General features: G+C 72.8%; 44 protein-coding genes and 2 pseudogenes (1 of these 46 only partly in view). 19 read left to right on the top strand and 27 right to left on the bottom strand.

All coding sequences use genetic code 11. The features are described from left to right. Positions 1 to 63: 63 nt before the first annotated feature. Positions 64 to 507, top strand: coding sequence for a DUF732 domain-containing protein (locus tag ABD371_RS09015; protein WP_344474662.1), 444 nt, complete (start codon positions 64 to 66; stop codon positions 505 to 507). 82 nt (positions 508 to 589) lie between these two features. Here ABD371_RS09015 and ABD371_RS09010 read toward each other — a convergent pair whose 3' ends face one another. Beyond that, on the bottom strand, positions 590 to 817 hold the full coding sequence (locus ABD371_RS09010) for a hypothetical protein (RefSeq protein ID WP_344474660.1): 228 nt from the start codon (positions 815 to 817) through the stop codon (positions 590 to 592). A 119-nt stretch (positions 818 to 936) separates the two neighbouring features. Further along, positions 937 to 1,140: pseudogene (locus tag ABD371_RS09005) on the bottom strand (alpha/beta hydrolase-fold protein); the annotation flags it as partial. Here ABD371_RS09005 and ABD371_RS09000 point away from each other — a divergent pair. Then, on the top strand, positions 1,139 to 1,270 hold the full coding sequence (locus tag ABD371_RS09000; RefSeq protein WP_344474658.1) for a hypothetical protein: 132 nt from the start codon (positions 1,139 to 1,141) through the stop codon (positions 1,268 to 1,270). The pseudogene ABD371_RS09005 and the gene ABD371_RS09000 sit on opposite strands and share 2 nt — an antisense overlap. Positions 1,271 to 1,354: 84 nt before the next feature. After that, on the top strand, positions 1,355 to 1,831 hold the full coding sequence (locus ABD371_RS08995) for a DUF5680 domain-containing protein (RefSeq protein ID WP_344474656.1): 477 nt from the start codon (positions 1,355 to 1,357) through the stop codon (positions 1,829 to 1,831). A 70-nt stretch (positions 1,832 to 1,901) separates the two neighbouring features. Here ABD371_RS08995 and ABD371_RS08990 read toward each other — a convergent pair whose 3' ends face one another. From ABD371_RS08990 to ABD371_RS08980, 3 genes are all read right to left on the bottom strand, one after another. Further along, positions 1,902 to 7,622 carry a non-ribosomal peptide synthetase/MFS transporter gene (locus tag ABD371_RS08990; protein WP_344474654.1) on the bottom strand — a complete coding sequence of 1,907 codons (5,721 nt, stop codon included), beginning with the start codon at positions 7,620 to 7,622 and terminating at the stop codon, positions 1,902 to 1,904. Further along, complete coding sequence (locus ABD371_RS08985) at positions 7,622 to 10,675, bottom strand: non-ribosomal peptide synthetase (RefSeq protein ID WP_344474652.1); 3,054 nt, start codon at positions 10,673 to 10,675, stop codon at positions 7,622 to 7,624. Before ABD371_RS08985 ends, ABD371_RS08990 begins: the two co-directional genes overlap by 1 nt. Positions 10,676 to 10,945: 270 nt before the next feature. After that, entirely contained in the window at positions 10,946 to 14,182 is a 3,237-nt protein-coding gene (locus ABD371_RS08980) for an AMP-binding protein (RefSeq protein ID WP_381734786.1), read from the bottom strand. A 413-nt stretch (positions 14,183 to 14,595) separates the two neighbouring features. Between ABD371_RS08980 and ABD371_RS08975 the strand changes: the two genes are divergently transcribed. Both ABD371_RS08975 and ABD371_RS08970 read left to right on the top strand, forming a co-directional pair. Beyond that, positions 14,596 to 15,633 carry a polysaccharide deacetylase family protein gene (locus ABD371_RS08975; RefSeq protein WP_344474648.1) on the top strand — a complete coding sequence of 346 codons (1,038 nt, stop codon included), beginning with the start codon at positions 14,596 to 14,598 and terminating at the stop codon, positions 15,631 to 15,633. A gap of 108 nt (positions 15,634 to 15,741) precedes the next feature. Continuing rightward, positions 15,742 to 17,007 carry a serine hydrolase domain-containing protein gene (locus ABD371_RS08970; RefSeq protein ID WP_344474647.1) on the top strand — a complete coding sequence of 422 codons (1,266 nt, stop codon included), beginning with the start codon at positions 15,742 to 15,744 and terminating at the stop codon, positions 17,005 to 17,007. Positions 17,008 to 17,262: 255 nt separating this feature from the next. On the opposite strand, the gene ABD371_RS08965 is transcribed toward ABD371_RS08970, so the two are convergent. Then, positions 17,263 to 18,126 (bottom strand): endonuclease/exonuclease/phosphatase family protein, encoded by an 864-nt coding sequence (locus tag ABD371_RS08965; RefSeq protein ID WP_344474996.1) that lies wholly within the window; start codon positions 18,124 to 18,126, stop codon positions 17,263 to 17,265. A 313-nt stretch (positions 18,127 to 18,439) separates the two neighbouring features. On the opposite strand from ABD371_RS08965, the gene ABD371_RS08960 reads away from it, so the two are divergent. Beyond that, positions 18,440 to 19,078, top strand: a complete 639-nt coding sequence (locus tag ABD371_RS08960; RefSeq protein WP_344474646.1) for a flavin reductase family protein — start codon at positions 18,440 to 18,442, stop codon at positions 19,076 to 19,078. A 96-nt stretch (positions 19,079 to 19,174) separates the two neighbouring features. Here ABD371_RS08960 and ABD371_RS08955 read toward each other — a convergent pair whose 3' ends face one another. The 7 genes and pseudogenes from ABD371_RS08955 to ABD371_RS08920 all read right to left on the bottom strand — a co-directional run bounded on the left by ABD371_RS08955 (position 19,175) and on the right by ABD371_RS08920 (position 29,400). Next, positions 19,175 to 19,723 carry a DUF1062 domain-containing protein gene (locus tag ABD371_RS08955; RefSeq protein WP_344474644.1) on the bottom strand — a complete coding sequence of 183 codons (549 nt, stop codon included), beginning with the start codon at positions 19,721 to 19,723 and terminating at the stop codon, positions 19,175 to 19,177. A 267-nt stretch (positions 19,724 to 19,990) separates the two neighbouring features. Further along, positions 19,991 to 21,133, bottom strand: a complete 1,143-nt coding sequence (gene rutA / locus ABD371_RS08950; RefSeq protein ID WP_344474642.1) for a pyrimidine utilization protein A — start codon at positions 21,131 to 21,133, stop codon at positions 19,991 to 19,993. A 170-nt stretch (positions 21,134 to 21,303) separates the two neighbouring features. Further along, positions 21,304 to 21,627 (bottom strand): annotated as a pseudogene (locus ABD371_RS08945) (DUF4097 family beta strand repeat-containing protein); the annotation flags it as partial. Between the two features lie 337 nt (positions 21,628 to 21,964). Then, positions 21,965 to 22,633: a GNAT family N-acetyltransferase gene (locus ABD371_RS08935; protein WP_344474640.1), complete on the bottom strand. Its 669-nt coding sequence runs from the start codon at positions 22,631 to 22,633 to the stop codon at positions 21,965 to 21,967. A 131-nt stretch (positions 22,634 to 22,764) separates the two neighbouring features. After that, positions 22,765 to 23,499 (bottom strand): hypothetical protein, encoded by a 735-nt coding sequence (locus tag ABD371_RS08930; RefSeq protein WP_344474638.1) that lies wholly within the window; start codon positions 23,497 to 23,499, stop codon positions 22,765 to 22,767. Beyond that, the gene (locus ABD371_RS08925; RefSeq protein ID WP_344474636.1) at positions 23,490 to 27,224 is read right to left on the bottom strand and encodes a phage tail protein; all 3,735 of its coding nucleotides are present in this window, start codon (positions 27,222 to 27,224) and stop codon (positions 23,490 to 23,492) included. Before ABD371_RS08925 ends, ABD371_RS08930 begins: the two co-directional genes overlap by 10 nt. Positions 27,225 to 27,384: 160 nt before the next feature. Then, positions 27,385 to 29,400, bottom strand: a complete 2,016-nt coding sequence (locus tag ABD371_RS08920) for an amino acid transporter (protein ID WP_344474634.1) — start codon at positions 29,398 to 29,400, stop codon at positions 27,385 to 27,387. 207 nt (positions 29,401 to 29,607) lie between these two features. Here ABD371_RS08920 and ABD371_RS08915 point away from each other — a divergent pair, with 207 nt between their 5' ends. From ABD371_RS08915 to ABD371_RS08895, 5 genes are read left to right on the top strand one after another with little or no spacing between them, the layout of a single operon-like run. Further along, entirely contained in the window at positions 29,608 to 29,775 is a 168-nt protein-coding gene (locus ABD371_RS08915; protein WP_344474632.1) for a hypothetical protein, read from the top strand. After that, positions 29,772 to 29,861 carry a K(+)-transporting ATPase subunit F gene (gene kdpF / locus ABD371_RS08910; protein ID WP_190123518.1) on the top strand — a complete coding sequence of 30 codons (90 nt, stop codon included), beginning with the start codon at positions 29,772 to 29,774 and terminating at the stop codon, positions 29,859 to 29,861. Before ABD371_RS08915 ends, kdpF begins: the two co-directional genes overlap by 4 nt. A gap of 7 nt (positions 29,862 to 29,868) precedes the next feature. Beyond that, entirely contained in the window at positions 29,869 to 31,533 is a 1,665-nt protein-coding gene (gene kdpA, locus ABD371_RS08905; protein WP_344474630.1) for a potassium-transporting ATPase subunit KdpA, read from the top strand. Next, a complete protein-coding gene (gene kdpB, locus ABD371_RS08900) occupies positions 31,530 to 33,713 on the top strand; it encodes a potassium-transporting ATPase subunit KdpB (protein ID WP_344474628.1) in 2,184 nt (727 codons plus the stop codon). Before kdpA ends, kdpB begins: the two co-directional genes overlap by 4 nt. 5 nt (positions 33,714 to 33,718) lie before the next feature. Continuing rightward, positions 33,719 to 34,396: a potassium-transporting ATPase subunit C gene (locus ABD371_RS08895; protein WP_344474626.1), complete on the top strand. Its 678-nt coding sequence runs from the start codon at positions 33,719 to 33,721 to the stop codon at positions 34,394 to 34,396. Between the two features lie 112 nt (positions 34,397 to 34,508). On the opposite strand, the gene ABD371_RS08890 is transcribed toward ABD371_RS08895, so the two are convergent. From ABD371_RS08890 to xylB, 4 genes are all read right to left on the bottom strand, one after another. After that, positions 34,509 to 35,309 (bottom strand): N-formylglutamate amidohydrolase, encoded by an 801-nt coding sequence (locus ABD371_RS08890; protein WP_344474624.1) that lies wholly within the window; start codon positions 35,307 to 35,309, stop codon positions 34,509 to 34,511. A 169-nt stretch (positions 35,310 to 35,478) separates the two neighbouring features. Next, on the bottom strand, positions 35,479 to 36,807 hold the full coding sequence (locus ABD371_RS08885) for a cation:proton antiporter (RefSeq protein ID WP_344474622.1): 1,329 nt from the start codon (positions 36,805 to 36,807) through the stop codon (positions 35,479 to 35,481). 2 nt (positions 36,808 to 36,809) lie between these two features. Beyond that, entirely contained in the window at positions 36,810 to 37,280 is a 471-nt protein-coding gene (locus tag ABD371_RS08880; protein WP_344474620.1) for a cation:proton antiporter regulatory subunit, read from the bottom strand. 194 nt (positions 37,281 to 37,474) lie between these two features. Further along, complete coding sequence (gene xylB, locus ABD371_RS08875) at positions 37,475 to 38,950, bottom strand: xylulokinase (protein ID WP_344474618.1); 1,476 nt, start codon at positions 38,948 to 38,950, stop codon at positions 37,475 to 37,477. A gap of 157 nt (positions 38,951 to 39,107) precedes the next feature. Between xylB and xylA the strand changes: the two genes are divergently transcribed. Continuing rightward, the gene (xylA, locus tag ABD371_RS08870) at positions 39,108 to 40,316 is read left to right on the top strand and encodes a xylose isomerase (protein ID WP_344474616.1); all 1,209 of its coding nucleotides are present in this window, start codon (positions 39,108 to 39,110) and stop codon (positions 40,314 to 40,316) included. Positions 40,317 to 40,345: 29 nt separating this feature from the next. Here xylA and ABD371_RS08865 read toward each other — a convergent pair whose 3' ends face one another. From ABD371_RS08865 to ABD371_RS08855, 3 genes are all read right to left on the bottom strand, one after another. Further along, entirely contained in the window at positions 40,346 to 41,617 is a 1,272-nt protein-coding gene (locus tag ABD371_RS08865; protein WP_381734795.1) for an ROK family protein, read from the bottom strand. A 3-nt stretch (positions 41,618 to 41,620) separates the two neighbouring features. Beyond that, positions 41,621 to 42,151: a toxin-antitoxin system, toxin component gene (locus ABD371_RS08860; protein WP_344474992.1), complete on the bottom strand. Its 531-nt coding sequence runs from the start codon at positions 42,149 to 42,151 to the stop codon at positions 41,621 to 41,623. Between the two features lie 95 nt (positions 42,152 to 42,246). Beyond that, positions 42,247 to 42,906, bottom strand: coding sequence for a helix-turn-helix domain-containing protein (locus ABD371_RS08855; protein WP_190123528.1), 660 nt, complete (start codon positions 42,904 to 42,906; stop codon positions 42,247 to 42,249). Between the two features lie 236 nt (positions 42,907 to 43,142). On the opposite strand from ABD371_RS08855, the gene ABD371_RS08850 reads away from it, so the two are divergent. Beyond that, a complete protein-coding gene (locus tag ABD371_RS08850; protein ID WP_344474613.1) occupies positions 43,143 to 44,213 on the top strand; it encodes a helix-turn-helix domain-containing protein in 1,071 nt (356 codons plus the stop codon). A 314-nt stretch (positions 44,214 to 44,527) separates the two neighbouring features. Here the strand turns inward: ABD371_RS08850 and ABD371_RS08845 are convergent, their stop codons facing one another. From ABD371_RS08845 to ABD371_RS08835, 3 genes are all read right to left on the bottom strand, one after another. Continuing rightward, positions 44,528 to 44,821: a hypothetical protein gene (locus ABD371_RS08845; RefSeq protein ID WP_344474611.1), complete on the bottom strand. Its 294-nt coding sequence runs from the start codon at positions 44,819 to 44,821 to the stop codon at positions 44,528 to 44,530. A 68-nt stretch (positions 44,822 to 44,889) separates the two neighbouring features. Further along, complete coding sequence (locus ABD371_RS08840) at positions 44,890 to 45,303, bottom strand: hypothetical protein (RefSeq protein WP_381734797.1); 414 nt, start codon at positions 45,301 to 45,303, stop codon at positions 44,890 to 44,892. Further along, the gene (locus tag ABD371_RS08835; RefSeq protein WP_344474609.1) at positions 45,297 to 45,944 is read right to left on the bottom strand and encodes an ATP-binding protein; all 648 of its coding nucleotides are present in this window, start codon (positions 45,942 to 45,944) and stop codon (positions 45,297 to 45,299) included. The genes ABD371_RS08840 and ABD371_RS08835 overlap by 7 nt, the downstream gene beginning before the upstream one ends. Before the next feature lie 128 nt (positions 45,945 to 46,072). Between ABD371_RS08835 and ABD371_RS08830 the strand changes: the two genes are divergently transcribed. The 5 genes from ABD371_RS08830 to ABD371_RS08810 all read left to right on the top strand — a co-directional run bounded on the left by ABD371_RS08830 (position 46,073) and on the right by ABD371_RS08810 (position 51,954). Beyond that, positions 46,073 to 46,933, top strand: a complete 861-nt coding sequence (locus ABD371_RS08830) for a helix-turn-helix domain-containing protein (RefSeq protein WP_190123531.1) — start codon at positions 46,073 to 46,075, stop codon at positions 46,931 to 46,933. Further along, entirely contained in the window at positions 46,934 to 47,170 is a 237-nt protein-coding gene (locus ABD371_RS08825; protein ID WP_190123532.1) for a DUF397 domain-containing protein, read from the top strand. It abuts the gene before it with no gap. A gap of 170 nt (positions 47,171 to 47,340) precedes the next feature. Then, positions 47,341 to 47,982: an isochorismatase family protein gene (locus tag ABD371_RS08820; protein WP_344474607.1), complete on the top strand. Its 642-nt coding sequence runs from the start codon at positions 47,341 to 47,343 to the stop codon at positions 47,980 to 47,982. A gap of 116 nt (positions 47,983 to 48,098) precedes the next feature. Further along, positions 48,099 to 51,515: an NACHT domain-containing protein gene (locus ABD371_RS08815; RefSeq protein ID WP_344474605.1), complete on the top strand. Its 3,417-nt coding sequence runs from the start codon at positions 48,099 to 48,101 to the stop codon at positions 51,513 to 51,515. A gap of 4 nt (positions 51,516 to 51,519) precedes the next feature. Further along, positions 51,520 to 51,954 carry a YchJ family protein gene (locus ABD371_RS08810; RefSeq protein WP_344474603.1) on the top strand — a complete coding sequence of 145 codons (435 nt, stop codon included), beginning with the start codon at positions 51,520 to 51,522 and terminating at the stop codon, positions 51,952 to 51,954. A gap of 18 nt (positions 51,955 to 51,972) precedes the next feature. Here ABD371_RS08810 and ABD371_RS08805 read toward each other — a convergent pair whose 3' ends face one another. The 4 genes from ABD371_RS08805 to ABD371_RS08790 form a co-directional block, all read right to left on the bottom strand. Continuing rightward, positions 51,973 to 54,045 carry an MDR family MFS transporter gene (locus ABD371_RS08805; RefSeq protein WP_344474601.1) on the bottom strand — a complete coding sequence of 691 codons (2,073 nt, stop codon included), beginning with the start codon at positions 54,043 to 54,045 and terminating at the stop codon, positions 51,973 to 51,975. Between the two features lie 79 nt (positions 54,046 to 54,124). Further along, positions 54,125 to 54,382 (bottom strand): hypothetical protein, encoded by a 258-nt coding sequence (locus ABD371_RS08800; RefSeq protein WP_344474599.1) that lies wholly within the window; start codon positions 54,380 to 54,382, stop codon positions 54,125 to 54,127. A 396-nt stretch (positions 54,383 to 54,778) separates the two neighbouring features. Continuing rightward, complete coding sequence (locus tag ABD371_RS08795; protein ID WP_344474597.1) at positions 54,779 to 56,080, bottom strand: cation:proton antiporter; 1,302 nt, start codon at positions 56,078 to 56,080, stop codon at positions 54,779 to 54,781. A 13-nt stretch (positions 56,081 to 56,093) separates the two neighbouring features. Continuing rightward, a complete protein-coding gene (locus tag ABD371_RS08790) occupies positions 56,094 to 57,158 on the bottom strand; it encodes an ATP-dependent DNA ligase (protein ID WP_344474595.1) in 1,065 nt (354 codons plus the stop codon). Positions 57,159 to 57,210: 52 nt separating this feature from the next. On the opposite strand from ABD371_RS08790, the gene ligD reads away from it, so the two are divergent. Next, positions 57,211 to 57,671 carry the 5' portion of a non-homologous end-joining DNA ligase gene (gene ligD, locus ABD371_RS08785; protein ID WP_344474593.1) on the top strand. Its footprint extends 550 nt past the window's final position, so only the first 461 of its 1,011 coding nucleotides appear in the window; the start codon lies at positions 57,211 to 57,213; the stop codon falls past the right edge of the window.

Raw genomic sequence — 57,671 nt, 5'->3', positions numbered from 1 at the left:
CTCCTGCCGGTGGGGCGCAGGGCCGTGGCGTCGGCGGAGCATGCGCGCACAGACGCTCCGCCCGTGCGCGCGCCGACCGCCGCCGCACTCCTCACGCTGACCACCTGCGACGACGACGGCAGCGGCAGCGCCTCCGCCACCAGCAGCGCCCCCGTCGCGCCCGCACCCGCCACCACCAGCGCGGCCCCGGCCAGCAGCGCCGCCTCCCCGGCATCCAGCGCGCCGGCCGCCGCCAGCGCACCGGCCGTCGGCAGCGTCCCGTCGCCCAACGTCGCCCAGACCGCAGGGCTGACCGCCGCCCTGAAGGCCGTCGACCCCGCCCTCGCCGCCGACCAGGCCAAGGCCATCGGCAAGGCCCTCGGCGTCTGCCAGGAGATCAAGGCCGGAAAGGACGACACCACCCTCGCCAACAACGCCGCGCAGCGCTTCAGCGGCGGCAGCGTCACCCTCACCCCCGAGCAGGGAGCCGTCATCGTCGCCGCGGTGAAGGCGTCCTTCTGCCCCTGACCGCCCGACACCGACGAGCCCTCGGGGGGGTGTCCCTATGAGTGGTGTGCATCGTGACCTGCCACTTCACGATGCACACCACTCAATGGCTCGCCGCGGTCCGCCAGCGCGGGGAAATGGCCCCTTGTCTGGCCCACCAGCCGGCTGCATGGAGGATGTCGCTCTCCTCCGCGCCCGTGAACCGCACGACCTCGAAGGGCTGCGTCGCGCTCTTCCGATCCACCGGGCCGTGATGGAACGTCACCGGGCCGTCGATCCCAGGGGCCATACGGCTCACCACGACTGGCTCTTGGCTGTCGTCATTCGTCATGACCAAGATTCTGGCGGTCCCGGCAGTGGGAAGGAGGACGTTCTGAGGTCAGGGGGCGGGCTGCTTCACCTCAAGATCATCCCACTGCCCCTTCTGGGCTCACCTTGGCTGGACCCCTACTTGGCCGCGTACTTCAGCGCGCCGAAGCCGCCCATCGAGAACCCCGAGACGGCACGGCCGTCGTACTCGGCGTACGTCCGGAAGTCCGCCTCGATCCAGGGGAGCAGCTGACGCATGTGGAACGTCTCCCGCTCCCGGGGGCCGACGTTGGTGTTGGTGTTGACCGGGTTGGAGTACCAGCCCGTCTGTCCGCCGTCGGGCATGAACCACAATGAGCCGCCGACGCTGCTGCGCTGGACGCTCGCGGCCAACCCCGCGCTGCCGCCCGCCGTCATGACGGAACTCGTCGCGGATCGCGTCGCGGATCGCCTCTCGCCGACCCGCCCGCCCTGAGCCGGACCGGCGACGGCGGGCCCAAACCCGGCTCCAGGCGCAGGTCCAGACCCGTTGTCAGACCCGGCTGCTAGAAAGTCGGTCATGGAAACACCGACACTCACCCCGGCCGCCCTGGAGTCGTTCATCGTCCGGGCCAAGTCCGCCACCTATGTGGGCGGTGCGGGCAAGATCGCTCCCGTCCGCAGCGCGTCGCACGACCTGGAGTACCGGGAGGACGATCTGGTCTACCGGGACAGCTACTTCGGCGGTACGGACTTCCTCGGTCAGGAGACGGTGCACCTGGCCGGCCGACCGGTCTGGGGCATGAACTACTACGGCTACCTGCTCACCGAGGACTTGGACGCCTTCACCGCGGGCGAGACCATCAAGACGGCACTGACCGCGCTCTACGCGGAGGGCCGCTTCCTCGGCGGATTCCGCCACACGGTCGGCGGACTGACCTATGCCGACGAGACCGTGGGCGAGGTGGACCGCTTCCGGGGCGTCGAGCACATCGCCACCGCCGACGGCACCCGGGCGTACGAACTGCGCTACCACGGGGGCCGGATACTCGACTGATCCCCCGATCCCCGAGCGGCACCCCCGGGGGGTGCCCCGCGCGCGGCGGAGCACCCCGCGGCCGTGGTGGTCAGGCGGCCGGGCCGTCGCGGTCGGAGGTGAGGGCGGCCAGGCCGACCAGGTCGTCGGCCTGGGCGTCGGGGACGTCCTGGTCGAAGCGGGAGAGGGTGCGCAGGCGGAGGGATATCGCGCCGAGGAGCAGGATGGCGGTGCCGAGGAGGAGGTAGAGCAGACCGATGCCCCGGCCGGAGCCTGTTCCCAGGAGGAGGCCGAGGGTGTCGGCGAGGCCGCCGCCCTCGGCCATCAGGGGTTCCAGGAACCGGCTGCCGAGGGGGGCGATGAGCAGGTAGCCGACGGGGAGGGTGGACCAGGCGACCAGTTGGTTGAGGGCCATGACGCGGCCGTGGAAGCGTTGGGGGACCTTGACCTGGACGATCGTCAGATAGATGCCGTTGAGGAGGGAGAGCGAGGCGGACATGCCGAACACTCCGGCGCCGACGACGAGCAGATCCGGGCGCAACCCGGTCAGCAGGCAGAACAGGGCCAGTACGGGCACCACGAGCAGCATGCCGCGCATGCGCCGGCGTCGCGGCCCGCCCCAGACGCCCATCGCGAGGCCGCCGACCACCGCGCCGACGCCGCCGGCCAGGGAGACCGTGGCGACGGAGCCGAGGCTGGAGAAGCCGAGGACGAGGGGCGGCACGAGCTGGAAGAGCACCGGCAGGAACAGATTGAGCACGGCGAAGAAGATCAGCATGGCCCGGAACCCGGGCTGCCCGACGACCATGCGGAAGCCGGCCACGATCTCCTGCCGGAGGGTCTCCCGCCGCTGGGAGGGCAGGGTGCGGGGGAAACGCACGATCAGCAGGACCGTCGCGGCGACCGTGTAGCTGATCACATCGAGGAGCAGGACCCCGCCCAGGCCGATCGCGGCCAGCATGCCGACCGCCGCCAGGGGGGCGACCACCTGGGCGATACCGCCCGAGACCTGGACGGCGCCGTTGGCGTGGCCGAGGAAGCGCTTGGGCACCAGCTGGGGGATGGCGGACTGGAAGGCGAGCCGCTGCCCGGTGAGCGATACGGAGAGGATCGCCATCAGCACCCCCACATGCCAGGGCCGCAGATCCCCGAACGCGTACAACAGCGCGAGAACGGCCTCCGAGGTGCCGCAGACGGCGGTCGAGACCAGCATCACCCGCCGCCGGTCGATCCGGTCGACGAGCCCGCCGAGCACCGGTGCCGCCAGCAGCCCCGGCACGATGCCGAGTACGGCGAAGAGACCGAACCAGGCGACGGAGTCGGTCGTGAGATAGATCCACAGCGGCAGGGCGAACTCGGTCAGCGCCGAACCGGTCTGCGACACCATCTGCGAGGCGGCCACCGCGACGAACCGCCGGGTGTCGCGGCGGGTGCGCGGCGCGGCGGCGGCCGGCTCCTCCGTGCCGGGGGTCTCGCGGTGGACACCCTCCAGCCACCAGGTCGCGCGCTCCGGCCGCCGCTCCCGGGACAGTTCGGCGGCCTCGCCGCCGATGACCGCCGGGTGGACGGCGGTGACGATCTCCGCCAGCTCGGCGGCCCGGTGCTTCAGGAAGTAGTGGCCGCCCTCGTCGAGCACGGCCACGGCGGTGGTGGTGCCGAGGAAGCCCCACTCGCGGAACCGCTCGCGGTGGAAGTCGGTGCCCGGGTCGGCCGAACCGATCACCGAGATCACCGGAGTCGCCAGCCCGTCGGCGGGCTGAGCCAGCCGTTCGGTGAAGTACGCCTCGGCGGCCCGCGAGTCCTCGCGGACATTGCGGACGATGGTGGTCAGCTGCTCCGGCTCCAGCCCCTCCAGATCGGCCCCCATCGAGCGCAGCCAGTTCAGATGGAGCCGTCCGCTGCGCCGCCGGTCGAGCACGGAGAAACGGGAGAGCAGCCCGAGCAGTCCCTCGGTCGGCCGGGCGAACGGGAAGATCCCGCCCAGATAGACGGCGGTCGGCTCGCGCCCCGCAGCGGCCAGCCGCCGGGCCAGCTCGACGGCGAGCGCCGCGCCCACCCCGCAGTGCCCGTACACCGCGACGGGCCCCTCGACCCCGGCCAGCACCTCCTCGGCGCAGCGCCGGGCGACCTCCTCCAGCGGCAGCGACTCCTCGGACATCCCGAGGTCGTGCCCGGGAACGGCGACGGCGTGCAGCGCCACCCCGGCCGGCAGGGCGTCGGCGAGCGGCTGGTAGACCACCGCGCTGCCGCCGCCGTACGGCAGACAGACCAGGGAGAGCCGGGTCGTGGCGGCGGGCCGGCGAGGGGTCAGTTCGTGGAGCAGCTTCCGCGGGCCGCGCTCCTGCTCGGAGCGGCCCGCGAGGGCGGCGAGCGCGGCCGGGGTGCGTTCCTGGAAGACGTCCATCAGGGTGATCCGGGCCTCGGGGCCGAGCAGCCGGCGCAGCGCGGCCACCATCCGGATGGCGAGCAGGGAGTGGCCGCCGAGGTCGAAGAAGTCGTCGTGCGCGCCGACGCGTTCCAGACCGAGCAGCTCGGCCCAGAGCCCGGCGACGGTTTCCTCGGCGGCGTCGCGCGGCGCGACGTACTCGGCGCCCTCCGGGGGACCGGCGGCACCGGGCTCGGGCAGGGCGCGCCGGTCGACCTTGCCGTGCGCCTGGCGGGGCAGCCCGGGGAGGATCACGAAGCGGGACGGGACGAGATAGTCCGGCAGCTTCTCCGCCAGCAGCCGGCGCAGCTCGGCGGCGGCCGGGGGCGGCGCGGTGTCCTCGGCGGGGACCAGATAGCCGACCAGGGAGAGTTCCCCGGCCGGGCCGCGCGCGGCGGCGACGGCCTGGGCGACCCCGGGCAGCCTGGCGAGATGGGCCTCCACCTCGCCGAGTTCGACCCGATAGCCGCGGATCTTGACCTGGTCGTCGCCCCGGCCGAGGAACTCCACGGTGCCGTCGGCCCGGTGACGGGCGAAATCACCGGTGCGGTACATCCGGGCGGCGGCACCGGCGGCACCGGTCGCACCGGGTGTGCCGGCGGTGTCGGCGGTGTCCGCGAAGGGGTCGGCACGGAAGCGTTCCGCCGTCAGCTCCGGCAGGCCGAGATAGCCGCGGGCCAGCCGGTCGCCGCCGATCCACAGCTCACCGGGGACCCCGGCGGGCACCGGGGACCGATGGGCGTCGAGCAGATAGATCCGCGCCCCCGGCAGCGGACGCCCGATGGGCGTGGTGGGCCCGTCGGCGGGCACGTCCGGGTCGATCAGCAGCGTGGTGACGCCCACGGTGGCCTCGGTCGGGCCGTAGTGGTTGATCACCCGGCAGCCGGTGCGGGCCCCGGCCGCCGCGAGCCGGCGGCTCCACTCCCAGCCGGACGCCTCCCCGCCGAGGATCAGCAGCCGGCGCGGCAGCAGCGCCGCCGGATCCTCCACCTCGGCGCTGAGCGCGGCCAGATGGGAGGGGGTGAGCTTGACGCAGTCGACGGAGTGCTCGGACAGATACGCCGCCAGCTCGGTGCCGCCGGTGCGCGGAGCCAGCAGATGCAGTCGGCCGCCGGTGGTGAGCGAGAGATAGAGGGTGGTCAGACCGAAGTCGAAGGCCAGCGACTGGAGCAGCGCGTACCGGGCGGCGTCCGGCAGTCCCGCCTCGGCGAACCGCTGCCGCACCCCCGCGAGATAGGTGAGCACCTGGCGGTGTTGCACGGCCACCCCCTTGGGGGTGCCGGTGGAGCCCGACGTATAGATCACATACGCGAGATCGTCCGGGCCCGCGCCGCTCTCCGGAGGGGTGTCGGGCGCGGCGGCGAGCCGCTCGCCCGCCTCCTCCAGCAGCAGTACGGGGGCGTCCGAGCCGGTCAGCAGGGCCCGGTGGACACCGGTGGAGACCAGCACGACCGGCGCGGAATCGGTGAGCATGTGCCCGAGGCGCTCGCGCGGCTGCTCCGGGTCGAGCGGAACGTACGCGGCACCCGACTTGAGCACCGCGAGCAGTGCGACGGCCTGGTCCAGGCCCTGGTCCAGACAGACGCCGACCAGGGCGTCCGGACCGGCTCCGGCGGCGCGCAGCAGCTGCGCCAGCCGGTTGGCGCGCCGGTCGAGCCCCGCGTAGGACAGCGACTCGCCCCCGTGCACCAGGGCGATCGCGTCCGGGGTGCGGGCGGCCTGCGCGGCGACCGCCCCGGCGAGGGTGTCCGCCGACGGCAGCGCGGTGCCCGAGTCGTTCCACTCGTACAGCACGCGCCGGCGCTCGCCGGGGCCCAGCAGATCCAGGGTGTCGACCGGGGCGTACGGATCGGCGGCGGCCGAGCCGAGCAGCCGCTGCCAGTGTCCGGCGAGCCGGGCGACGGTGGCGGCGTCCCACAGATCGGTGCGGTAGGTGATGAAGGCGTCGAGACCGCCGTCGGTCTCGGTGCAGTACAGACCGAGATCGAGATGGACTCCGCTGCCCTCGAAGGGGAAAGTCCGCCATTCCGGTTCGCGCGGGCGGAACTCCTGGGCGCGGTGGTTCTGGAGCGCGAAGGAGACCTGGAAGAGCGGCGGCCGGGCGATGTCGCGCGGCAGGTCCAGCGCCTCGACCAGCCGCTCGAACGGGGTCTCCTGGTGTTCCTGGGCACCGAGCGCCGCGGTGCGGACCCGGGCCAGTACGGTCGCGAAGTCCGGGGCGTCCGCCACCCCGTCCGTGTCCGCGTCCTCCGCCGGCGCGCTCAGATCGGCCCGCAGTGGCAGCATCGTGCTGAACAGACCGATCAGATTCTCGGTCTCCTCCGCCCCGCGCCCCGCGAACGGGGTGCCGACCGCGAAGTCCCGCTGTCCGGACCAGCGGCCCAGCACCACCTGGAAGCCGGCCAGCAGAGTCATGTAGAGGGTGGCGTTCCGGGCGCGGGACAGCGCGCGGACGGCCCGGTACGTCTCCGGGTCGAGCCGGAAGCCGTACGTCCCGCCGCCCGGCCCCGGCAGCGCGGGCCGGGACCGGTCGGTCGGCAGGTCCAGCGGGGGCGTCCCGGTCATCGTGTCGCACCAGTACCGCAGGTCGGCGGCGGCGCGCGGACGCTCCTGGCGCTCGCGCTGCCAGTGCGCGAAGTCCCCGTAACCGATGGGCAGCGGGGGCGGGGCGGGCCGTGCCCCGGCTACCAGTTCCTGGTAGCCGGAGAGCAGTTCGTCCAGCAGCACCCCGGCGGACCAGCCGTCGCCGACCAGATGGTGCTGGCAGATCACCAGAACGTGGTCCTCCGCGTCCAGCCGCAGCAGCAGGGCGCGCAGCAGCGGCCCCTCCGCCACGTCGAACGGCCGGCCGACCTCGGCCTCGACCGCCGCACGGGCGGCGGCCTCCCGCTCCCCGGCGGGCAGACCGGTCAGCTCGCGCAGCTCCCAGGGCACGGTGAAACCGGCGGCCGGGGCGATGCGCACCAGGGGAGCGCCCTCCTCGTCGGCGGGGAAGGAGCTGCGCAGGGTGTCGTGGCGTACGGCGATCAGCCGCAGCGCCTCGGCCAGCGGCTCGGGACGCAGCGGGCCGAGCAGCCGGCCGGCGGTGGGCAGGACGTACGCGGCGGTGCCGGGGGTCAGCTGTTCGACGAACCAGAGCCGTTCCTGCGCGAGCGAGAGCGGTACGGGCGCACCGGCGGGCAGCGGGGCGATCTCGGCCGTCCGGCCGGTGGCGCGTCCGGCGTCCGCCGTGCGCTCGGCCAGCTTGCGGGCGAGCAGCGCGCGCTGCTCGCCGGTGAGCGCGGTACGGGTCCGGCGGGCGGTGGCGGTGGCGGTGGCGGTGCCGCTGACCGGGGCCGGTGCCGGGGCGGGCGCGGGTGCGGGTGCGGGGGGCGACGGGTGGTCCATCAGTTCTCCTCCGTCAGCAGTTCGAGGGTGACGGCGTCCGCCACGGCGGCGACGGTGGGATCCTCGTAGAACACCTGGAGGGGGACCTCCGCACCGAGGCGTCGCCGGATCCGCGCCGCGACCTGGGTGATCGTCAGCGAGTGCGCCCCGAGGTCGAACAGGTCGTCGTACAGGCCGACGGAGGGCAGGCCGAGCACCTCGCACCAGATGGCGGCCACCTCGGTGGTCACCTCGTCCCACGGCTCGTCCGCCGTCCCGTCCACCGGGGCCCCGGGTTCGCGGACCGGTTCCGGCAGGGCCCGCCGGTCGGTCTTGCCGTTCGGTGTCAGCGGCAGCGCCGGCAGCGCGTGGAAGACCCCCGGAATCATCACCTCCGGCAGTGTCGTGGCGAGATGGGACCGCAGCTCGGCGGCGGTGGGCGGCACGGGCACTCCGGCCCGCCAGACCGGGTAAGCGGCGAGCGTCTGCCCGCCCGGGTCCTCGGCCGAGCCGCGCACGGCCACGGCGGCGGCGGCCACGGCGGGGTGCTCCTGGAGCCGGGACTCGATCTCGCCCAGCTCGATCCGGTGCCCGCGCAGCTTGACCTGGTCGTCGAGCCGCCCCAGGCAGTCCAGCCCGCCGTCGGGGCGGAGCCGGGCGAGATCGCCGGTCCGGTAGTAGCGCGATCCGGTGCCCGGGTCGGTGACGAAACGCTCGGCGGTGAGTTCCGGGCGGCCCCGGTAGCCCCGGGCCAGCCCCGCGCCACCGATGGCCAGCTCACCCGTGACACCGTGCGGTACGGGGAGCCCGTCCGCGCCCAGGACCAGCACGGCGGTGCCCGCGATCGGCCGGCCGATGGTCACCTCGTCCGGTACGGGGGGCAGTTCGGCGGCGGTGGACCAGATGGTGGTCTCGGTCGGCCCGTAGACGTTCCACAGCCGTCCGACCCGCTCGCGCAGCCGCCGGGCGAGCGGCAGCGGCAGGGCCTCGCCACCGCTGAGCGCCGTCAGGGAGGGAGCGGTCAGCCCGGCGTCCAGCATGAGCCGCCAGCCGGACGGGGTGGCCTGGAGATGGGTGACGGCATACCGCTCGACCAGCGCGGTCAGCGCGCGCCCGTCCCGGGCCTCCGCCTCGTCGGCGATCACCACCCGGCCGCCGGCGATCAGCGGAAGCAGCAGTTCCAGGGCCGAGATGTCGAACGAGAGCGAGGTGACGGCCAGCCAGACGTCCTCGGGTCCCGCGTCCAGCCGGTCGCGGAAGGCGAGCAGCAGATGGGCCAGGGCGCTGTGCGGCACCTCGACACCCTTGGGACGGCCCGTGGAGCCGGAGGTGTAGATCAGATAGGCGAGATCGTCCGGTGCCACGGCGGGCGGCGGAGCCGGTGTCGCGGCCCCGGCGACCGGTACGGTGTCGAACAGGCCGTCCAGCGACAGCGTCCGCCCGTGCCCGGCGACCCGGTCGGCGGTCCGCCGCTGGGCCAGCGCGAGCGGTGCCCCGGCGTCGGCGAGCACGAACGCGATCCGCTCCGCCGGATACCCGGGGTCGACCGGCAGATGGACACCGCCGGCCAGGCTCACGGCGAGCACGGCGGCCAGCATCTCCGGCGAGCGCTCGGCGCAGACGGCCACCACCGTGCCGGGGGTGACCCCGGCCTCGACGAGCCGGCCCGCCAGGGAGCGGGCCGCGTCCCCCAGCTCGCCGTACGTCAGCGACCGCCCGCCCGCCGAGACGGCGATCCGGTCGGTGTGCGCCGCGAAGGCCCCGGCCAGCAGCGAGGGCAGGGTCGCGCCCGCGGCACCGGCCGCCGGGGCGGGCCCGTACAGCGGTGCCCGCTCCGCCTCGTCCAGCAGCGGAAGATCGCCGAGCGCGGTGCCCGGCGCGGCGGCCACCGAGGCGAGCAGACGGCGCAGATGGACGCCGATCCGCTCGGCCCGCTCGGACGTCAGCAGCGCCGTCCGGTGCATGAGCAGGACGCCGAGCCGGTCCGGGCCGTCCACCAGATGCACCCGCAGCGCGCCGCGCGCGGTGCCGGGGAAGAGCACCCAGTCGATGCGGGTCCGCAGCCCGGCGAACTCCACCGGCGCGATACGACGGCGGTACGTCAGGGAGACCGGGGCCAGCGCCACCCCCGGCCGCACCCGGGCGGCGCGGGCCAGCGGCACCCGGCGGTGCGGGTATCCGGCGCGCAGCTCCGCGCGGACCGCGCGGGCGAACTCGCCGAACGGCGTCCTCGCCCCGGGGGAGGTGACCACGGGCAGCTCGTTGACGTGGAGGCCGATCCCGGCGGTGTCGCCCGGGGCGCGGGTGCCGAGGTCGACGGCGACGGCCGGGCGCTCGTTGCCGTACCGCAGCAGCAGGGTGTGCAGGGCCGCCAGCACCAGTTCGAAGAAGGTCACGCCGATCTTCTCGGCGGTGACGGCCAGTTCGGCGCGGAGCGCCGGATCCAGGTCGAAGCCGACGGCCGCGCCGGGACCGACGCCGTCCGCGGAACCGGACAGTCCGGGCAGCAGCACCCCGGCCGGGGGCAGCGGCCGGTCCGCCCAGTGGGCGCTCGCCGCGGCCAGCGCCCCGGGGCCGGTGTCGGCGGTGTCGTATGCCGCCGGCGGGGCGAGGGGCTCGGGGGCCGGGCCCCCGCCGGTGCGGTGGGCGTAGCACTCCGCGAGATCGCGCAGGAGGACATCGGTGGAGGTGCCGTCGAAGACGATGTGGTGCACCACCACCAGCAGGGTGGCGTGTGTCTCGTCGGTGCGCAGCAGGGTGAACCGGGCCGGCGGCCCGGCGGCGAGGTCGAACGGCTCCGCGCACAGCCCGGCCGGGTCGGCCGCCGGTCCGCGTACCGTCAGCTCCGGCATCGGGCCGGGGGAGAGCACGGGCACACCGTGCTCCTCCCGGACGGTCAGGGACAGCGCGGGATGCCGGGCCGCCAGATCGGCGCAGGCGGCGGCCAGCGCCGCCTCGTCCAGAGCCCCCTCGAAGTGCACGGCGAACGGCATGTGGTGGACGGAGCCGAGCGGGGCGAGCCGCTCGTTGACCCAGATGCCCTGCTGGGCAGGGCCGGCGGGAATGCTGATCACAGGGGTTCCTCAGTCTGTCCGGCGTCGTTACGGGTTGGGCGGGAGGTGAGGGCGGTACGGGCAGAGCGTCCGGGCATGCGGCATGGCGGCCCGGCGGGGCCGTGCGGGGGATCGGCGGGATCGGCGGGACCGGCAAGGATGGGCCGGGGAGGACGCGGTACGGGCCGGGTCGGGCCGGGGAACGCGGGGCGCGGCTGGGTCCGGCCGGGCCGGGGTCGGCCGGCGCGGTGGACGGGGAAAGGGGAAAGGGGAAGCGCGGGGGAGCGGGGCTCAGTGCGCGGCGTCGGTCAGCGCGGCACTGAACTCCTCGGCCAGGGAGGCGATGTACTCCTCGTCGAAGGCGAGCGCGTTGAACTGGATCCAGCAGTTCAGCCCGGCGTCCGGCTGCTCCACGACGGTCAGTTCGGGCACCCCCAAATCACCGCCGGGCAGCGGCCAGGGCACGGTGGTGCCGCGCGGCAGGACCCAGGGCTCGCAGAGAAGTCCGGGCAGATGGGCCTCGGCCGCCCAGTTCTCGTAGCGCAGCCAGGCGGGGAAGGCCACCACCGACGGCTTGAACTCGGCGTACGGATAGAGCTGGTGGTCGAGGGCTCCGGTGGCGGCCAACCGCACCCGCTCGGCCAGCTCGGCGAAGCCCGGTCCGCCGGAGCAGTCGATCCGCAGCAGCAGCGACTGCACCAGACAGCCGACCGCCCGCTGCGCCTCCGGTGTGGTCCTGCCGGGCACCGGTGTCATCAGCACCAGGTCCGTCCGGCCGCTGCGGGCCGCCAGCACCCCGCTCCACAGGGTGGCGACGGCCATGAAGGGGGTGACGCCGAGCAGCCCGGCCCGCTCCCGCAGCCTCCCGGCGGGGCCCGCCGGGACGGTGAAGGGGTGCGCGACGGTGTGCACTTGGTCCACGGCGCGCCGGCCGGGGAACGGGTCCAGGGCGGACGGAGCGCCGTCGAGCGCGGCGGCGAAGTGCCGGCGTCCGGCCGCCCAGCGGGCGTTGGAGCGCCGGACCAGCTCCTGGTACGGCACGGCGGGCTCGGGGAGCGCGGGGGTGCGCCCGCGCCGCAGGGCGTCGTGGCCCAGTCCGAGTTCGTGCAGCAGAACACCGATCGACCAGCCGTCGGCGACCATGTGGTGGACCGCCAGCAGGACCACATGGTCCTCGGGGCCCCGGCTGACCACCAGCAGACGGGCCGTCGGGTCCTCGCCCAGATCGGTGAGCCGGTCGCGCTCGGCGATCAGCAGGGCGTTCACCTCCGCGTCGCTCGCACCGGGGGCGTCCAGCAGGGTGACACGTGTCCGGGGTCGCTCGTCCAGCACCGTGCGCACCAGACCGGGGACATCGCCGGGAACCGGGGTGAACCTGGTCCGCAGCGCCGGGTGCCGCCGGACGGTCTCGGTCAGCGCCCGGCCGAGTGCCTCCCCGTCCAGCCGGTCGGTCACCCGGAAGAGCGCGGTGACCGCGCCCACGTCCCGTCCGGACTCCTCGGCCATCCAGTCCAGGAAGTTCTCCTGCTGGCTGGTCAGCGGGACCTCGTGCGGCTGGGCGCGCAGCGCGCGCAGGAAGGGCGGGATCACCACGTCACGGTCGTCCTCACCGTCCTCGCCGCTGCCGCGCGCGGTGGTCCGCTCCGCCGCCCGCTCCTCCAGCCAGACCGCCTGCGCCCGCAGCGACGGCCGGCCGAAGACCAGCGCCGAGCCGGCCTCGACGCCGAACCGCTCCGCCACGGAGGCCGCGAGCTGGACGGCGCGGAAGGAGTCCCCGCCGAGCGCGAAGAACTCGTCGGCCACGTCCCGTACCGGAGCGCCCAGCACCTCCTGCCACAGCTCCGCGAGCCGCAGCTCGGTCGCGGTGCCCGGCGCCCCGCCGCCGCCCGCCGTCCCGGCGGGGGCCTCCGGCGGAGTCCCGGGGCTCTCGAAGAGCGGGCGCAGCCGGTGTTTGAGTACTTTGCCGGTGGCGTTGCGCGGCAGATCGGCGGCGGTCAGGACACGCACCGGCAGCTCGGCGCGGCTCAGCCGGGTGCTGAGGAACAGCCGCAGCGCGTCGCGGTCCAGACCGCCCGCCGAGGGCACCACCACGGCGACCGGCACCGAGCCCATCACCGGGTGCGGGACGCCGAGCGCCGCCGCGTCCGCGACCCCCGGGTACTCGTGCAGCGCGTCCTCGATCCGCAGGGTGGAGACCTTCAGCGCGCCGGACTTGATGACATCGCTCTCCCGGTCCACCAGATGCAGATGGCCGTCGGCGTCCAGCCGTCCCAGGTCGCCCATCCGTACCCAGCCGTCGCGGAAGACACCGGCGCCGGTCGCCGCGTCCCCGACGTAGCCGCGTGGCGGGCCCGGCTGGCGCAGCCAGACGTCGCCGACCTCCCCGGCCGGGAGTTCCGCCCCGTCCGCGCCGAGGATCCGCAGATCCCGGGGATCGGCCGGGCGGCCCACCGAGCCGGGGCGCGCCAGGTCGACCACCATGGAGATCTGGGCGGGGACGGCCTCCGCCGAGGTGTACACATTGACCACGGTCGCCTTCGGCAGCGCCTCGGTCAGCGCGTGCGCGACGGGTGCGGGCAGCGCGGCGGCGGAGGAGCTGAGCAGCAGCACACTGGACAGGTCGCGGCGCGCGGGCACCCCGGAGTTGAGCAGCTCGATGGCCATCGAGGGCACCAGGAAGACGGTGCCGATCCTCAGCTCCTCGACCGCTTCGCCGAATTCCTCGGCCTCGAAGCGCGGCAGCACCACGGTGCTGGGCGCACCGGTCAGGGCCCCGATCAGCATCATCTGGCCCGCGTTGGTGCCGATGGGGAAGGCGTGCAGGGCGTGGCGGGAGTGGGCGTACGGGCGCGGGCGCGGATTGAGGCTCTGACCTGCCGTCAGATTGGCGTGGGAGGCGACAACGCCCTTGGGGGTCCCGGTGGTTCCCGAGGTGCCGATCACCTGGGCGACGTCACCGGGCGCGGGGCGGCAGGGCGGTTCGCCGCCGTCGCTGTCACCGTCGCCGTACGGGCCGGCCTCGACGTCGGCGAGGAGATGGTCCGCGAGACCGGGCAGCCCCGGCAGCACCTGGTGCTCCGGCGGCCCCTGGCGTCCCGGAGGTCCGCCACCGCGAAGCACCGCGACCGCCCCGCAGAGCCCGGCGAGGCGCGCGGCCTCCGGCTCGGCCAGGTCGGCGCGCAGCGGCAGCGCCGCCGCCCCCGCGTGGTGGACGGCGAGGAACGCCACCGCGTACTCGTCCCACGCCCGGTCGGTGAAGCGCAGCGCCACCAGATCGCCGGGCCGCACCCCCGCCCTCGCGAGTCCCCGGGCGGCCCGGACCGCCCGCTCGCGCCAGTCGCCGTAGCTGAGCGCGCCGCCGCCGCGCACCTGGATGGCGATGTCGTCGGGTCGGCTCGCGGCCCTGGAGTCCAGCAGATCGGGGACGGTCAACGGAGCGGGCGAAGCGTTGATGGTGCCCTCCAAGAGCGGTTGTGGACCGGTGAGTTGACTCGTGAAATCAGGGGCACAAGAGACGGTCGTGGGCATAGCGCGCGACCCTCGCCCATGGATATGGTCTGGACCATTCGGCGGAGCACGCGAAGAATAGCGCGCCTCTGTCGTACTTGTGTCGCATTGTTGGAGAGTTCATGGAGATTGGTGGACATCGGTCGGGCCGCACCGGCGCCGGACCGCCGTCCACCCCGGTCGGGCGGCACGGCGACACCCCTCCACAAGGGGGGTGAAACGGTGCAACGAGGGCTCTGTGGAGCGTAGTTGCCGGATTCATGAGAGCCGGAAAGGCCTCTCATGACGACGGCCGCGACGCCCGGCGACACCCGCCGGCCCGCCCGGCGGCCCGCCCCGTCTCCGTGGCCACGCGCGGCGCGCCCGGTTCGAACCCCGTCCCATCAGGCCCTCGGGCGCACCGTGCCGCCCGGACGAGCGAGTAGGAAGTACCCATGCTGTACGCGGGAATCGCCTGGACCGCCGACGGTTACGACGTCGAGGTCATCGACGCCGGAGGGAACCCGGCCGCCGCTCCGGCGCGCTGGGGGGCGGAGCGGCTGCCCGAGCTGACCCAGTGGCTCACCACACTCGGACGGGAGTCCGGACTGCCGTGCTCCGTCGTGCTGGAGAGCACCAACGGGCTGGTGGACGGCCTGCTGACGGCGGCCGGACTCGATGTCCACCGCGCCGACCCGTGGGTCCTCCCCGAGCGGCCCGACTTCGGATCCGTCCCCGCCCGGCTGCTGGCCGACCTGGCCCGGACCGATCTCACGTCCCTGTCCCCCCTGACGGCGGAGGGCGGCGGGCAGACCGGCCGGGACGACGACTACCACGGCGGAATCCGGCGCAGCGAGGAGATGGAGTCGGCGCTCACCCGGGCGGGCCGCTGCTTCCGGCACGGCCCCCGGGACCGCCAGGAGGTCGCCCTCACCTTCGACGACGGCCCCGATCCCGTCTACACCCGGCAGGTCCTCGGCATCCTCGAACGCTACGAGGTGCGGGCCACCTTCTTCTGCGTCGGCCTGCATGTGAACGCGCTCCCCGACGAGGTGCGGCGGATCAGGGAGGCGGGCCACAGCCTGGGCAACCACACCTGGTCGCACCCCTTCCTGCCGGATCTGTCGGCCCGCCAGTTCAGACTCCAGATCGAGCGGACCAGCGACGCCTTCGAACGTTCGGTCGGCGAGACGCCGACGCTGTTCCGGCCGCCGTACGGATCGCGCACCCCCGAGGCGCTGGGCGAGCTGCTTCCGGACGGGCCCGCCCTGGCGCTCTGGGACGTCGACTCCTGGGACTGGGCCAGGCCGGGACCCGAGAAGATCGCGAAAACCGTCCTCGACCACGCACGGCCCGGGTCCATGATCCTGATGCACGACGGCGGAGGGGACCGCCGGGAGAGCGTGCTGGCCCTGCCCGCGGTGATCGAAGGGCTGCTGGAGCGCGGCCTCTCCTTCGTGCCGGCCGACTCCCTGCGAACCGTGGCCATGTGACCCGCGGCGGCCGACGGCCGGCCCTCCCGGAACAGGGGGTCTGAGTACACCGTGGGCCGGGTGCCTGTGCCATGGCAGGCCGGCCGCCCGCTTGGCACTGTGGGAGCCATGAACACACTGAAGACCCGTTCACGGACGGCCGTCGCGAGCGCGGTGACCGCCCTGCTCCTCGCGGGTGCCACGGCGGTACCCGCCACCGCGTCCACCGTGTCCACCGCGTCCACCGTGTCCACCGCGCCCGCCGCCGCAGTGGCGGCCGAGGGCCACGGAACCGCACCCCTCACCAGGGCCCGGCTGGCGGCCGAGCTGGAGCGGACCCTCAAGGACGCCGGCTACGTCGGCATCGCGGTCGAGGTCCGCCACGGGCACCGCCGCCTGGCCGCCTCCGCCGGGGAGGCGGTCCTGGGCACCGGCCGGCCCACCCCGCGCGACGCCGTGTTCCGCGCGGCCAGCGTCACCAAGACCTTCGTCGCCACCGTCGTCCTGCAACTGGCCGCCGAGGGAAGGCTGTCCCTGGACGACACGGTCGAGAGATGGCTGCCCGGAGTGGTCGACGGCAACGGCAACGACGGCCGCCGGATCACCCTGCGCCATCTGCTCCAGCACACCAGCGGCATCTACAACTGGGACCACAGCGAGGTGACCGGCGACACCGCCGAGGACTTCGAACGCACCAGATTCGACCGGTTCACCCCGGAGGAGTCCGTCGCCCACGCGATGCGGCACCGGCCCGACTTTCCCCCCGCGGCACCCGGCGACCCCGCCCCCCGGTGGAACTACTCCAATCCGGGCTATCTGATCGCCGGCATGATCGTCGAGAAGGCCACCGGACGCCCCTGGGCCGAGGAGGTCGAGCGCCGCCTCATCCGCCCGCTGGGCCTGCGCGACACCTACGCCCCCGGCGACGACCCCCGGCTGCGCGCACCCCACGCCCGCACCTACCACAAGTTCCGCGGCTCCGACCGCTGGACCGACACCACGGTCCGCGACACGACCTCCGCCGGCGCGGCGGGCGCCCTCGTATCGACCCGGCAGGATCTCGACCGCTTCTACACCGCACTGCTCGGCGGCCGGCTCCTGCCCGCCGCGCAGCTCGCCGAGATGCGCCGCACGGTCCCCGTCGGCGGGGTGTACGAGGAGGCGATGCCCGGCCTCCGCTACGGACTCGGGCTGATGAGCCAGCCCCTGAGCTGCGGTGGACACCGCTGGGGCCACGGCGGCGACCTCGACGGTGCCACGGTCAGGACCGGGTTCACCGGCGACGGCAGCCGCTCGGTCGTCGTCACCGCCAGCGGCAAGACCGCCGACTTCGCCCAGCTGATGCGCGCGGAGCAGGCCGTCCAGCGGCTCGTGGAGCGCGCCTTGTGCGGCTGACGGGGGAGCGGGGGCGCCGGGCGGGGGTGTGGGCCGAGGCCCGGAGCGTCCCGACCCGCTCCGGCGGAGACCGCTCGGCCGCGCCGCGGCTCTCCCCGGCGACCGCGATTCCCGGTCCCGGTCCGCAGGCACCACAGTGGCCCGTTCGGAGCACGGTCTTCAGCCGCCCCCGGCCTCTCCTCCACCGACTTGAGTCGCTCGCGAGGAGCGCCCGTTCAGTCTTCCGTCGCGCCTCCGGGCGGCGGCCGGGGAGTGTCAGAGTCCGATACGGGCGGCGACGGGCAGATGGTCGCTCCCTGTCCCCGGCAGCGACCGGATGTCTGTCGCGGTCGCGCCCCGGGTCAGTATCTGGTCGATCCGGGCCAGTGGGAGCGCGGCGGGCCAGCTGAACGCGAGGCCCGTGCGGGGCGGGTCCAGATGGGAGAGCACCGGTGCGAGGCCGCGGTCGTCCACCGTGCTGTTGAGGTCCCCGAGCAGGATCACCCGGTCGAGAGGCTCCGCGGCCAGCGCCCTGCCGAGGAGCACGGCGCTCTCGTCCCGCCACTGGGAACGGAACCCTTCGCTCGGGCTGAGCCGTACAGAGGGCAGATGGACCGCGTAGACGGCGATGTCGCCCTTCGGCGTCGCGGCGGTGGCTCTGATTCCCCGGTCCCAGCCTTCGGGTACCCCCTCGGGCTTGATGTCCACGCGCTCCACGGCGCTGAGGGGGTACGTGGACCACAGCCCGACCGTGCCCCTGACCGCGTGGTGGGGATAGCGCGGTGCGAGCACCGCCGTGTACTCCGCCAGGGCGGAGGGCGTCAGCTCTTCCAGCGCGATGAGATCGGCGTCGGCCTCCAGCAGTTTCCGCGCCGTCCCCGAAGGGTCGGGGTTCTCGTCGCTCACATTGTGCTGGACCGCGGTGAGATCGTGGCCCGGTCCGGACGGTGGCACGAGCAGGCTTCCGAAGAGGCCGAGCCAGGCCGCCGCGGGCAGGAGCAGCACCGGCAGGACGACGGTCGCGCGGCGCAGCAGCGCCAGACCCGCCAGTACCGGGACGGCCAGGCCCAGCCAGGGCAGAAAGGTCTCCAGCAGGCTGCCGATACGCCCGGCCCCGTTCGGCACGGCGGCCGGGAACATCAGCAATCCGGCCACCAGCAGGGCGAGCGGGGCGAGGACACGCCCCCGCCCCGCCCGGCCGAACGGCGCTCGCCGCCCGCCCGGGTCCGCGCTCTCCGTATCGGGATCCACGTCCGTCCCACCATGTGTTCTCACGCTGTCAGCGACGCCGGATCCGCTTCGTGGAGTTCCCGACGCGGCGGAGTGATCCGCTCACCGAAACGTGATGTCGTATTTCCGCCAGCGTGGGCGGTCCCGCTCACGAGAGAGTCGGCGGAGGCTCGCGTTCCTGATCGCGGGCCGTCGGTCCGGTACTCCGCGAAAGGCACAGCGCATGCACGTCGTCCCCGGTCTCAAGGTCCTCTACTTCGGAACGCCGGTGGTGCTGATCAGTTCACTCAACGAGGACGGCACGGCGAATCTGATGCCCATGTCCTCGGTGTGGTGGCTGGGCCAGTCGTGCATGCTCGGGCTCGGCGACAACGCCCAGACCACCGCGAACCTGCTCAGGGACGGCGAGTGCGTGCTCAATCTGCCCTCCTCCGCGATGGTCGACGCCGTCGACCGGATCGCGCTCACCACCGGGAAGCCCGCCGTGCCGGACTACAAGGTGAAACAGGGCTACCGCTACGAGCCGGACAAGTTCTCCGTCGGACAGCTGACCGAACAGGCATCGGACCTGGTCCGGGCCCCCAGGGTCGCGGAATGCCCGGTCCAGCTGGAGTGCCGGGTCGTCTCCACCCGCCCCTTCGGCGGCCCCGCGTCGCACGCCACCGCCTTCGAGGTCGAAGTCCTTCGCGCCCATGTCGAGGAGGAGCTGGTCATCCCGGGGACGCACTATGTGGACCCGCTCCGCTGGGACCCGCTGATCATGAAGTTCTGCGAGTTCTTCGGCGGCGGGGACAACGTCCACCCGTCGAGACTCGCCGAGGGCTGGAACATGCCCCACCAGCTCCGGACGGCGGCGGTCTGAGCAGGCGTCCGCCGGTCGCCGTCGCCGTCGCCGGTCGCCGTACGAGGGGCCTGCCCGGCGTGTCCCGCCGGACAGGCCCCTTTGTACCGGGGAGGCTCAGCGCTTGAGCGTGAAGGTGAAGTCGCCGGAGAGCCTGCCGCTCAGCCGGACCGCCGAAACGAGGCTCCCCCGCGTGATCAGCCTCTCCACCTCGGCCCGGGGGAGACGGCAGCCTTCAGCTATCAGCCGCACCGGCCGGACCGGGATCCGCGCCGCGAAGCGGACCGAGACGTCGATCACCTCGCGGTCCGGATGGTCCGGTCCGCCGGTGTCGAGACGCCAGGCGCCGTCCCAGTCGAGGGCGATGCGATTACGGTGCCGCACAGCCGGATCCTGGAGCAGCTCGGCCGTCAGACCGGCATCGTTGGCATGCAGCCGGTCCAGCAGTTCAGGCCGTATGGAGCGCACATTGATCCGCTCCAGGACCGTGAGCTTCGCGGTTTCCCCGCAAGCGACGCAGAGCACGAGGAGCCAGGCGTCGAGGAGCCTGTGGTTGGCGTTGACGCGAAATTTGCCGCTTGCCCGGAAGCGCTCGGACGCGCACGTGTGGCAGCGGCGGAGGACGAGTGGCAGGCGAGTGGGCACGACGGCCCAGTTCTTGAGCACAGGAGTACACCGGTTTCAGTGTGAGAAGACCGCAGCGGAAAGAAGCGCGGCGCACATGCGCGACGCGCGACGAATCAGCACTCGGGAGGTCTCACACGGTGTACAACGGCACGTCCTTGCCCAGACGACTTGGCTCGGCAGCACGGTAATGGCGCACAGCGGTGCCGGGCCACTGGTTTTCGCGTGTCTCACCGCCGGGTTCCACCAGGCGGATCATGGCCTCGGAGCACAAGGGCCCGAGCGAACGGGCCCCCGCCGTTCACGCGTTCACGGTTTCCCCGGCGCGGAGGAACGGGACACGGAGGCACGCGACACGGAGGAACGGGACACGGAGGAACCGGACACGGGGGCACGGGACTTCATGAGTGGCTGAATGCGGGTGCCGAAGTTCTCCATGCCTTCGAGGAACTCGTCGAAGACCAGAATGACCCCTTTGACGCCGTGGACCTCGCTGATCCGGTCGAGCATCCGCGCGACGTTCTCGTACGACCCGACGAGCGTCCCCATGTTGAGGTTCACGGCACCCTCGGGCAGTGCCACGGTTCTCGCGGTCGAGGAGTCGTCGGCGTCCTTGTCCGTCGCTGTCTGCGCTGTCAGATATCCCAGCGCCCCGAGGTCGGCGTTCTCGTGGTAGTCCTCCCACTTCGCCCGTGCCGCGCTGTCGGTCTCGTCCGCGATGACCATGAACAGGGCGAGTGCGCCGACATCGCGGCCGGTGGCGCGCGTGTGTTCGGCGAGTGCGGCGGTGGCGTCGGAGAGGGCGAGCGGAGTGTTGACCCCACTGCCCAGAATGAAGTTCCCGTCGGCGTGCTCGGCGGCGAACCTCATCCCCGTACCGCTCTGCCCGGCGGCGAGGATGTCGATGTGCCCGCTCGCCGGGCGCGGCGAGAGCACACAGCCGTCCATTCGGTAGAACTCGCCCGCGAAGTCGCTTGTGCCCGCGCCCCACAACTGCCGCAGCACGGTGACGTACTCGGCGGCCCGCGCGTAGCGGTTGGCGAAGTGCTCGTCCCCGGGCCACAGGTCCATCTGGGCGTACTCGGCGGGGGCCCAGCCGGTGACGATGTTGACGCCGGCCCGGCCCGGGGCGATCGAGTCGATGGTCACGGCCATCCGGGCGGCGATCGCCGGGGGCAGCGCGAGGACGGGGGCGGAGGCGTAGAGCCTGATCCGCTCCGTCACGGCGGCCAGTGCCGCCGTCAGGGTGAACGATTCGAGGCAGTGGTCCCAGAACTCCGTCTCGCCCCCGAAACCCTTGAGCTTGATCATCGAAAGCGCGAAGTCCAAGCCGTGCTCCTCGGCCCGCTGAACGATGGCCTTGTTCAACGCGAAGGTCGGCATGTACTGCGGAGAACTCTTCGAGATGAGCCAGCCGTTGTTGCCGATGGGGAGGAACACTCCGATGTCCATGCAACTCCTCAGTCACCAGGGGTGTCTCCCCCCATCATGGCGACAACGCGGGCCCGCGCAAAGCCTTTCAGGGCCGACGGCGATGGGGGAGGGGCGGTGGGCGGAGGGGCGGGCGCCCATCAGCTCGCGGACCGGGAAGTCCCAGCAGCGCTTGCGGACGTGGGCCAGGCAGTCGATGAAGGTGTGCGGGCGGCGCCGATCGAGATTCCGCCGGACTCGGTGCGCAGCACGACCGTGCCGTGCGTGGCCTCGGTGATCCGGATCTCGCCCTTCTGGGTGCTGATCTCCGCGGGGCCGCCGAGGCGGCCGACCGGGACATCGCCGGCGAGGAGCGTGAGGCGGGCCCCCGAGACCTCGTCGAGCTTGACCGAGCCCTGCGCGCCGTCGAGGACGACCTCGCCGAGCCGTCCGACGCCCCGGAGTTCGGCGGCATCGGCCTTCGCCTCGACACGGGAGCCGGTGGGCAGCTGGACGGTCACCTCGACCGATCCGGAGCCCATGGGCGCGACGCCGGGGCCGTGCGCGAGTACGAGGAGGTGCTCGCCGCCATCTTCACGCAGTCGGGCCTGCCCCGATGACGTCCCGGGTGATGGTGTCCCTCTGCACCACCGACGCGGGCAGTCTCACCGCGTCCGAACTCGTCCAGCGCCTCCAGGCCGGCCCGGCGTTCGTTTCCAAGGCGATCGCGTTCCTCGAAAGCCAGGCCTCGTCCGCCAAACCCCGAACCGGCCTCGGGCGCTGCCGCCGAGCCGCGTTCGGACCGCGCACGGGCACCCGTCGGTGCGTGTCGGTGCGCGTCGGCGGCCGGACCCCGGGGCTCGCGAAGGCCGATCAGACGCCGACCGGGTCCGGGTCCCGTACCGCACTGGCCACCGGGGTCAGTACGTGCCATCCCGAGGTCTCGTACAGGGCCCGGCCCTCCGCCGTCGCGACCAGTACGCCTGTCGTGGCCCCCTGTTCGGCGGCGGCTTCGGTGAGAGTGCGCATGACCAGACGGCCGAGGCCGCGGCGCTGGTGGGCCGGGTCGGTCTCCACCTGGTCGGCCACGGCGGAGTCGCCGCTGACGGCGATCTGGCCGCGCGCGGCGTAGCCGCCGTCGGAGGTGCGCACCAGGGCGCGGGTGACACCCGCACGGGTCCAGGTGCGCAGCCGGTAGCCGCCGGGCGGTTCGGCCGGGGCGCGGGAGGGCGCGGCGGACAGCGGGGCGGTCATCAGGAAGTCGGGGCCGGCGGTGAGGGACCAGCCGGGGGCGAGCAGGGGGGCGAACGTCCCCGGTGGCATGCAGGCCTTCAGCCAGACGCCGGGACCGGCCGCGCTCTCGGTGATCTCACGGACGGCGGCTTCGTCGCCGGAGTGCACGACATGGCGCGCGACATGCCCGGGGAGGCCGACGTCAATGGTGAAGCCCCAGGGCCGGGAGGCCGGTTCGGCGGCGTTGCGTGAAGCGGCCCAGCCGTGGACCCATGCCTGTACCGCCTCGGCCGTACTGATGAAGGACAAAGCACCCCTCCGAAGTTAGTAATGGGCAAGCTTGAGTTAAGCCTATTACGTCAAGGAGTGGTGTCCAGCACCGTGCTCAGGCTCTCGCGACCTGCGGAATTCCTGCCCTTGGCACCCCCGGTGCCGTCCGTTCAGGCTTCCGGGAGCCGCAGCGTCAGGCCGGGGTCGAGGAATCGGCGTGCGTCGTCGGTCAGGTCCCGGGGGCGGTAGCCGTGTTGGTGCGCGAGTGCGGCGAGGGCGCAGATGTGGGGGTCGAAGCAGGGGTGGCAGTGGGGCTCGAAGAGGTCCCACTGCTCGTCCTCCAGGATCCAGAAGTCGACCAGGGTCTGGAGCGCCGCCTCGGTCCGCCCGTGTTCACGCAGGGGGATGCTCGCCAGCAGGCTCAGCCAGATCTCCTCCAGTTCGTCCGGATCCCCGTCGGTGTCCAGCGGGGCGCCGGGGCCCAGCGCCAGCTGCCAGACGACCGTGCGCGACGGCGGCTGAGGGCCGGGCGCCGGGGGGAACGCGCGGAGATGCTCCCAGTCCCCGCCGAGCACCGCGTAGGCGGCCGCTTCGAAGACGTCTCCGCGCAGGGCGGAACCCCAGGAGGTCAGCGAGGACCATTCACGCCAGGAGTCATGGGCCGCGCCCGCCGCGTAGAGATAGGAAGTGATCTCCAGGGAAAGGTCGTGCGCGGAGAACAGGGGATCATTGACACGGTCGGTCGACAGGGCCCCGGCGAGCCAGTTGACGCCCTCCAGCACCGGAGCCAGCGAGGCGTCGAACCGGTCCTCCGTGGCGGCGCGGCGGCGCGGCCCCGAAGGCGCGAGCAGCCCGGCGGCGTCATCGATGACCAGGGCCGCGTAGGCCCTCGGCGTCAGGACCATTCCTTCAGCCCTCCTTGGGGCTCGGCCTTGCCGCGCGCGTCCTGCTCGCCCTTCTCGGCCAGCTGCTGGACGGTCTCCGCGGCCGTGGCGTCGTGCTGGGCGACCAGATTCTTGCCCGGGATGACGCCGGAGAACGTCGCCTCCCCCTCATGGATGAGACGGGCCCTCAGCTTGATCTTATTGCCGGCCAGTTGCGAGATGTTGGCGGGATCCTGCTTCTGGATGTCCGCCACGCTGAAGAGATAGACGAAGAGCCGCCCGACGATGCCGTCGGAGCGCTTCTCATGGGCCTCGGCGAACTTCTCGCCCTTGGCGTAGCGGGCCGAATGGATGGCCTTCTTTGACGTGGAGATGAAGGGGACGTCCATCAGCTTCCCGCCGATCTTGGGATTCTTGACCTCCTGCGAGAATTTGTTGTACGAGTTGATGTACCGCTGGAGCAGGCCGAAGTATTCGCTCTCGAACTGCATCTTCAGCTTCCCCGGCCACCACTGCATGACCGATGTCGGGCTCTTCGTCTTCTCGATCATGGTGACGACGATCTGCGCCTTCTCCAGCAGCGTGCTCTCCGGCACATCGGATCCGTCGGGCTTCGTGCTTCCCGTCATCCTCATGGCGGCGGCGCTGAAGGTGGGCCTGCCCACGAGGTTCTGCTTGAGGATCTCCTGGTACGCCTTCGGATCCCAGGTGAGCTTGAAATGGATTCCCCGGTACGCCGCGAGCATGCCGGTGATCTTCGCCTCGGTCTTCGCCTCGGTGTCGGCCTTGTCCGAGGGGTTGATCCGGCCGTAGACCGCCCAGTTCTCCCCGTTCTCGAAGAGCCGGAGTTCGGCGAGTCCGTGCCGCACACGAACAACGGTCAGAAGAGGGCGGAGGATACGTCCGGCGACAGGCCGGCCGCGGTACTTGTTGACCGTGTCGACCGCAGCCTTGAGCGCCTTGGCGAGCTGCTCCTTCTTCTTCTCCGGGCTGTCCCCGGAGCGCCCGTCCTTCCCCTTCCCCTTCCCCTTGCCCTTTCCCGTCCCCCTGCTTCTGGTCCAGCGGGCCCACACCTTCTTCACCAGGCCGATGATCTTGTCGATGACCCAGTCCACCGCCTTGTTCACCGGCCGGGCCATGGCCTGGATGATCTGCTTGACCCTGGCCGCGATCCCGCCGAGTCCGAGCAGCGCGGCGAGGAAGCCGAGCAGGGTGGGGATGGAGCGGGCGAGGGCGCGTTCGACGAGTGAGGGGACTCCTCCGCTGCCCCCCTTGGCGATGGCGATGACCGCGTCGAGGACGGCGTTGACGAAGTCGATGATCTGGCGGGCCTGCGTGACGACGAAGGTGACGATGTCGATGATCAGCTTGACCGCGCGGACGAAGGCGGACGCGGGGTTGAGCAGGGAGAGGATCCAGGTGATCCCGGCGGTCACGATGGCGGGCGTCACATACCCGATGATGTTGTCGAGCAGGTTTCTGCGCAGGTCGCCCACGCGGGTCTTGAGGTCTTCCCACATACCGGCGACGCCCCGCTTGCGGACCTCGGCGACCAGGGGGACGGCGGTCTCGGCCACCGCCACCGCGCGCTCCGGCACCCGGCGGACGATACGGGCCCGGATGGCGGGCCAGGTCAGACCGAGGAGCGAGGCGAGCATGGTCAGCACGCCCCGGACGTCGAAGGCGGCCGGGATCTGGATGCCCGCCTCGGCCGCCCGGCCCAGCAGCCAGGACATGATGCCCTGCCGCAGATGAGTGCCGATGTTCTTCAGGAACTGCCGTAGCCCGGCGCCGACGGCGGAGACCAGATTGCGCAGGAAACCGATCGGGTCCGTCAGGATCATCATGACCGCCTGGGCGGCCTTGGCGAGGACCGCCAGCAACAGCCGCTTCAGCTCCAGGATGGTGTCGATGACGCCCTTCACCGCGTCGATCGCCTTGGCCACCAGCCCCTTGTTCTTCTCCCGCTCCGCGGCGATCTCGTCGTCGACGGCCTTGAGCGCCTCGGTGTACTTGGCGGCCAGGGTGTCGACCAGCTCGGTGCCCTTGTCGTCCACGGACTGGGAGAGTTCGGCGAACGCGTCGGAGAACTCGGCGGCGGCCTGTCTGCCGATCGACCGGAGGTCGGCGGGCAGCTTCCGCACCGCGTCCTGGATCTCGGCACGGCCCCGCGCGATCCGCAGCTTGGCCCGGTTCAGCTCCCCGGCGATCACGGTGGCGACATCGGCGATGACCTGCCGCATCCGGCGGAGATAGCCGTCCCTGGCCTGCTCGAAGATCTTGTCGGCCTCGGCGGGCAGCCCGGCGAACAGATCCCGCACCCAGCGCCACGCGCCGTCGAGGCCCGAGTACCGCCGGTCCTTGTACTCGTCCATCTTCCGCCGGTGCTCGGCGGTGAAGGCCTCCCGGGCCTCCTTCTCCCCCTGGGCGAACCGGTCGTCGACCAGCTTGTCGAGACCGCCCAGAATTCCTTCCACCTCCGTCTTCATCGTGTCGAAGACGCCTTGCAGCACCGCTGTGACCCGGGCCCGCTTCTCCTCGTCCCGCCCCTTGGCACCGGTCTTGCCGACATCGACCCGCTGCCCGGTCAGCGCCCGGCCGGCCCCCATCGCCCCCATCGCCGCGCCGCCGAGGCGTCCCGCCCGGTCCGTGGCGGCCCGCAGCTCCCCCGCCTCGTGCCCGCGCAGCCGGCCGGGAGCGGCGGCGGAGTGCTGCTCGGCGGCCTTCTTCCCGCTCAGGGCCTTGGTGAAGGCGGGCTCATGGGCGCGGCGCAGCTGGGTCTCCGTCACCTTCGCGTCCGCCATGTGCCGGTCTACCCGCTCGGGCCCCGCCGACATGTCGGTGGCGGAGGCGGGCAGCCGGTCCGGGACCGCGTTCCTCGCGTCGGGCGCCCCCGGCGCTCCGGGCGGGCGGTCGGCCGCCAGCGGGACCACGGTCTTCGGCACCGCCGCCGAGGTGTCGGGCGCGGCGGCGGTGGTGGTGGCGATCTGCTCGGCGGACTCCGTCTTTCCCGCGCCGACCTGGCCCTGCACCTCGGCGCGCACCTCTTCGGCCTTGCCGGAGCCGGCGAACTTGTCGGCCTCGTCGAGGTTCTTCGGCGCTCTGTCGGCGATCGCCTTCTCGACCGCTCTGATGAACGCGGCCTTGTCGAACTCGCCCGGCCGGGCCTCGTTCATCCTCTCCGCGTTGGCGGTCTTGCCCTGCGCCTCGGCGTCGTCCTTGGGCGGCAGGGCCGCCGCCGAAGCCGCCGCGGCCTCGGTGTGCGCGGGCCGGTGGGAAGTCGCCACCGAGCGCTTCTTGCGGTGGACCTCCTTCTTCAGCGCGCCGAACTTCGGATCGGACTCGGGCCCCCGCCGACGGCCCCCCGCCCCGGCGGCCCCGGCGGTCTCGGCCGCGCCAGCCCGCGCCGGGGCGTCCGCCGCTCCGGCAGCGGAGGCCGCGCCGGCCGTGGCGTCCGCGGCGGCCCGTGCCGGGGCGGCGGGCTTGGCGGCGGTGCCGGACCTCGCCGCCGCGACCGCCCCGTTGCCGACCGTGTTCTGCGCGGGGAGCGAGGACCGCCCCGCCGGCGGCGCGGCGGCCTGCCCCGCCCCGGTCCCGCCCGCCAGCGCCGCCGCCGTCGCGGCGGCGTTGGACAGGGGGAAACGCGGCCGGGGCGCGGGCGTTCGTACCCCCGCACGGTTCCCGGGTACGGCGGGGAGCGTGGCCGCGGCCCCCGGCCGCGGCGCGTGTGTCTTCGGCGGTGCCATCGAGAACTGCCTCCCCGCGCTTTCCCCGCCGGCCGGTGGTGAGGTGGTTCATGACCGGCGGGCACTCCCCGAGCCACGGTGGCAGTGCGGCCGTGGCGGGGCCGTCACCGCGACGACACCGACGGGTCGCCGCCCGGCTCCGGCCCCGCCGGGCGGGCGCTCACCCCACATGGATCCTGGGCCGCCGGGCGGGATCCGGCTCCGCTCGGCGCAGCACCTCGCGGGTGACGGGTGCGGTCTCGCCCTGGCCGAGGAAGAGGAAGCTGAGCAGATGGGCGACCGGCGACCCCTCCGTCCAGGTGAAGTACGCGTGCGGGACCCGGCCCGTGCGCTCCCGGATCGCGAGCAGGACGGCCGCGATCGTGTTGGGCACGGTCGCGCCCTCCACCCGCAGTCTGCGCACCCCGTACTTCTCGTCGCCGCGCACCAGCAGATCCGCCGTGAAGTCGGACGAGTCCCGTACGAACGCCTCCAGGAAGAGCACCGGCCGCCCACCCGGGATATGGGTCTCCTGGCGCTGGCTGTACTCCTTGACGCGGTACTCCGCCGTGCTGTGCTCCGACGGCTCGTTGGCGATGATCCGCAGCGGGCCCGAGGCGACCATGTGGTCGATGTAGTGGGCCGCCGTCTCGTCGAAGACGACTTCCGCCGCGCGCAGTTCGAACGCGCGGTGCACCCGTGAGGCGAAGGAGGTCAGCAGGATGGCGACGATGAACAGCGACGCGATCTTGATGCCGTCCGGGCGTTCGACGACATTGGCGACGGTGGTGTAGAGGAAGACCACCGTGATCACGCAGAACCCGGCGGCGGCCCGCCGATGGCCCCGGCGGCGGGCCGCGACCGTGGAGGCGAAGGCCGCCGAGAGCATCAGGACCAGTACCCCGGTGGCGTACGCGCCGCTCTGCTTGTCCACGTTCGCGTCGAAGTAGAGGGTGATGCCCACCGCGATCGTCACGAACACCAGCACCAGCGGGCGTACCGCCCTCGTCCACTCGGGGGCCATGCCGTACCGGGGCAGGAATCTGGGGACCAGGTTGAGCAGACCGGCGAGGGCCGAGGCCCCCGCGAACCACAGGATGCAGATGGTGGAGATGTCGTACGCGGTGCCGAAGACCTCGCCGAGGTAGAGGTGGGCCAGATAGGCGAGCGCCCGCCCGTTCGCCGGGCCGCCCGCCCTGAAGTCGTCCTGGGGGATCAGCAGGGTCGTCGCGAGGCTGGAGAGCAGCAGGAAGCAGCTCATGATCAGCGCGGCGGTGGTGAGCAGCTTGCGGGTGTCGCGGATCCGGCCGGCGGGGTTCTCGTACGTGTCCGAGGCGTCCCCCCGGATCTGCGGCATCACCGCGACGCCGGTCTCGAAGCCGGACATGCCGAGCGCCAGCTTCGGGAAGACGAGCAGCGCCACCCCGACCATCACCCAGGGGGAGGAGTGCTCGGCGGTCATGGCGTCCCACCAGTTCGGGACCAGCACCGGTTCGGAGACGACCTGCCAGGCGGCGGCGGCCAGCACCACCACATTGAGGGAGAGATAGACGGCCACCAGGGCCACGGCGATGCCGATCGCCTCCCGGAAGCCCTTGAGGAAGACCGCGCCGAGCAGTCCGAGCAGGACCAGGGTGATCCAGAGGTTGCCGCCGTGCAGCCATGCGGGGGCGAAGGGGTTCTCCACCACATGCGCGGAGGCGTCGGCGGCCGAAAGGGTGATGGTGATGATGAAGTCGGTCGCGGCGAAGCCCAGCAGGATCAGCACCAGCAGCTTCCCCGACCACCAGGTCAGCAGCCGCTCCAGCATGGCGATCGAGCCCTCGCCGTGCGGTGACTCCCTGGCCACCCGGCGGTAGACGGGCAGCGCTCCCAGCAGGGTCAGGGCCAGCAGGACCAGGGTCGCCAGCGGGGAGAGCAGCCCGGCCGCGAGTGCCGCGATGCCGGGCTGGTAGCCGAGGGTGGAGAAGTAGTCCACGCCGGTCAGACACATGACCCGCCACCAGCGGTGGCCCTTGTGCTCGGCGGGCGGGGTGCCGTGCGGCCCGGGATGGCGGGCCGAGGTCTCGCTCAGGCCGTCCAGCAGCCAGGCACGGCAGCGCCGGGCCGCACCCCCGGGGCCGCCGGGCCCCGATTCGGGGCCGGGCCCCGGGCCCGGCCCCGGGGCGGGCCCGGGGCCGGTCCGTCTGCCGGTCATGAGCGCGCACTCTCCCTGTCCCCGCCCGGACGTCGCCCGGACGGATTCTCGCTCCGGGCCCCCGGTGGGCGGTTCTTGGCCATCCTCACCCGGGCGCTCATCCCCGGCAGCCCGTACAGGTTGCGTCAAGAGCGCGGCCGGTGCCGTAAGGGACGCATCAACGGGGGCCGTGCGGCCGTCCGCAAAGGGTTTCCTCGAACAGTCAGATTGTCCGAGCAGGTCGGTATCCGGCGGATCCGTCCGTCTGTACGTTTCCGGCCGGCCGAATCCTCATCCATTCAGGAGTTCGCGATGGCCGATGTGGCCTTCGTTTTGATCACGATCGCGGTTTTCGCGTTGGTGGCTGTTGTGGCCAGGGGGGTGGCGAAGCTGTGACTGCCGAAAATGTGGTCGGTCTGATCGTGGCTGTCGCCCTGCTGGGCTATCTCGTCCTCGCTCTTGTGTACCCGGAGAGGTTCTAGCCCGGATATGAGTCCTGTTCTTGCCGGTGTGCTTCAGCTGCTGGCTCTGATGGCGGCGCTCGGCCTGGTGTACCGCCCCCTGGGCGACTACATGGCGCGTGTCTACTCCTCCGACCGGCATTGGCGGGTGGAGAAGTGGATCTACAAGGCGGTGGGTGCGAACCCTGACACGGGTATGCGGTGGCCCGCGTATCTGCGGGGGGTGCTGGCGTTCTCCGCGATCGGTGTCCTCTTCCTCTATCTGCTGCAGCGGGCCCAGGGGTCGCTGCCCGGTTCCCTGGGTTTCCAGTCGATCGATCCGGACCAGGCGTTCAACACGGCGGCGTCTTTCGTGGCGAACACGAACTGGCAGTCGTACTACGGCGAACAGGCCATGGGCCATGTCGTGCAGACCGGCGGACTGGCCGTGCAGAACTTCGTCTCCGCCGCGGTGGGCATATCGGTCGCGGTGGCCCTGGTACGCGGTTTCGCCCGGTCACGCACGGGTGAGCTGGGGAACTTCTGGGCCGATCTGGTCCGCGGCACGGTACGGATCCTGATCCCGATCTCCGCGATCGCGGCGGTGCTGCTGGTGGCCTGCGGGGCCATCCAGAACTTCGCCGGGATCCACGGAGTGGGGCAGTTCTCCGGCGGTGTCCAGGAGTGGAACGGCGGCGCGGTCGCCTCGCAGGAGGCGATCAAGGAGCTGGGCACGAACGGCGGCGGTTATTTCAACGCGAACTCCGCCCACCCCTTCGAGAACCCGAACGGACTCTCCAATCTGCTGGAGGTGTTCCTGATCCTGGTGATTCCCTTCTCGCTGACGCGGACATTCGGCCGGATGGTGGGAAGCGTCCGGCAGGGATACGCGATCCTCACCGCGATGGTGACGATCTGGGTCGGTTTCACCGCGCTGATGATGTGGACGGAGTTCGCCCACCCGGGTCCGGCGTTCCAGTCGGCCGGCGGTGCGATGGAGGGCAAGGAGACCCGGTTCGGAATCGCGGGTTCGGCCATCTTCGCGGTGGCGACGACCCTGACGTCCACGGGCGCGGTGAACAGCTTCCACTCCTCGTACACCGGTTTCGGCGGCGGTATCACCATGCTCGGCATGCAGCTGGGCGAGATCGCGCCGGGCGGAGTCGGATCGGGGCTCTACGGAATGCTCGTGATGGCCGTGATCGCGGTCTTCATCGCGGGACTGATGGTGGGCCGCACACCGGAATACCTCGGAAAGAAGATCGGCACGCGGGAGATCAAGTTCGCGGCGCTCTACATTCTGGTGACGCCGGCCCTGGTCCTCTGCTTCACGGCGGCGGCGATGGCGCTGCCCACCCCGGGCAATTCGATGACGAATTCCGGCGCGCACGGCTTCTCGGAGATTCTGTACGCCTACACCTCGGGCGCGAACAACAACGGTTCGGCCTTCGCGGGGCTGAACGCGGACACACAGTGGTTCAACACGACGATCGGTCTGGCGATGCTCCTCGGCCGGTTCCTGCCGATGGTGTTCGTCCTCGCGCTGGCGGGCTCGCTCGCGGAACAGAACCCCGTACCCGAGACCTCCGGAACGCTCCGCACGGAGAAGCCGCTCTTCAGCGGTCTCCTCGTCGGCACGATCCTCATCATCACCGGTCTCACCTACTTCCCGGCCCTGGCGCTGGGACCGCTCGCCGAAGGGCTCGCGTCATGAGCAGCGACACACAGAACTCCGGGGTGACCGGTTCCGGAACCACCCGGACCGCGGAATCCGGCCAGACCGTCATAGCCGCGCGGAGACCGGGATCCGGACAGCCGTCCGGCCCGGCCCCCCAGCCGGACCCGTCCGGTCCGGGCCGGGTCGCGGGAGGTGTGTTCGACCCGGGGCAGCTGCTGAAGTCGTTCCCGGAGGCGGTGCGCAAGCTCGACCCCCGGGTGATGGTGAAGTCGCCGGTCATGTTCGTGGTGCTGATCGGATCGGTCGTCACGACGGGCCTGGCGATCAGCGATCCGGGGAATGTCTTCGGCTGGGCGATCACCCTCTGGCTCTGGCTGACCACGATCTTCGCCAATCTCGCGGAGGCGGTCGCCGAGGGCCGGGGCAAGGCCCAGGCCGACACCCTGCGCAGGGCGAAGACGGACACGGTCGCCCGCCGGCTGGCGGACGGCGTGGAAGAAGCGGTTCCGGGTACCGGTCTCGGCATCGGGGACCTGGTGGTCTGCGAGGCCGGCGACATCATCCCCGGCGACGGAGACGTCGTGGAGGGAGTGGCCTCGGTCGACGAGTCCGCCATCACGGGCGAGTCGGCACCGGTGATCCGCGAGTCCGGCGGGGACCGCAGCGCGGTCACCGGCGGTACGAAGGTCCTCTCCGACCGGATCGTCGTGAAGATCACCACCCGGCCGGGCGAGACCTTCATCGACCGGATGATCAGCCTGGTGGAGGGCGCTTCCCGGCAGAAGACCCCCAACGAGATCGCCCTCAACATCCTCCTGGCCTCGCTGACGGTGGTGTTCCTGCTGGCGGTGGTCACACTGCGGCCGTTCGCCGTCTACGCCGGGGCCGGGGAGGAGACGTCGCTGATCGTGCTGACCGCCCTCCTGGTCTGCCTCATCCCCACCACGATCGGCGCGCTGCTGTCGGCGATCGGGATCGCGGGCATGGACCGCCTCGTCCAGCGCAATGTGCTGGCGATGTCGGGCCGTGCCGTGGAGGCGGCGGGCGACGTGTCCACGCTGCTGCTGGACAAGACCGGCACGATCACCCTGGGCAACCGTCAGGCCTCGGAGTTCGTCACCGTCGACGGAGTCCGGGAGAGCGAACTCGCCGAGGCGGCGCAGCTCTCCTCGCTCGCCGACGAGACCCCGGAGGGCCGCTCGATCACCGCCCTCGCCACCGGGAAGTACGAGGTTCCGGAGCGGCGCCAGGAGGATCTGGCGGACGCCGAGTGGATCATGTTCACCGCCCAGACCCGGATGTCCGGGGTCGACACCGGCGGGCGCGGCGTCCGCAAGGGGGCGACGGCGTCGGTGGTGTCCTGGGTGCGGGAGCACGGCGGAACCGTCTCGGACGAGACCGACCGCGCCGCCGACCGGATCGCCGGCGCGGGCGGCACCCCCCTCCTGGTCGCCGTCCGCGACGCGGACGGGGCCCGGGTCCTGGGCGTCATCCACCTCAAGGACGTCGTCAAGGACGGCATGCGGGAACGATTCACCGAACTGCGGCGCATGGGCATCCGCACCGTGATGATCACCGGCGACAATCCGCTGACCGCGAAGGCGATCGCCGAGGAGGCCGGCGTCGACGACTTCCTCGCCGAGGCCACCCCCGAGGACAAGATGGCCCTCATCAAGCGGGAGCAGGCCGGCGGCAAGCTCGTCGCGATGACCGGGGACGGCACCAACGACGCCCCGGCGCTCGCCCAGGCCGACGTCGGCGTGGCGATGAACACGGGCACCTCGGCCGCCAAAGAGGCCGGGAACATGGTCGACCTCGACTCCGACCCGACCAAGCTCATCGAGATCGTGGAGATCGGCAAGCAGCTCCTCATCACCCGGGGCGCGCTCACCACGTTCTCCATCGCCAACGACGTGGCGAAGTACTTCGCGATCATCCCGGCGATGTTCGCCGCCGCCTACCCGGGCCTGGACAAGCTGAACATCATGCAGCTGTCCTCGCCCGACTCGGCGATCCTCTCCGCCGTCATCTTCAACGCGCTCGTCATCGTGGCGCTGGTCCCCCTCGCCCTCAAGGGAGTGCGGTACCGGCCGTCCGGCGCGGACGCCATGCTGCGGCGCAATCTCACCGTCTACGGACTGGGCGGGCTGATCGCCCCGTTCATCGGCATCAAGATCATCGACCTGATCATCTCCCACCTCCCTGGCATCGGGTGACCTCCATGAACACCTCCGTACGCAATACCGGACGTCTCCTGACCGCCGCGCTCCGCGCCCTGCTGGTGCTGACCGTGGTCTGCGGGATCCTCTATCCCCTCACCGTGACCGGGGCGGCGCAGCTCCTCTTCCCGGGCAGGGCCAACGGCTCCGAGGTGAAGACCGACGACGGCAAGGTGGTCGGGTCCTCCCTCATCGGGCAGTCCTATCTGCTGCCGAAGAAGGACCCCGACGACCCCGACGAGGCGGCCAGGCCCGACCTCCGCTGGTTCCAGCCCCGGCCCTCCAACGGGCTCGGAACCAACTCGGTCAACACCCAGTACTCGCTGATCCTGTCCGGCGCGACCAACCGCTCGGGCGACAACGAGGATCTGATCCAGTGGGTGAAGGACGCGAAGGAGGCCGTCGTCCGGGACAACTCCGTCCCCGGCCACGAGGTCCGGCCCGCCGACGTCCCGGCCGACGCCGTCACCTCCTCCGGCTCCGGCCTCGACCCCCACATCTCCCCGGAGTACGCGAAGCTCCAGATCCACCGCGTCGCCGAACGCCACAACCTCGGCGTCGAACGGGTCGAGAAGCTCGTGGCCGACCACACCGACAGCCGGATCCTCGGCTTCATCGGGGAACCCCGGGTCAATGTCCTCCAGCTCAACATCGCCCTCAAGAAGCTGACCGGGGTGTAGCCCGGCGGCACGGGCCCCTTCCACCGATGCGCACCGGTGGAAGGGGCCCGCGCCGTGGTCCCCGGGATCCCGGGCACGGCCGGGCGGCACGGCAAGATCCGTCAGACAGGCCCTAACCCTCACCGAGCGCGTCGACCAGCGCCGCCAGCGCCCGCGCGAGGGACTCCAGCCCCGGGCCTGCCGGTCCGCCGGGCTCCCGCATATAGGTGTCGCGGCGGATCTCGATCATCAGAGCGCTCACCCGGCGGTCCGCGCCGTAGAACTCCAGGGGCACATACGTACCCGCGAAGGGGGAGTCGGTCCCCGTCCCGCCGAACCCCGCGAACGCCTCCCCGGCGAGGGCGAGCAGCTCCGGCGGGGTGTGGAAGGCGTCGGTGCCCAGGCAGACGGGCGGACGGGGGCCCTCGCCGTGCAGTTCGTACGGGAGCCGGGCGGTCGGGTACGAGTGGACGTCGACGACGATCGCGCGCCCGGTCGCCGCCAGCCGGCCGGCCACCGCCGCCGTCATGGCCCGGGCGTACGGGGTGAAGTAACGGTCGATCAGCGGCTCGGGGTCCGTCCCCGGGGGCCGCAGCGGCTCGCCGTGCGTGGTGCGGGTGTACACCGCGCCCATGCCGGCCGAGAGCATCTCCTCGCGCTCGTCGGGGAACCGCTCGGGGTCCACGACCAGCCGCGAGAGCCCGTTGACGAACCGCCAGGGGGTGACGGCGCAGTGGCGCGCCGCGGCGGCGGCCAGCTCCGCCGTGTGCGCGTCGGTGATGTGGTCCAGCTCCTCGCCGAGCGCCCGGTCGTCGAGCGCGATCCCGGCGCGCACCGGCGCGGGAATCCTTCGGGAGGAGTGGGGGACATGCAGGATCACCGGCGAATTCGCGGAGCCGGGGAGCAGCCGGAAGGGTGTGGACTCATCGGTCATGGGGTGTTCTCCGGGCTCGCGGTCGAAGGCCTGCCTCTGTCGAGCGGGTAACTCCGCCGCGCGCCGGGCGGTTCCCCGTGCCCGGCGGCCCCACGGCGAAGCCCCCGCCCGCTCCCGGAAGGAGGCGGACGGGGCTTCACCGTGCGTACGGCTTCACCGAGCGTACGGTTCAGTCCTTCTTCCCCGGTTCGCCCTCGGCGGGCTCGGGCGCGGGCGGAACCGTCACCGCGGGCAGAGTCGCCGGGGCGTCGACGGCGGTGCTCACGGGCAGGTCCGCGGACGGGTCCGCGGGCAGGTCCGCGGCGGTGCTCGCGGACGCCGGAGCGGCGGTCTCCTTCTTCCGGGAGCGGGACTCGCCCAGGCGCGTCAGCAGCGGCTCGGTCCAGCGCGCCGCCAGCGGCCCCACGATCACCAGGATCAGGACGTACGCCGTGGCGATCGGGCCGATCCTCGGCTCCGTGGCGACGGCCAGCCCCGCGATCACGATCGAGAACTCGCCGCGCGCCACCAGCGCGCCGCCCGCCCGCAGCCTGCCGCGCGGGCCGATGCCCGCGCGCCGGGCCGCGTACCAGCCGGTGAGGATCTTGGTGCCGGCGGTGACCACGGCGAGCAGCAGCGCGGGCAGGATCACCGGCGGGATCTCGGTGGGGTCGGTCGACAGACCGAAGAACACGAAGAACACGGCGGCGAAGAGGTCCCGCAGCGGGGTGAGCAGCTTGCGCGCGCCCTCGGCGACCTCGCCCGACAGGGCGATGCCGACCAGGAACGCGCCGACCGCGGCGGAGACCTGGAGCTCCTGGGCGATGCCCGCGACCAGCAGGGTCAGTCCGAGGACCACCAGCAGCAGCATCTCCGGGTTGTCGGAGGAGACCGCGCGGCTGATCAGCCGGCCGTGCCGCAGCGCCAGATAGAGGACGACGCCGACCGCGCCGAGCGCGATCAGCAGGGTGACGCTGCCGCCCGCCAGGCCGACGCCCGCGAGGAGCGCGGTGAGCAGCGGCAGGTACACCGCCATCGCCAGGTCTTCCATCACGAGGATGCCGAGGACCACGGGGGTCTCCCGGTTGCCCAGCCGTCCCAGATCGGTGAGGACCTTGGCGATGACGCCGGAGGAGGAGATCCAGGTGACGCCGGCCAGTGCGACCGCGGCCACCGGACCCCAGCCGAGCAGCAGGGCCGCCGCCGCGCCGGGCAGCGCGTTGAGCGCGAAGTCCACCGCGCCCGAGGGGTACTGCGTCTTGAGGCTGCCGACCAGCTCGGAGGCGCTGTACTCCAGACCGAGCAGAAGCAGCAGCAGAATGACGCCGATCTCCGCGCCGACGGCGACGAAGTCCTCGCTCGCGCTCATCGGCAGCAGTCCGCCGGTGCCGAACGCGAGCCCGGCGAGGAGGTAGAGCGGGATGGGGGAGAGGCCGATGCGTCCGGCGAACCGGCCTATCAGCCCCAGGCAGAGGATGATCGCCCCGAGTTCGATGAGCAGGGCGGTGGTCTCGTGCACGATCAGCCTCCGGCGATGATCTCGGCGAGCGCGTCCACGCCCTCGCGGGTGCCGACCGCCACCAGGGTGTCCCCGATGGCGAACCGGAACTCCGGTCCCGGCGAGGGGTGTGCGCTCGTCCGGCGCAGCACGGCGACGACCGACGCGCCGGTGCGGCTGCGCGCGCGGGTGTCGGCGAGCAGCCGGCCGGCGTACGGGGAGCGGGAGCCGACCGGGATGTGCTCGGTGACGAGGTCGATCCCGTCGGTGCGCACGGCGTCGATGGGGGCCGGGTCGATCAGATGGGCCAGCGCGGTCGCCTCGTCGGACGAGAGCGGTACGGCCAGTTGGCAGGCGTCGGGGTCGTCGGACGCGTAGAAGCCGAGGAAACGTCTGCCGTCGTGGTGGACGACCACCGAGATGTGGCGGCCCTCCTCGGTGGTGAAGTCGTACTGCGTACCGACTCCCGGCAGTGAGGTGCGACGGGTGCCCATGCTCGCCTCCCGAGGCGTGGGTCGTCCTCTCACCGTGGGCGGGTGAGCGGTGGGTGGGGTTGATGTGTATCGGCCATTCTACGGATGTCGATCAGGCCAGGTCGTCGGCGGGTCGGCGGTGCGGGCCGGTCCGGACGCCCCGTACTCGACTACCCCGGCCGTCACTTCCGTACCCGGCCCCGGGTGACACGGTCTCAGGAGAGGAGGGAGCCGCCCGCCCGGTCCAGCACCCGGACGACCCGCTCCCAGGTGGGAATGTCCCGTTCTGTCGCGGGCAGTTCGGTGCCCTCGCCGGCTCCCCAGCCGATCGCCAGCGCGACCGGGTCCTCGCCCGTCGCCGCGCCCGCCGCGAGCGCCGCCGCGCCGGTGGCGACCGGTTCCCGACGGTGAGGGAGGATCAGCGGGCGGCCGGAGAGGCGGCGCACGGTCTCCACCCAGTGGCGGCCTGCGGCCCCGCCGCCGATCAGCCGCAGCGGGACATCGGCGGCCCCGGGCCCGGCGGGGTCCTGGCCGCAGGCGCGCGACACCTCGTCCAGGGCGCGCAGCACGGTGACGACCGCGCCCTCGTAGGCGGCTCCCAGCAGCTGTTCGCGGCTGGTGGTGTGGCGCAGCCCGGTGAGGAGCCCGGAGGCGGCGGGCAGATCGGGGGTGCGCTCCCCGTCGAGGTAGGGGAGCAGGACCACTTCGCCGCCGGGCTCGGCCGCCTCGCGGTCCAGGCCGAGGAGGGCGGCCACCTTGTCGACGGCGAGCGTGCAGTTGAGGGTGCAGCCGAGCGGGAGGAAGGTGCCGTCGGTCGCGGCGAATCCGGAGAGCGCGGGGGAGACGGGCCGGGCGCGGGTGGCCGCGTACACCGTCCCCGAAGTGCCCAGACTGAGCACCGGACGGCCGAGGAGCCCCGCGCCGCCGAGGCCCAGACCGACCGCCGCGGCCATGTTGTCGCCGGTGCCGGCCGCGACGGCGATGCCCGGCACCAGCCCCAGCGCGGCGGCGGCGGACGCGGTGAGCGGGCCCACCGGGGTCGCCCCGGTGGGGGCGACCCCGGGCAACAGCGCCGGATCCAGGCCGATGTGCTCCAGGGTGCGGCGGTCGTACGCGCCGGTCCCGGTCGCGTACCAGCCGGTGCCCGACGCGTCGCCGGGGTCGGTGGCCGCGGTGCCGGTGAGCCGCTCGGTGAGGAAGTCGTGGGGCAGGCGCACGGCACCGGCCGCGTCGGCGGTGCGCGGCTCGTGCTCGCGCAGCCACTGCCACTTGGCGGCCGTGACGGCGGCGACCGGCACCGATCCGGTACGGGCGGCCCAGCCGGCCGGGCCGCCGAGCACCCGGGCGAGGGCGGCGGCCTGCGGGGCGGAGCGGGTGTCGTTCCACAGCACCGCAGGCCGCAGCGGACGCCCGGACCGGTCCAGCACCACCAGCCCGTGCTGCTGGCCGGCGACCGCGACGCCGGTCACGGCGGCGGCCGGGACACCGGCCCCGGCGAACCCCTCGGCGACCGCCTCGCACAGCGCCCGCCACCACCCCTCGGGGTCGCTCTCACGGGCCCCCGCCTCCCCGGTCACCCGGTGCCGCGCCCGCCCGGTGGCGAGGATCCGGCCGGTGGCCGCCTCGACGAACACCGCCTTGGCGGACTGGGTCGAACTGTCCACGCCGATGACGACCTCGGGTGCCGGCATTCTGTCGCCTCCGTCTTTTTTGGCCGTGGTCCAAACAAAATGACGCCGAGCCCCTTCAAGCGGGGCGGCGGCTGTGCTTCATTCATCGGGAAGAGCACGGAAAGGGCAAGGAGAAGAGAGCGAAGAGAGCACGGACGGAGCGAAGGCGGTCACCGCGATGACGGACGGCTTCAGCCCGGCGGCGCGCCCCGGCCCCGGCGCGCGCGATCTCACCCCCGTACCCGGCGACCGTTTCAGTTTTGGACTCTGGACGGTCGGCTGGCAGGGCCGTGACCCCTTCGGGGACGCGACCCGGCCGCCCCTGGACCCGGTCGAGACGGTGCACCGGCTGGCCGGCCTCGGGGCGTACGGCGTCAGCCTCCACGACGACGACCTGATCCCCTTCGGCGCTTCCCGCTCCGAGCGCGAGGCCCGGATCGCGCGCTTCCGCGGGGCGCTGGACCGGACCGGTCTGGTGGTGCCCATGGCCACGGTCAATCTCTTCACCCACCCCGTGTTCAAGGACGGCGGCTTCACCGCCAACGACCGCGGCGTACGCCGGTACGCGCTGCGCAAGACCCTGCGCGCCATCGACCTGGCCGCCGCCCTCGGCGCCCGGGTCTTCGTCGTCTGGGGCGGCCGGGAGGGCGCGGAGTCCGGCGCGGCCAAGGATGTGCGCCTGGCCCTCGACCGGCTGAAGGAGGCGTTCGACCTGCTGGGGGAGTACGTCGCCGAGCAGCGCCTCGACCTCAGGTTCGCCATCGAGCCCAAACCCAACGAGCCGCGCGGCGATCTGCTCCTCCCCACCGTCGGCCACGCGCTCGCCTTCATCGAGCGGCTGGAGCGGCCCCGGCTGTACGGGGTGAACCCGGAGGTCGGCCATGAGCAGATGGCCGGACTGAACTTCCCGCACGCCGTCGCCCAGGCGCTCTGGGCGGGCAAGCTCTTCCACATCGACCTCAACGGGCAGAACGGCGCGAAGTACGACCAGGACCTGAGATTCGGCGCGGGGGATCTGCGCTCCGCGTTCTGGCTGGTGGACGTGTTGGAATCGGCGGGTTACGAGGGTCCGAGGCACTTCGACTTCAAGCCGCCGAGGACCGAGGACGCCGACGGGGTGTGGGCCTCGGCGGCGGGGTGCATGCGCAACTATCTGATCCTGCGCGAGCGGACCGCGGCCTTCCGCGCCGATCCCCGGGTGCGCCTGGCCCTGCGCACGGCCGGGCTGGACGAGCTGGCCCGCCCCACCGCCCCCGACGGGCTCCCCGGACTGCTGGCCGACCGCGCCGCGTTCGAGGAGTTCGACGCGGACCGGGCGGGGGAGCGCGGCACGGCCTTCGAGGAACTGGACCAGCTGGCGCTGGACCATCTGCTGGGCGCGGGCTGACCGCGCCTTCGCACCGGGCGGCGCGGACCTCAGCCCGCCGGGACGCGTTCCCCGTACGCCAAAGGGTCCGTCAGCACGTCCCGCACCACCAGCGCCGCCGCGCCCCTGGCCGCGTCCGCCGCCGGGGAGGAGGCGCGGAGCCGGACGCCCTGCCGGGGCCAGAGGCCGGAGACGACCCGGGCGGAGAGTTCGGCGGCGGCGCGCGGGATCAGCCAGGGGGCGAGGGGGCGGTAGATCCCGCCGAGGACCACCGCCGCCGGGTCGAAGAGATTGACCGCGCCGGAGAGCACCCGGCCCAGCATCAGCCCCGCCCGCTCCAGCGCCGCGAGCGCGCGCTCGTCGCCCGCGCGGGCCCGCCGCTCCAGCTCGGCGACGCCGCTCGCGCCATTGGTCTCCTCGACACCGGCCGCCCTGAGCATCGCCGACTGTCCCGCGTACTGCTCCAGACAGCCGCGCGCGCCGCAGCGGCACTCGGGGCCCTCGGCGGACGCCATCGCGTGGCCGATCTCCCCGGCGAAGCCGTGCGCTCCGCGCAGCAGCTCCCCTTCGAGGACGAGAGCGCCGCCGACGCCGATCTCGCCGGAGAGATAGAGGAAGGTGCGTACGGGGCCCAGCGCGCCGAACCACAGCTCGGCGAGGGCCGCGAGATTCGCCTCGTTCTCCGAGCGGACCGGCAGCGCGGGCAGCCGGGGGCGCAGCGCCGCCAGCGCGGTGGCGAAGGGGGCCTCGGCCGCGACGCCCGACCAGCCCAGATTGGGGGCCTGACGGACCGTGCCGCAGGAGACCAGGCCCGGCAGGGCCAGCGCCGCGCCGACCGGGCGCAGCTCCTGCTCCCCGGCGGAGACCAGCGCCCGGGCGGCGGTCCGTGCCGCGCGGTGGAGGACCTGCGCGGGCGAGGCGTCCCGGTTGTCGAGGTGTTCGACGAGCCGCACCCGGTCGGTGCCCGCGAGGTCGACCACGCAGACGCAGACATAGTCGACGTTGATCTCGACGCCGAGTCCGGCCACTCCGGTGCGGGCCACCTTCAGCACCGTGCCCGGGCGGCCGGCCTGGCCGCTGAAGGTCTTGCCCGACTCGGAGAGGAAACCGCACTCCAGCAGCTGTTCCACCAGGGAGGAGATCGCGGCCCGGGTCAGTCCCACCCGGGCGGAGACCCCGGCCCTGGTGGTCTCGCCGGAGTCCTTGACCGCTCGCAGCACCAGGCTGAGATTGTGGCGGCGCACCGTGTCCCGGCCCGCCTTGGGCTCCAGGGGGTCCCGGCTCACCGCGCCGTTCAGTCTGGCGCGAGCGGTCTTCTCCACGGATCAGCCCTGGGGCCCGCGGTATCCCAGGGACGCCTCGATACGCCCGGCGAGCCCCTCCCGCCGCTTGGGGCCGCGGCCGGTGGAACCGGCGAGCCAGGAGCGGCACTTGCTGCCGAGCAGCAGTCCAAAACTCTCCGCCTCGTTCTCCTCGCGCTGGTCGAAGCGGGTTCTCGCGGCGACCTTGAGGACCGTGGCCTCAAGGTCGGCCTCGTCCGAGAGCAGCCGCGCCGCCACCGCCGCGCCCCCGATGTCATGGGTGCAGTGGCCGGCGTTCATGTGCCACAGCTCATGGCCGAGGATGACCAGCTGGTGATCGGGGGCGGTGCGCTCCTCGATGACGATCAGGTCCTGGTCCTTCATGTCCAGCCAGAGCCCGCTGGCGGTGCCCGGGGGGAAGGTGGCCATGCGGTAGCGCACCGGACGGCCCCGGCGGCCGCTCATCTGGCCGCACAGGGCGGCGTAGAGATCGGCGGGCTCCGCCGGGGCCGGCAGAGCGAGTCCGGCTACCAGCTCGCCGCAGAGCCGACGCATCTCCTTGCCAATGCTCACCGTTCTCCCCTCCCCCGCAGCAGCCGCCTGCACACGTGCGGCCTCAACCCTGCACCGACATCAGCCCGTTTCTGAAGTCATCTTTCCGTCGGCTTTGGCGAATCTCGTGGTTCCACCGGCTTGACGCTCTCCAGCAGCAGATCGAGCCATTCGGTGACCTTGTCCCGGTGCTTGTCGGTGGGCAGCTGGGCGGCCCGCCAGGCGATGCCCCGCACACCGTGGTCCTGGAGCAGCCGCTCCAGCGGATCGACGTCCCCGGCGCAGTTCTGGAGCAGCCGCTGCTCGGTGCGCTGGAGCGCGCTGTTGAGCGCGTCGGCGTCCCCGGCGGTCAGAAAGCCCGCGTGGACCCTGAAGAACCGCTGGATCGCGTCGCAGTGCTCCATCGTCGGGCGGCGGTCGCCGTTGATGAGCGCGCCCGCCTGCTGCCGGGACATCCCGGCCCCGTCGGCGATCTCCTGCTGGGTGTACCGGCGGCCGTTGGGTTTGAGCCGCGTGCGCCGCAGCAGGTCGAAGCGCTGGAGGAACCGTGCCTGGAGGTCGGGTTCGCCCGCCGCGCGGCCCTCGAGCAGCGCGCCGACCACCTCGGGGGGCACGCCCGAGGCGTCGGAGAGTTCGTGCACGTCGAAGACATCACTGTGGCCCAGCCCCAGTCTGCCTGCGAGTTCGGTGACGCGGGCGACCGAAGCCGCCAGCGGGCCTGCGGCAGCCGGGCCCGGAACCGAGAAGCCGTCTGTCACCAGTGGGTCTCCTAGATCACGCGAGATGGCTCCGCACACGGTTGGCTGCCCGGAGATTAACTGTTTCCCGGACGTACAGCCAGGACTTGCCACAGCTGTGGCGCGATCTATGCGTTCAGCGCCGCCGAATGCCACGATAGTTGACATGGCCGCTCTTCCGGTAGCAGGATCGCCGGGCGGGGTGAAGATCCAAAGGGCGCTGCCGCAGCGGTACTTCGAGAAGGGTGGCGTTCTCGATGACACATGAGGCGGGTTACGACCGTTCTGGTGTCCAGGTGCGCCGGGGGTGCGTCGGCACCGGCCGGGGCACGCTCCGGTCGAGAAGACTGACCGACATACTGCGCGAGCGCAGGGAAGAGCTGGGGCTGAGCGTGGCGGAGGTCGCCGCCCGGCTCGACATCAGCACCGGCGTCTACGACACCTGGGAGGGCACGCCCTCCGAGGACTGGACCGAGGACCGGCTGTACGCGCTGGTCAAGGCCCTGGAGATGACCGACCAGCAGGGCGGCTGGCTGTTCCGGCTCGCCATAGACCGGGAGCCGCCCGCGGCCCTGGCCGGCCGGTCGGTGCGGACCGCTTCCCCGATGGGCCCGGCCCGGCCGTCCGGCCCGGCCTTCCCGTCCGGACTGATGCGCCCGTACGCCCCGGTGGCACCGCCGGTGCGGCCCCCCGAGCCCTCCGGCCCGGTGCGGACCCCGCTTCCGCAGGATCCCGGGGCCCAGGACTATCTGCGCGATTACGCGGCGATGATGGACGCCGTCCCGCTGCCGTCGGTCCTCTTCGACCGCCGCTGGGACGTGGCGCACGTCAACCCGGCCTTCCAGACCCTCTTCCAGGGCATGGGGGAGCACCCCACCGCGATGCCGGACCAGAACTTCCTGCGGTTCGTGCTCTTCCACCCGGACGCGGGCGCGGTCCTCGGCGACCGCGAGACGAGCTGGTGCCTGCCGCTGCTGGCACAGCTGGAGTCGGCCCTGGAGTGTTACGAGGACGACGGTGTGCTTCAGGCCATTCGCGGGGAGATCGCGGACGACCCCATCATGGACGCCGCCTACCGCTGCGGGCTGCCGCACTGGATGCGGGTGGCCGGGGCCGCCGCAGTCCACCACGACGGGGCCCTGCGCCCCCTCCACCACCCGGACCCGAGGTACGGACGGTCCGAGTGCCGGATCGTGGACGAGACCCCGGCGACCCTCCAGGACCGCGGCTACACCCGGATGACGATGGTGCTGCGCGAGCGCCGGACGGGCTCCACGCCCAACCCCCGGCGGGGCAAGTCCCATCTGAGAGCCGTCTCCAGCAGCTGAGGTCCCACCCGCGGGCCCCCGCGACCCCTGAACGCCCCCGGCCGCCGCCGGGGGCGTTCCCCGCGTGCGCCCGGGGCCGGCCGTGCCCGGCCCGCCCCGGACATGGGAGCGGCGGTACGCCAGGGCCCCCCAGCCCCGGCGTACCGCCTTCCTCGGCCCGTCGCTCCGGCCATCCCCCCTACCCCGCGGCCGGACCCGGACCGGGTCCGGGACCAGGCCCCCGGCTTCCCCCGCGCGGGGGCCTGGTCCCTCCCCCTGATTCCCCCGTGTGCTCAAGGCCGCCGGGCCGTTTCGGCCCGGCGGGTTCCGCACCGTCAGCGCAGCGACGCGACGGCCCATTCCGCCGCCACCGCGAGGGCGACACAGGCTCCCAGGACGACGGTCGCGACGCGGGTGCGCCCCTGCCGGCTCAGCACCAGCGCACTGCCCGAGAGGATCAGTGCTATGCCGTAGAAGCCCATGGTCAGGAACGAGTGCGTGCTGCCGATTCTGAGAGCGAGCGCCGCTCCCACCGCGGCCATGACGACCACGGAGAGGACGGTGCGGACATGACGTGCCTGACGTGGTGTGAGCCCTTGGCGTTCCGGGCCCAAGTTCGCTTCCGACATGCCCGGAAGGGTATCCGCACCGTCTCCGCCCGGGCGGTCGGAGACGGCGGCCGAGGTGCTCACGGCGGTCATGCCGGCCCGCCGACGCCGGCGGTCCACAGGGGAGCCGTCCCGGTCAGCTGGCAGGCCATCAAATAGAGTGGGATGGGCGGTGTGTAGGGACTGTTGTCGTCGGGCCAGCTGATCAGCCGGGGATCGGTCCCCGGTACACGCGCTCCCTTGGCGTAGTGCGAGGGCAGTGGCCAGGTCAGCTCCAGGTCGGAGCCGGCCGGGACGATCCACCACCACCAGTCGGAGTCCGCGAAGACGCAGCCGTTGCGCGGCAGCCGCCCCAGCAGACGGAATCCGTGGCGGGCGGGGAACCCCACCGCGTCACAGCCCAGCGTGGGCACGATCGACGGGGGCAGCTCCAGCCGGGTCAGCCCGCTGCCGCGGAACTCGCGCCCGCCCCGGATCGGACGGGGCGCGAGATGCCTCAACACGACCGCTCCGTACCGAAGGGCGAGCCGGAACGCCGGGGGTCGGCCCCCGGCGTCTGCGAAGCCCCCGAGGCCTCGGCGCGCGCCGACTCGGCGCGGGCGTGCGGTCTGCGGGCCTCCGGCGCTCCGGCGCGGCCCGGGCGGGCCGAGAGCCTCGGCGGCTCGACGGCGGCGGCCGGGAGGTCCGCCCCGTACGGACCGGCGGTGTGGGCCAGCTCGGCCCAGACCGTCCGGCCGCTGCCCCGGTGGCCCGCGTGGGCCCCCCAGGCACTGGACAGGGACTCCACCAGCAGCAGCCCCCGGCCCCGCTCCTCCGCCGCCTTGGTGTGGCACACATGCGGGCCGGTGGGGGCGCACCCCTGGTCCCGCACGCTGATCCGCAGCCGCTCGACGCCGTTGAGCAGCTCGCAGGAGATCAGATGGCTGCCGCTGTGCACGACCGCGTTGGTCACCAGCTCGGAGACCACCAGCATCGCCGTGTCGTGCACATCGCCGCCTATGCCCCAGCAGTGCAGCCGGTCCCGGGCGAGCTTGCGGGCTCTGGAGACGTACTCGACGCGCGCCGGCAGCTCGAAGCCGTACCTGTGGTGGTCGGCCCCCGAGCACGGGTCCATGAGTGGGGCGTGGAGCGCGTCACGGTTCACCCGACCACTGTCGCTCTGGAATGGACACCTTGGCAAGAGCCACTCTGAATTTTTCAGAGTGGGCATATTCATCGTTGCGGGCGCGTGGCAGACTGCTCGCATACAGAGCACAGTGGGGAGGTCTCGAAGTGAGCGAACCGCGGTCCGCCCCCACCGTGGGGCAGGTCGTCCTCGGCAAGCGCTTGCAGGATCTGCGCGAGCGGGCCGGGCTCAAGCGTGAGGAAGCCGCCAAGGTTCTTCGCGTCGCCGCGGGCACCATCCGCCGCATGGAGACCGCCGAGGTCGCGTTGAAGATCCCGTACGTCCAGCTGCTGCTGAACGCGTACGGCATCGGGGACGAGGAGTCGCGCGGCTTCATCGAGCTGGCCGAGGAGGCGAACAAGCCCGGCTGGTGGCAGCGGTTCCACGATGTGCTGCCCGGCTGGTTCAGCATGTACGTCAGCCTGGAGGGCGCGGCCAGCCTGATCCGCTCCTACGAGCCCCACTTCGTGCCCGGTCTGCTCCAGACCGAGGAGTACGCGCGGGCCATCATGCTCAGCGGCGCGGTCGGACAGACCGACCCCGAGGAGATCGAGCGCCATGTGGCGCTCCGCATGGAGCGGCAGGCGCTGCTCACCCAGCCGGGCTCCCCCCGACTGTGGGTGATCATGGACGAGACGGTCTTCCGCAGACCCGTCGGCAGCCCCGCCGTGATGAGAGGTCAGATCGACCGGCTGCTCGAAGGCGCCCAGCTGCCCCATGTCACCCTTCAGGTCGCCGAATTCGCCTCCGGGCACCACCCCGGCACCTACGGGCCCTTCGTGCTGTTCCGGTTCGCCGTCCCCGAGCTTCCGGACATGGTCTACAGCGAGTATCTGACGGGCGCGGTCTATCTCGACGCGCGCCCCGAGGTCGCCTCGCATCTGGAGGTGCTGGACCGCATGGCGGCCCAGGCCGCGACCGCACAACGCACGAAGGAGATCCTCAAGGGTCTCCGCAAGGAGCTGTGAATGGAACACATCTACAACGGCATGCCGGCCACCGAGCTGGGCGACGTGGGCTGGCACAAGCCGTGGAGCGGGGGCAACGGCGGCAACTGCTTCGAGACGATGAAGCTCGCCGACGGCCGGGTGGCCGTGCGCCAGTCCGCCGACCCCGACGGTCCCGCGCTGATCTACACCCCCGGTGAGATCGCCGCGTTCATCCGGGGGGCCAAGTCCGGGCAGGCGGACTTCCTGCTCACCTGACGGACGGACGGACTGGACTCGGGAACTCATGCGTTCCAGCGATCACTTATCGGCCGCCGTTCCCACGGCGGTACATCTCGGAGAACGGCGTGCGGGCACCCTCCCCGCACGCCGTCGTCGTTTCCCCCGCCGTCCGGCTACGGTGGCAGGACCGTCGATCCCCCAGGGGGATGAGCGTGCAGAACGACCCGGCAGAGGCTTCCGAGGCGCGGGGCGGCTTCGTCCGCGACGGGATCTGGCACTCCGTACCCCCGCTGCCCGCCGCGACCGGACCGGCGCAGGCACTCGTCCTCGTCGACGCCCAACGGGCCTTCCTGAGCGGCAGCGACGCCGTGCCGGGCGCGGAAGAACTCGTCGAGCGGCTCTCCGCGCTGCTGGAACGGGCCCGGGCGGCCGGCGCGCTCGTCGCGCATCTGCGCAACGACGGCGAACCGGGAGCGCCGGACGAGCCCGGCACCCCCGGCTGGGAACTCCACCTCCCCGTACGGCTGTCGCCCGACGAGCACCTCGTCCCCAAGGACAGTGACGACGGCTTCGAGGGAACCGCGCTCGGCGCGCTCCTGGACGAGCGGGGAGTGCGCCGGGTGGCGATCGCCGGCGTCCTCTCCGAGATGTGCGTCAGCGCCACCGCGGCCGGCGCCCTGGAGCGCGGACTCGAAGTGGTGCTGCCCCGGGACGGGCACGCCACCTACGGCCTGGACGCCATTCCCGCCTCCGTCGTCTCCCGCGTCGCCGAGCACGCCCTCGGCTCCGACCCCGAGTTCGTGCTCTCGGCGGACGCCGTCGCCTTCACCGCGCCGCGGGGCCGCTGAACGGCATCGTCCGCCCGGATGCACCCTCTCGGACGATCCGACCTGTTTCACCGCGATAAAGGTGATTCGCGTGGTAGACCGGAAGCGGAACGGCGGCTGAGGTCAGGGGTGCGGCGGTGCGGACACGGCGACTGGTCAGCTACAGCGACGCGGTGACGATCCTGACGGGAGACAGCGCGGGACTGGCCGCCGCCGACCGGATGCTCGGCGGGGCGCTGACGGTGGCGACCGGCGGGGTCAGCGACATCCTGCTGAGCGCCCTCGACGCCCAGGGCCGGATCCTGCGGCTCGGCCGCGATCTCACGGCCGGTCTGCGGGACAACCTCCACGGGGCCGACCGCGCCACCCGCACCGAACGGATCGCCGCCGCCCACACCGTACTGGTGATCACCGCCTTCTTCGACGCCCTGGGGGAGGAGGGCAGCCTCCCCTTCCGGCTGGAGGAGCTGGAGCTGACCCGCGACGAACAGATCGCCATCGCCGGCGGGGCCGGCCGCGACCTCCTGGCGGCACTGCTCACCACGGGCGCGCCCCAGCCCGCGCCCCACACCCCCTACGAGAGCCTGCTCGACGAACTCCGGCACTGGTACTGGGCCCGCGGCGACGACCTCACCGCCTTCATCCACGGACTGGCCGTCTGGGACGGCCTCACCGACCGGCAGCGCGACGCCGTCGACCACCTCTTCAGCGACGGCGTCTTCGCCTGGACCGCCGTCGAGTGCTACCAGGAGCTGTACGGCAGACTCGCCCTGGAAGTCCCCGAATTCGGGCTCTGGTCGGGCCGGCTGGACCACCAGGCCACCCGCGTCGCCGTCCGCCAGGCGCTCGGCGGCATCGAGAGCGCCCTCGCCGGACTCAGCTCCCCCAGCCCGCTCAGAGCGGTCGCCGATTCCCTCGCCACCGGCTACCGGGCCGCCCTGCCCCGGCCGATGCTCTCCGAGGGCCAGGCCCCCACGGGCGTCCGGCTGCCCACCCTCGGCGAGGGCTATGTCGACCCCGACTTCCGGGTGCGCCCCGTCCTCGACGGAGCCCAGGGCCCGGCCGAGGAGGGCTGGTGGGAATCCGCACCCGTACGCTCGGACCTGACCGAATATCTGGCCGGCACCCTCACCACCGTCGCCGCCGCCACCGCGCCCCTGATCGTCCTCGGCCAGCCCGGCGCGGGAAAGTCCGTACTGACCAAGATCCTCGCCGCCCGGCTCACCGGCGTGGGCTATCTCCCCGTACGGATCGTGCTGCGCGAGGTCCCCGCCGACACCGACATCCAGGACCAGATCGAGCACGCCGTCCGCACCGAGACCGGCGAACGCGCCACCTGGCCCGAGCTGGTACGGGCCGCCGGCGGGGCCGTGCCCGTACTCCTCTTCGACGGATTCGACGAACTCCTCCAGGCCACCGGCGTCAGCCAGTCCGACTTCCTCATCCGCGTCGCCCGCTTCCAGGAGCGCGAGGCCGACCAGGGGCGGCCGGTGTTCGCCCTGGTCACCAGCCGCACCGCCGTCGCCGACCGGGCCCGCTACCCCGACGGGGCCGTCGCCCTGCGGCTGGAGCCCTTCAACCGCCCGCAGATCGCCCGCTGGCTCCAGCTGTGGAGCCGGCTCAACGAACGCTCCCTCGCCGAACGCGGACTGCGCCCGCTGACCGCCGACATCGCCCACCGCCACCAGGCCCTCGCCTCCCAGCCGCTGCTGCTGCTGATGCTCGCCCTCTACGACTGCACCGACAACGCCCTGCGGCGCGGCGCGGGCGGCGACGAACCGCTCGGCGAGGCCGAACTCTACGAGGAGCTGCTGGCCTCCTTCGCCGTGCGCGAGGTCGGCAAGTCGGCCGTCGCCTGCACGCCGGGAGAGCTGCGGGACCGCGCCGAACAGGAGTTGCAGCGCCTCTCGCTGATCTCCTTCGGGATGCTCAACCGGCACCGCCAGTGGATCACCTCCGCCGAGGCGGAGGCCGACCTCGCCGCCGTCCTCGGCAGACCCGAGCCCGCCCAGGACGGCTTCCGCGCCCCCCTGGGACAGGGCGAGATCGCGCTCGGCCGGTTCTTCTTCGTCCAGCGCGCCCAGGCGGTCCGCGAGGGCCGGAGGCTGGCCACCTACGAGTTCCTGCACGCCACCTTCGGCGAGTACCTCGCCGCCAGACTCGCCGTACAGCTGCTGGCGGGCCTGCTCGACCAGCGGCCCGCGCTCGCCCTCGGCCGGGTCGGCTTCGACGACGACCTGCTCTACGCGCTGCTCTCGTACGCCTCGCTCTCCTCCCGGCAGATGCTCCGCTTCGTCGGCGCGCGGATCGACGGGATCACGCCCGCCGCCCGGCACCGGCTCGGCGAACTGCTGCTGGTCGTGATGGCCGACCACCACAACCGCACCGAGCACCGCTACACCGGCTACCGCCCCGGCGTCCGCGCCACCGCCGCCCGCCACGGCGTGTACTCCGCCAATCTGCTCATCCTCACCCTGCTGGTCACCGGGGGAGTGCGCGCCAGCGGACTCTTCCCCGACGCCGACGTCCAGACCTGCGCCGCGATGTGGCACCGGCGGGTGCAGCTGTGGCGGGCCGCCTTCACCGAACCGGAGTGGACCGACTTCGCGCTCGCCCTGAGCGTCCGGCGGATCTGGGACGGGGAGAACCGCGACCTCGACATCCGCCCCGCCCGGGAGCTGCCGGAACCGCCCGAACCGGTCGACGTCTACTGGCTGCACGGCCTCTCCCCGGCCCACGAGGACCGCGGCCGGGCCGTCAACCGGGTCCGCCCCCACGCCGATCAGCTCCGGCACAAGACGACGGTCTCCTCAGGCACCGACGACGCCATCGTGCTGCACGCCGTCGACCCCGTCCTCACCTGGCTCGCCCCCGCCGTCACCACCTTCGTCGGCACCCCCGACGGCACCGCCGTCTCCGTCGCCCACGGCCTGACCTCGCTCTGGCTCGCCAGCGGGCTGGGCGCGACGGAGGACGAACTCGCCGCCCAGTACGAGCGCTGCGCCGCCTTCATCGGCCCCGGCGGCGGACTCGACGACACCTCCCAGCGCTGCGTCGTGCGGCTGATCCTCCGACAGCTCGCCACCGACGCGGCCCGGCTCCCGGCGAGCGTCGCCGCCCGGGTGCTGGCCGCCGTCGAATCGGGCGCGCACGACACCGTCGGAATCGCCCTGATGGCGCGCGTCGCGCTGAGCGTCCTGGAGGCCCACGGCGAGGACAGCGGGGTACGGGAGTGGGCCGAGGCGGCCCTCGCCCACGCCTCGGCCGCCTGCCCCGACCGCCTTCTCGCGCTCTGGTCCGAGCGGCAGGGCTCCGCCGGCGCGCGCGCGGCGCTCGGGGCGGCCGTCGCCGAACTCCTGGCCACCGCCTCCGGGGAACAGCTGGCCGCGGTGGACCCCGCCCTGCTCGACCGCGCCCGCCGGTACGCCGAGAGCCCCGGCCGCCCCCCGGCCCCCCTCTGCCCCCAGCCCAGGGCCGAGGAACCACAGCCCCGCCGGCCGGACCGCGGCCGGGACGGCCCGGGGCGACCCCGGCCCACGGGCGCGGGACAATGAACCCATGCCCCGACGCACCCCCCGTACCCGGCGCGCCCCCGCCGACGCCCTCACCGCCGTGTCGCCCTGCCCGTGCGGACTGCCCGCCGCCTACGGCGAGTGCTGCGGACGCTTCCACCGGGGGGAGGCCGCCGCGCCCACCGCCGAACTGCTGATGCGCTCCCGCTACAGCGCCTTCGCGGCCCGGGACACGGCCTATCTGCTGCGCACCTGGCACCCCGCCACCCGGCCGGAGACCCTGGAACTCGATCCGGCCATGCACTGGAGCGGTCTGGAGATCACCGAAGCCACCGAGGGCAGCGCCTTCCACTCCACCGGGACCGTCACCTTCCGGGCCCGCTACCGACAGCACGGAAAGCGCGGGGAACTCTGCGAGCGCAGCACCTTCGCGCGCGTGGACGGCGCCTGGGTCTATGTCGACGGCTCCTTCCTGGACTGACCCGGCCGCCGGGGGGACTCACACCCGGGCCCGTGCCCGGGTGCGCGGCCCCTCGGCGAGATCCTCCGCCAGCAGCCGCTTGGCGATCGTGTCGGCGGCGGCGCGCAGCTCGGGCCCCGGCGGGCGGCCCAGATCGCGCTCCAGCTGATCCTCCAGCCACAGCTGCCACGCCCGGGTGATCGCCGCGGCCTCCCGCCGCCCCGCCGCCGTGTGCGAGAAGTAGTTCCCCTCCCGCGTCAGATACCCCTCGTCCACCATCCGGGCGAACACCGGGACCAGCACCTCCGGCGGCAGCCGGCGGCGCGCCGCGATCAGCCCCGCGCTCGCGTGGCCGACCGTGCGGGTCATCGTCTCCACCTCCATCACCGCCCACGCGCCCGCGACGTCCAGCCGGGTGTCGGAACCGGTGACGACCCGGCGCGCGGTGTCCGCCCCCGTCCGCGCCACGATCGTCGCCACGGCCCCCTCCAGCAGATCGGCCGAGTCCCCGGCGGTCGTGGGCGAGGAGAAGGCGTCGCCCATGTCGGTGGAGGCGACCCGGGCCGTGTCGCGCAGCGGCACCTCCTTCAGGAAGAGCGAGACGACCAGCCCCAGCACGGCCACCGGCACCGTCCAGAGGAAGACCGTGTGCAGGGTGTCCGCGTACGCCGTCACGATCGGCTCCCGCAGCTCGGGCGGGAGCCCGTGCAGACCCTCCGGGCTGCGCGCCAGCCGGGCGACCACCTCCGGGTCCGCGCCGCCCGCGCGGGCCGCATCGGCGACGCCCCGGGTGAGGTTGGGGGTGAGGGCGTTGGCGTAGATGGTGCCGAAGACCGCGGCCCCGAAGGCGCTGCCCAGGGTGCGGAAGAAGGTGACGCCGGAGGTCGCGGTGCCCAGATCGGCGTACTCCACGGTGTTCTGCACGGCGATCGTCAGCACCTGCATCGCCAGCCCGATGCCGGTGCCGAGCACGAACATGTACAGCGACTCCAGCCACGCCCCGGTGCCCGGTCCCATCAGGGAGAGCAGATACAGCCCCACGCCCATCACCAGCGTGCCGACGATGGGGAAGATCCGGTAGCGGCCGGTTCTGCTCACCGCGTTGCCGCTGAGGACGGAGGCGATCAGCAGCCCGGCGACCATGGGCAGGGTGCGGACGCCGGAGACGGTCGCCGAGTCGCCGTCCACGTACTGGAGATAGGTCGGCAGGAAGATCAGCGCGCCGAGCATCGCGAAGCCCACGATGAAGCTGAGCACGGAGCAGACGGTGAAGACCGGGTTGGCGAACAGCCGCATCGGCAGCATGGGTTCGGCGGCCCGGGTCTCCACCAGGCAGAACAGCGCCAGCGCGAGCAGCCCGCCCGCGAAGAGCCCGAGGACGACCGGCGAGCCCCAGGCGTACTCGTTGCCGCCCCAACTCGTCGCCAGGATCAGCGCGCCCGAGCCGGCGGTGACCAGCGCGATGCCCGCGTAGTCGATCACCGGGCGGCCCGCCGGGCGCACCGAGGGCATGGTGCGGGCCGCCGCGAAGACGACGGCGATCGCGATCGGCACATTGACGTAGAACGCCCACCGCCAGGTCAGATGATCGGTGAAGAGTCCGCCGATGAGCGGCCCGATCACCGTGGAGATGCCGAAGACGGCCCCGATCGCGCCCTGGTACTTGCCCCGGTCGCGCAGCGGGATCACATCGGCGATCAGCGCCATCGAGGTGACCATCAGACCGCCCGCGCCGACGCCCTGCACCCCGCGCCACACGATCAGCAGCGTCATATTGGTGGCCAGGCCGCAGAAGAACGATCCGGTGATGAAGACGACCGCCGAGATCTGGAAGATCAGTTTGCGGCCGAAGAGATCGCCGAACTTGCCGACGAGCACCGTGGCGACGGTCTCCGCCAGCAGATACGAGGTGACCACCCACGACATGTGCGCGCCGCCGCCCAGCTCCGCGACGATCGTCGGCAGCGCGGTGCCCACGATGGTCTGGTCGAGGGCCGCCAGCAGCACCCCGAGCATGATGGTGCCGAAGACGATGTTCCGCTGCCGCGTGTCGAGCACTGGCGGCAGGGCGGCGCCCGCCGCGCGCTCGGCGGTCTCGCTCCCGGTGGTCACCCAGACAGCGTCACACCGTCGTCGGCCCACCGCATGCGGTGGGAGTCCGCCCGGGGTACGGGGTACGGGGCGTACGGGCTCAGTAGCGGCTGCCCGGCCTGATCACCAGCCGGGGGTGGTGCGCGGCCAGCACCTTGTTGGCCCGGGCCAGCACCGAGAGGGCCTGCTCGCGGTCGGCGCGGTCGTCGGCGCAGAGCGGATCGCGGAAGAGGGCGACCTCGCGTACGGCGGTGTCCGCCTCGATCTCCGCGCGCAGCACATGGGCGGGCATACAGGATCCGATCAGCACGGCCACCCGGTCGGGGATGGGCACGGGAATGAGGGGGGAGGCGGTCACGTCGTCATCCTTCTCTGCTGCTTCAGCGGCCCGCGCCGGCGCACCGGCGGGGTCTGTCCCCCCATTGGAGCGGAGCGGCGTCCGCGTCCGGCGGCGGGAGTGTCCCGATGGGGCAACCGCCGTCGGCGGCCCCGGATGAATTCCCACGGCGGGCCCGGAGGCCGGGTCCCGGTCATGGGTGATGCGGCTGCCCGCCGGCTCCCCGTCCGCCGCACCGCGGACGCGAAGTACCGATCACGGGCCCGTGGGGCGGGCCGGGGATCCGGCGCGGGCGGGACCCGCGCGGCCCGCCCGGACTGCGCCCCGGGCAAGCACCGGCGACACACCATACGCGAATGCCCCGCCTTCACCCGAATCGATCAAGTTCCGGGCCCGGGGCGGCGGTTGGCCGCTTCGCTACAGGCGCAGGCTCCCGCTGTACCAGCGGCCGTAGCGGGAGCCCAGATACGCGGCCGAGCAGCCGTGCAGCAGAACGCTGAGCGCCACGGTCACGGCGATGACGCCGCTGAGGGTCTCCGTCCCCGGGAGCGCCTCCTCGAAGGCGATCAGCCCGAACACCAGGGAGGCGAGTCCGCGCGGTCCGAACCAGCCGATGTAGGCGACGGTGGGCGGGCGCAGCCCGGTGCCCGCGAGGGCGAGGGCGACGGGGAGCATCCGGACGACGGTGAGGCTGAGCAGCGCGTACAGCAGCATCCGCCAGTCGGCGTGCCGCAGGACGGGGCCGAGGATCACCGCGCCGAACAGCAGGAAGCTCAGCGCGGTCAGCAGTTCGCCGAGGCGGTCGGTGAACTCGACCTCGTGGCCGACGCGCTCGTCGGCGGACGCGGACGCGGACGCGGACGCGGTGGCGGCGTCGTCGGTCGCGGTCGCGGTCGCGGGCGTGGTCGTGGGACGGTCCGCGGACGCCCTGGCGCGTCCGGCGGTGCCGAAGGCGAGCCCTGCGGTCCAGGCTCCGATGAAGCCGCTCCCGTCGGTGACGACGCAGAGCGCGTAGGCCGCGGCGGGCACCAGCAGCACCAGGATCTGCCGCCAGGCGGGGGTGCTCGTGTCCCGCGCCGCCGACCGGCCGAGGAGTTCCGCGCCCAGCCATCCGGCCGCCAGCCCGATGGCCCCGCTGACCACGAGGGCGAGCAGGAAGACGGCGGCCGGGCCCTGGCGTTCCCCGTGGCCCTCGCCGGCCGCCGCGAGGGCCAGCAGGAAGAACGGCAGCGCGATGCCGTCGTTGAGGCCGGACTCGACGCCGAGCCCGTGGCGCACCGTGGCGGGAACGCGCTCGTCGGAGACGGCCTGCTGGCCGAGCGCCGCGTCCGTGGGGGCCAGGACGACGCCGATCACCGCCAGTTCCCACAGGCCGAGACCGGGCAGCACGGCCCCGGCCAGCAGCCATCCCAGCGCCATGGTGAGCGGCAGTCCGATCGTCAGCAGCCGTACCGGCAGCGAGCGCTCACGGCGCAGATCCCGCCGCCGGACGGAGGAGGCCCCGGCGAACAGCACCAGCGCCAGGGCGCTCTCCAGCACCGCGCGGGTCACCTCGGCGTCCTGGCCCCGGTCGACGAGATCGAGCCCCAGCGGGCCCATCGCCAGTCCGCCGGCGACGAAGACCATCGGGCCGGAGACGACCGTCGTCGACAGCCTGCGCGACAGCACCGCGTACCCGGCGAGCAGGGCCGCCGCCACGAGCACGGCCCAGGGGTTCACCGCGCCCCCCGTCTCAAGGCCCCGCCAGCACTTCGGCGAGGTCGTACCGGACCGGCTCCTCCAGCTGGGCGTAGGTGCAGCTCGCCGGGGTGCGGTCGGGACGCCAGCGGCGGAAGCGGGCGGTGTGGCGGAAGCGGTCGCCCTCCATGTGGTCGTAGGCCACCTCCACCACCCGCTCGGGGCGCAGCGCCACCCACGACAGATCCTTCGTGCCCGTCCAGCGGCTCTTCGCGCCGGGCAGCCGGGCCCCCTCGTGGGCGCTCTCCTCGGCCCAGGCCGCCCAGGGGTGTCCGTCCGGGGGGTCCATCCGCAGCGGTTCCAGCTCCTCGATCAGCTCCGCCCGGCGCTTCATGGGGAAGGCGGCGCAGACGCCGACGTGCTGGAGCGATCCGGTGTCGTCGTACAGCCCCAGCAGCAGCGAGCCGAGGACCGGACCGCTCTTGTGGAAGCGGTATCCGGCCGCCACGACGTCCGCCGTCCGCTCATGCTTGATCTTGAACATCAGCCGGGCGTCCGGCCGGTAGGGCAGATCCAGCGGCTTGGCGACGATCCCGTCGAGCCCGGCCCCCTCGTACTGCTCGAACCAGCGCTCGGCGACGGCCGGGTCGGTGGTGGCGGGGGCCAGATGGACCGGGGGAGCGGCGGGGCGGAGCGCCTCGGAGAGCAGGGCGCGCCGCTCGGAGAGCGGGGTGTCCAGCAGCGCGGTGTCGCCGAGCGCCAGCAGATCGAAGGCGACGAAACTGGCCGGGGTCCGCTCGGCGAGCGTCCGCACCCGGGAGGCGGCGGGGTGGATCCGCTCGGAGAGCCGGTCGAAGTCGAGCCGGCCGCCGTGGGCGACGACGATCTCGCCGTCGACCACGCAGCGCCTGGGCAGGTTGGCGGCGAGGGCCTCGGCGAGTTCGGGGAAGTAGCGGGTGAGCGGCTTGCCGGTACGGGAGCCGATCACCAGCTCGGACCCGTCGCGGTGCACGATCGCCCGGAAGCCGTCCCACTTGGCCTCGTACTGCATCCCGGGCGGAATCTTCTTCACGGCCTTCGCGAGCATCGGTTTCACGGGCGGCATCACCGGCAGATCCATAAAGGAATTGTCCGATATGCAATGAATGTCGGCACGGCATACGCTGACCCACATGGCCGGAGCGGTGGAACTGGAAGTGGGCACCCGGACCGTACGCGTGTCCAACCCCGACAAGGTCTACTTCCCCGAGCCCGGCTACACCAAGCTCGACCTGGTCACCTACTACCTCGCCGTCGGCGAGGGCATCACCCGCGCCCTGCGCGACCGCCCCACCACCCTGGAGCGCTACCCCGACGGAGTGACCGGCGAGTCCTTCTTCCAGAAACGCGCCCCCAAATACCTCCCCGACTGGATTCCCACCGCCCACATCACCTTCCCCAGCGGGCGCTCCGCCGACGAGCTGTGCCCCGCCGAACCCGCCGCCGTCGCCTGGGCCGCCAACCTCGGCACCGTCACCTTCCACCCCTGGCCGGTACGGCGCGAGGACACCGACCACCCCGACGAACTCCGCATCGACCTCGACCCCCAGCCCGGCACCGACTACGCGGACGCCGTGCGCGCCGCCCACGAGCT

The organism is Streptomyces amakusaensis (genome assembly GCF_039532665.1).
Taxonomy (GTDB): Bacteria; Actinomycetota; Actinomycetes; order Streptomycetales; family Streptomycetaceae; genus Streptomyces; species Streptomyces amakusaensis.
Note: the sequence above shows the minus strand (reverse complement) of the source record. Positions and strands in the feature narration are given on the sequence as shown.

What these genes read in the sequence shown, in the direction of transcription:
- ABD371_RS08845 (WP_344474611.1), bottom strand. Translation starts at nt 44,821, where the DNA reads ATGTCGGAAGCGAACTTGGGCCCGGAACGCCAAGGGCTCACACCACGT.
- ABD371_RS08850 (WP_344474613.1), top strand. Translation starts at nt 43,143, where the DNA reads ATGACACATGAGGCGGGTTACGACCGTTCTGGTGTCCAGGTGCGCCGG.
- ABD371_RS08895 (WP_344474626.1), top strand. Translation starts at nt 33,719, where the DNA reads ATGAACACCTCCGTACGCAATACCGGACGTCTCCTGACCGCCGCGCTC.
- xylB (WP_344474618.1), bottom strand. Translation starts at nt 38,950, where the DNA reads ATGCCGGCACCCGAGGTCGTCATCGGCGTGGACAGTTCGACCCAGTCC.
- ABD371_RS08890 (WP_344474624.1), bottom strand. Translation starts at nt 35,309, where the DNA reads ATGACCGATGAGTCCACACCCTTCCGGCTGCTCCCCGGCTCCGCGAAT.
- kdpA (WP_344474630.1), top strand. Translation starts at nt 29,869, where the DNA reads ATGAGTCCTGTTCTTGCCGGTGTGCTTCAGCTGCTGGCTCTGATGGCG.
- ABD371_RS08980 (WP_381734786.1), bottom strand. Translation starts at nt 14,182, where the DNA reads ATGCCCACGACCGTCTCTTGTGCCCCTGATTTCACGAGTCAACTCACC.
- ABD371_RS08860 (WP_344474992.1), bottom strand. Translation starts at nt 42,151, where the DNA reads ATGCGTCGGCTCTGCGGCGAGCTGGTAGCCGGACTCGCTCTGCCGGCC.
- ABD371_RS08790 (WP_344474595.1), bottom strand. Translation starts at nt 57,158, where the DNA reads ATGGATCTGCCGGTGATGCCGCCCGTGAAACCGATGCTCGCGAAGGCC.
- ABD371_RS08825 (WP_190123532.1), top strand. Translation starts at nt 46,934, where the DNA reads ATGGAACACATCTACAACGGCATGCCGGCCACCGAGCTGGGCGACGTG.
- ABD371_RS08930 (WP_344474638.1), bottom strand. Translation starts at nt 23,499, where the DNA reads ATGGTCCTGACGCCGAGGGCCTACGCGGCCCTGGTCATCGATGACGCC.
- ABD371_RS09000 (WP_344474658.1), top strand. Translation starts at nt 1,139, where the DNA reads ATGAACCACAATGAGCCGCCGACGCTGCTGCGCTGGACGCTCGCGGCC.
- xylA (WP_344474616.1), top strand. Translation starts at nt 39,108, where the DNA reads ATGACGGACGGCTTCAGCCCGGCGGCGCGCCCCGGCCCCGGCGCGCGC.
- ABD371_RS09010 (WP_344474660.1), bottom strand. Translation starts at nt 817, where the DNA reads ATGACGAATGACGACAGCCAAGAGCCAGTCGTGGTGAGCCGTATGGCC.
- ABD371_RS08975 (WP_344474648.1), top strand. Translation starts at nt 14,596, where the DNA reads ATGCTGTACGCGGGAATCGCCTGGACCGCCGACGGTTACGACGTCGAG.
- rutA (WP_344474642.1), bottom strand. Translation starts at nt 21,133, where the DNA reads ATGGACATCGGAGTGTTCCTCCCCATCGGCAACAACGGCTGGCTCATC.
- ABD371_RS08820 (WP_344474607.1), top strand. Translation starts at nt 47,341, where the DNA reads ATGAGCGTGCAGAACGACCCGGCAGAGGCTTCCGAGGCGCGGGGCGGC.
- ABD371_RS08960 (WP_344474646.1), top strand. Translation starts at nt 18,440, where the DNA reads ATGCACGTCGTCCCCGGTCTCAAGGTCCTCTACTTCGGAACGCCGGTG.
- ABD371_RS08970 (WP_344474647.1), top strand. Translation starts at nt 15,742, where the DNA reads ATGAACACACTGAAGACCCGTTCACGGACGGCCGTCGCGAGCGCGGTG.
- kdpB (WP_344474628.1), top strand. Translation starts at nt 31,530, where the DNA reads ATGAGCAGCGACACACAGAACTCCGGGGTGACCGGTTCCGGAACCACC.
- ABD371_RS08880 (WP_344474620.1), bottom strand. Translation starts at nt 37,280, where the DNA reads ATGGGCACCCGTCGCACCTCACTGCCGGGAGTCGGTACGCAGTACGAC.
- ABD371_RS08920 (WP_344474634.1), bottom strand. Translation starts at nt 29,400, where the DNA reads ATGACCGGCAGACGGACCGGCCCCGGGCCCGCCCCGGGGCCGGGCCCG.
- ABD371_RS08995 (WP_344474656.1), top strand. Translation starts at nt 1,355, where the DNA reads ATGGAAACACCGACACTCACCCCGGCCGCCCTGGAGTCGTTCATCGTC.
- ABD371_RS08810 (WP_344474603.1), top strand. Translation starts at nt 51,520, where the DNA reads ATGCCCCGACGCACCCCCCGTACCCGGCGCGCCCCCGCCGACGCCCTC.
- ABD371_RS08965 (WP_344474996.1), bottom strand. Translation starts at nt 18,126, where the DNA reads ATGTTCCCGGCCGCCGTGCCGAACGGGGCCGGGCGTATCGGCAGCCTG.
- ABD371_RS08925 (WP_344474636.1), bottom strand. Translation starts at nt 27,224, where the DNA reads ATGGCACCGCCGAAGACACACGCGCCGCGGCCGGGGGCCGCGGCCACG.
- ABD371_RS08990 (WP_344474654.1), bottom strand. Translation starts at nt 7,622, where the DNA reads ATGGACCACCCGTCGCCCCCCGCACCCGCACCCGCGCCCGCCCCGGCA.